General features: G+C 49.1%; 43 protein-coding genes, 1 tRNA gene, 3 pseudogenes and 1 other annotated feature. Of the genes and pseudogenes, 39 read left to right on the forward strand and 8 right to left on the reverse strand.

All coding sequences use genetic code 11. The features are described 5' to 3' along the window. Positions 1-88 precede the first annotated feature (88 nt). Genes rhaM through rhaD form a run of 3 tightly spaced genes read left to right on the forward strand, consistent with a single transcriptional unit; the run spans position 89 to position 2530 of the window. The gene (gene rhaM / locus MCG46_RS05300; protein WP_240278313.1) at positions 89-403 is read left to right on the forward strand and encodes an L-rhamnose mutarotase; all 315 of its coding nucleotides are present in this window, start codon (positions 89-91) and stop codon (positions 401-403) included. A gap of 16 nt (positions 404-419) precedes the next feature. Then, the gene (locus tag MCG46_RS05305; RefSeq protein ID WP_240278315.1) at positions 420-1688 is read left to right on the forward strand and encodes an L-rhamnose isomerase; all 1269 of its coding nucleotides are present in this window, start codon (positions 420-422) and stop codon (positions 1686-1688) included. Then, positions 1685-2530, forward strand: a complete 846-nt coding sequence (gene rhaD / locus MCG46_RS05310; protein ID WP_240278317.1) for a rhamnulose-1-phosphate aldolase — start codon at positions 1685-1687, stop codon at positions 2528-2530. The genes MCG46_RS05305 and rhaD overlap by 4 nt, the downstream gene beginning before the upstream one ends. Positions 2531-2708: 178 nt before the next feature. On the opposite strand, the gene MCG46_RS05315 is transcribed toward rhaD, so the two are convergent. The 3 genes and pseudogenes from MCG46_RS05315 to MCG46_RS05320 all read right to left on the reverse strand — a co-directional run. Further along, the gene (locus MCG46_RS05315; protein WP_240278319.1) at positions 2709-3479 is read right to left on the reverse strand and encodes a response regulator transcription factor; all 771 of its coding nucleotides are present in this window, start codon (positions 3477-3479) and stop codon (positions 2709-2711) included. Then, positions 3457-3753, reverse strand: a pseudogene (locus MCG46_RS19615) (sensor histidine kinase); the annotation flags it as partial. The gene MCG46_RS05315 and the pseudogene MCG46_RS19615, both read right to left, overlap by 23 nt. A 117-nt stretch (positions 3754-3870) precedes the next feature. Further along, positions 3871-5166: pseudogene (locus tag MCG46_RS05320) on the reverse strand (cache domain-containing sensor histidine kinase); the annotation flags it as partial. A 282-nt stretch (positions 5167-5448) separates the two neighbouring features. Between MCG46_RS05320 and MCG46_RS05325 the strand changes: the two are divergent. Next, positions 5449-6773 (forward strand): annotated as a pseudogene (locus MCG46_RS05325) (FAD-dependent oxidoreductase). 140 nt (positions 6774-6913) lie between these two features. On the opposite strand, the gene MCG46_RS05330 reads toward MCG46_RS05325, so the two are convergent. Next, a complete protein-coding gene (locus MCG46_RS05330) occupies positions 6914-7798 on the reverse strand; it encodes a LysR family transcriptional regulator (protein WP_240278323.1) in 885 nt (294 codons plus the stop codon). 266 nt (positions 7799-8064) lie between these two features. On the opposite strand from MCG46_RS05330, the gene MCG46_RS05335 reads away from it, so the two are divergent. Continuing rightward, positions 8065-9516: a sulfatase-like hydrolase/transferase gene (locus tag MCG46_RS05335; RefSeq protein ID WP_240278324.1), complete on the forward strand. Its 1452-nt coding sequence runs from the start codon at positions 8065-8067 to the stop codon at positions 9514-9516. A gap of 110 nt (positions 9517-9626) precedes the next feature. Here MCG46_RS05335 and MCG46_RS05340 read toward each other — a convergent pair whose 3' ends face one another. Together MCG46_RS05340 and MCG46_RS05345 are read right to left on the reverse strand one after the other, a co-directional pair. Further along, the gene (locus MCG46_RS05340; RefSeq protein ID WP_240278326.1) at positions 9627-11006 is read right to left on the reverse strand and encodes a GNAT family N-acetyltransferase; all 1380 of its coding nucleotides are present in this window, start codon (positions 11004-11006) and stop codon (positions 9627-9629) included. Positions 11007-11107: 101 nt separating this feature from the next. Next, the gene (locus MCG46_RS05345; protein ID WP_240278328.1) at positions 11108-12229 is read right to left on the reverse strand and encodes a glycerate kinase; all 1122 of its coding nucleotides are present in this window, start codon (positions 12227-12229) and stop codon (positions 11108-11110) included. A gap of 222 nt (positions 12230-12451) precedes the next feature. On the opposite strand from MCG46_RS05345, the gene bcp reads away from it, so the two are divergent. From bcp to MCG46_RS05395, 10 genes are all read left to right on the forward strand, one after another. Continuing rightward, a complete protein-coding gene (gene bcp / locus MCG46_RS05350) occupies positions 12452-12910 on the forward strand; it encodes a thioredoxin-dependent thiol peroxidase (RefSeq protein WP_240278329.1) in 459 nt (152 codons plus the stop codon). Between the two features lie 368 nt (positions 12911-13278). After that, the gene (locus MCG46_RS05355; protein ID WP_240278330.1) at positions 13279-13965 is read left to right on the forward strand and encodes a response regulator transcription factor; all 687 of its coding nucleotides are present in this window, start codon (positions 13279-13281) and stop codon (positions 13963-13965) included. 47 nt (positions 13966-14012) lie between these two features. Next, positions 14013-15011 carry a sensor histidine kinase gene (locus tag MCG46_RS05360; RefSeq protein WP_240278331.1) on the forward strand — a complete coding sequence of 333 codons (999 nt, stop codon included), beginning with the start codon at positions 14013-14015 and terminating at the stop codon, positions 15009-15011. A gap of 102 nt (positions 15012-15113) precedes the next feature. Then, positions 15114-15797, forward strand: a complete 684-nt coding sequence (locus MCG46_RS05365) for an ABC transporter ATP-binding protein (RefSeq protein WP_020224670.1) — start codon at positions 15114-15116, stop codon at positions 15795-15797. Further along, complete coding sequence (locus MCG46_RS05370) at positions 15794-17605, forward strand: ABC transporter permease (protein WP_240278332.1); 1812 nt, start codon at positions 15794-15796, stop codon at positions 17603-17605. The genes MCG46_RS05365 and MCG46_RS05370 overlap by 4 nt, the downstream gene beginning before the upstream one ends. 471 nt (positions 17606-18076) lie before the next feature. Then, complete coding sequence (locus tag MCG46_RS05375) at positions 18077-18478, forward strand: hypothetical protein (RefSeq protein ID WP_240278336.1); 402 nt, start codon at positions 18077-18079, stop codon at positions 18476-18478. 91 nt (positions 18479-18569) lie between these two features. Further along, positions 18570-19562 (forward strand): nucleoid-associated protein, encoded by a 993-nt coding sequence (locus MCG46_RS05380; protein ID WP_240278337.1) that lies wholly within the window; start codon positions 18570-18572, stop codon positions 19560-19562. Between the two features lie 175 nt (positions 19563-19737). After that, positions 19738-19950: a binding site (T-box leader), on the forward strand. Between the two features lie 39 nt (positions 19951-19989). After that, positions 19990-21555 carry an ABC transporter substrate-binding protein/permease gene (locus tag MCG46_RS05385; RefSeq protein WP_240278338.1) on the forward strand — a complete coding sequence of 522 codons (1566 nt, stop codon included), beginning with the start codon at positions 19990-19992 and terminating at the stop codon, positions 21553-21555. Next, positions 21548-22291 carry an amino acid ABC transporter ATP-binding protein gene (locus MCG46_RS05390; protein ID WP_020224665.1) on the forward strand — a complete coding sequence of 248 codons (744 nt, stop codon included), beginning with the start codon at positions 21548-21550 and terminating at the stop codon, positions 22289-22291. Before MCG46_RS05385 ends, MCG46_RS05390 begins: the two co-directional genes overlap by 8 nt. A 104-nt stretch (positions 22292-22395) precedes the next feature. Continuing rightward, positions 22396-24084 carry a M14 family metallopeptidase gene (locus MCG46_RS05395; protein ID WP_240278339.1) on the forward strand — a complete coding sequence of 563 codons (1689 nt, stop codon included), beginning with the start codon at positions 22396-22398 and terminating at the stop codon, positions 24082-24084. 99 nt (positions 24085-24183) lie between these two features. On the opposite strand, the gene MCG46_RS05400 is transcribed toward MCG46_RS05395, so the two are convergent. After that, a complete protein-coding gene (locus MCG46_RS05400; protein WP_240278340.1) occupies positions 24184-25920 on the reverse strand; it encodes a M56 family metallopeptidase in 1737 nt (578 codons plus the stop codon). After that, positions 25904-26287 (reverse strand): BlaI/MecI/CopY family transcriptional regulator, encoded by a 384-nt coding sequence (locus tag MCG46_RS05405; protein WP_240278341.1) that lies wholly within the window; start codon positions 26285-26287, stop codon positions 25904-25906. Before MCG46_RS05405 ends, MCG46_RS05400 begins: the two co-directional genes overlap by 17 nt. A gap of 136 nt (positions 26288-26423) precedes the next feature. Here MCG46_RS05405 and MCG46_RS05410 point away from each other — a divergent pair, with 136 nt between their 5' ends. The 24 genes from MCG46_RS05410 (at position 26424) to MCG46_RS05525 (ending at position 57605) form a co-directional block, all read left to right on the forward strand. After that, positions 26424-27071, forward strand: a complete 648-nt coding sequence (locus MCG46_RS05410) for a pentapeptide repeat-containing protein (RefSeq protein WP_240278342.1) — start codon at positions 26424-26426, stop codon at positions 27069-27071. Positions 27072-27470: 399 nt separating this feature from the next. Then, positions 27471-27611, forward strand: a complete 141-nt coding sequence (locus tag MCG46_RS05415) for a hypothetical protein (protein ID WP_154237598.1) — start codon at positions 27471-27473, stop codon at positions 27609-27611. 449 nt (positions 27612-28060) lie between these two features. Further along, positions 28061-30688 carry an EAL domain-containing protein gene (locus MCG46_RS05420; RefSeq protein WP_240278344.1) on the forward strand — a complete coding sequence of 876 codons (2628 nt, stop codon included), beginning with the start codon at positions 28061-28063 and terminating at the stop codon, positions 30686-30688. Next, positions 30655-33855, forward strand: a complete 3201-nt coding sequence (locus MCG46_RS05425) for a PAS domain-containing protein (protein WP_240278346.1) — start codon at positions 30655-30657, stop codon at positions 33853-33855. The genes MCG46_RS05420 and MCG46_RS05425 overlap by 34 nt, the downstream gene beginning before the upstream one ends. A gap of 188 nt (positions 33856-34043) precedes the next feature. Continuing rightward, positions 34044-34127, forward strand: a tRNA-Leu gene (locus tag MCG46_RS05430). 220 nt (positions 34128-34347) lie between these two features. After that, entirely contained in the window at positions 34348-35016 is a 669-nt protein-coding gene (locus MCG46_RS05435) for a response regulator transcription factor (protein WP_020224656.1), read from the forward strand. Continuing rightward, positions 35013-36026 carry a sensor histidine kinase gene (locus MCG46_RS05440; protein WP_154237600.1) on the forward strand — a complete coding sequence of 338 codons (1014 nt, stop codon included), beginning with the start codon at positions 35013-35015 and terminating at the stop codon, positions 36024-36026. The genes MCG46_RS05435 and MCG46_RS05440 overlap by 4 nt, the downstream gene beginning before the upstream one ends. A 103-nt stretch (positions 36027-36129) precedes the next feature. After that, on the forward strand, positions 36130-36660 hold the full coding sequence (locus MCG46_RS05445; protein ID WP_240278348.1) for an HD domain-containing protein: 531 nt from the start codon (positions 36130-36132) through the stop codon (positions 36658-36660). 175 nt (positions 36661-36835) lie between these two features. Further along, positions 36836-38365 (forward strand): DNA methylase, encoded by a 1530-nt coding sequence (locus MCG46_RS05450; RefSeq protein ID WP_240278350.1) that lies wholly within the window; start codon positions 36836-36838, stop codon positions 38363-38365. Positions 38366-38377: 12 nt separating this feature from the next. Continuing rightward, entirely contained in the window at positions 38378-38836 is a 459-nt protein-coding gene (locus tag MCG46_RS05455) for a hypothetical protein (RefSeq protein ID WP_240278352.1), read from the forward strand. A gap of 138 nt (positions 38837-38974) precedes the next feature. Beyond that, the gene (locus MCG46_RS05460) at positions 38975-40117 is read left to right on the forward strand and encodes an amidohydrolase family protein (protein ID WP_240278354.1); all 1143 of its coding nucleotides are present in this window, start codon (positions 38975-38977) and stop codon (positions 40115-40117) included. Then, positions 40114-41268, forward strand: coding sequence for an amidohydrolase family protein (locus tag MCG46_RS05465; RefSeq protein ID WP_240278355.1), 1155 nt, complete (start codon positions 40114-40116; stop codon positions 41266-41268). Before MCG46_RS05460 ends, MCG46_RS05465 begins: the two co-directional genes overlap by 4 nt. Before the next feature lie 338 nt (positions 41269-41606). Continuing rightward, entirely contained in the window at positions 41607-42350 is a 744-nt protein-coding gene (locus MCG46_RS05470; RefSeq protein WP_240278356.1) for a LytR/AlgR family response regulator transcription factor, read from the forward strand. Then, entirely contained in the window at positions 42347-43663 is a 1317-nt protein-coding gene (locus tag MCG46_RS05475) for a GHKL domain-containing protein (RefSeq protein ID WP_240278357.1), read from the forward strand. Before MCG46_RS05470 ends, MCG46_RS05475 begins: the two co-directional genes overlap by 4 nt. Then, complete coding sequence (locus MCG46_RS05480) at positions 43647-44939, forward strand: sensor histidine kinase (RefSeq protein WP_240278358.1); 1293 nt, start codon at positions 43647-43649, stop codon at positions 44937-44939. The genes MCG46_RS05475 and MCG46_RS05480 overlap by 17 nt, the downstream gene beginning before the upstream one ends. Positions 44940-45276: 337 nt before the next feature. After that, positions 45277-46044: an ABC transporter ATP-binding protein gene (locus MCG46_RS05485; RefSeq protein WP_240278359.1), complete on the forward strand. Its 768-nt coding sequence runs from the start codon at positions 45277-45279 to the stop codon at positions 46042-46044. Next, the gene (locus MCG46_RS05490; protein WP_240278360.1) at positions 46034-48052 is read left to right on the forward strand and encodes an ABC transporter permease; all 2019 of its coding nucleotides are present in this window, start codon (positions 46034-46036) and stop codon (positions 48050-48052) included. Before MCG46_RS05485 ends, MCG46_RS05490 begins: the two co-directional genes overlap by 11 nt. Positions 48053-48250: 198 nt before the next feature. Then, positions 48251-49630 carry a D-alanyl-D-alanine carboxypeptidase family protein gene (locus MCG46_RS05495; protein WP_240278362.1) on the forward strand — a complete coding sequence of 460 codons (1380 nt, stop codon included), beginning with the start codon at positions 48251-48253 and terminating at the stop codon, positions 49628-49630. A gap of 236 nt (positions 49631-49866) precedes the next feature. After that, complete coding sequence (locus MCG46_RS05500) at positions 49867-51420, forward strand: flotillin family protein (RefSeq protein ID WP_430622658.1); 1554 nt, start codon at positions 49867-49869, stop codon at positions 51418-51420. 225 nt (positions 51421-51645) lie between these two features. Then, positions 51646-53487, forward strand: a complete 1842-nt coding sequence (gene typA / locus MCG46_RS05505) for a translational GTPase TypA (RefSeq protein WP_154237609.1) — start codon at positions 51646-51648, stop codon at positions 53485-53487. Positions 53488-53659: 172 nt separating this feature from the next. Next, positions 53660-54241, forward strand: a complete 582-nt coding sequence (locus MCG46_RS05510; protein WP_240278364.1) for a hypothetical protein — start codon at positions 53660-53662, stop codon at positions 54239-54241. A gap of 157 nt (positions 54242-54398) precedes the next feature. Further along, the gene (locus MCG46_RS05515; RefSeq protein ID WP_240278366.1) at positions 54399-56336 is read left to right on the forward strand and encodes a putative bifunctional diguanylate cyclase/phosphodiesterase; all 1938 of its coding nucleotides are present in this window, start codon (positions 54399-54401) and stop codon (positions 56334-56336) included. 39 nt (positions 56337-56375) lie between these two features. Continuing rightward, a complete protein-coding gene (locus MCG46_RS05520; RefSeq protein ID WP_240278367.1) occupies positions 56376-56897 on the forward strand; it encodes a nitroreductase family protein in 522 nt (173 codons plus the stop codon). Positions 56898-57044: 147 nt separating this feature from the next. Further along, positions 57045-57605: a TetR/AcrR family transcriptional regulator gene (locus MCG46_RS05525; protein WP_240278368.1), complete on the forward strand. Its 561-nt coding sequence runs from the start codon at positions 57045-57047 to the stop codon at positions 57603-57605. Positions 57606-57671 lie beyond the last annotated feature (66 nt).

The raw sequence follows: 57671 nt of genomic DNA on the forward strand, positions 1-57671 counted from the left end.
GCTTTTCTCTTTTCCGCGGGATTTCTGATATACTGAAATCAATCAGATACAGCGCTGAGAAATACGCAGAAAAGGGAGGCTTGAAAGGATGATTCGCAAAGCGTTTAAAATGAAGCTGTACCCGGGCAAGGAAGCCGAATACAAGCGGCGGCATGATCAGCTGTGGCCTGAAATGAAACAGATGATCCATGACTATGGTGGACATGAATATTCGATCTTTTTAGATCCGGAAACATTGACTTTGTTTGCCGTCTTGGAGATTGAGGACGAAGCCCGCTGGGCCGCATCCGCTGAAACGGAAATTTGTCAGAAGTGGTGGGCCTCGATGGTTGAGCTGATGGAAACGCATCCCGACAACAGTCCGGTCAGCGTTGATTTAGTCCCGGTATTCTATTTGAAATAGGAGGAGGATCAAAATTATGACAACTGAAAAACTTCGCGGGGCTGCCAAACAATACGCCCAATGGGGCGTGGATGTCGAAGCGGCTCTGACAGCGCTGGCACAGATTCCCATTTCCATTCATTGTTGGCAAGGCGATGATGTGATCGGCTTCGACGGCGCCGGGGATCTCTCCGGCGGGATCCAGGCGACCGGCAATTATCCCGGACGGGCGCGCAATTTTACTGAGTTAAAGCAGGATATCGAAACAATGCTGAGTTTGATTCCCGGTCATCACCGCCTGAATCTGCACGCCAGCTATGCCGTCTTTGAACCCGGGCAGAAAGCTGAGCGCGATCAGTTGGAAATTCAGCATTTCCAACCGTGGATTGATTTTGCGAAGGCCCGCGGTTTAGGTCTGGATTTCAATCCGACGCTGTTTGGGCATCCACTGGCTCAGACGGCAACCCTTTCTAATGCCGATGAAACAATCCGTCAGTTCTGGATTCGCCATTGCCAAGCCTGCATTCGAATCGCTGAGAGCTTCGCAGATCAGCTGGGCACGAGCAGTTTAGTCAATATTTGGATTCCCGACGGACTGAAGGACATCCCGGCCGACCGGACTTCACCCCGTCAGCGGCTGAAAGCGTCGCTGGATCAAATTCTGGCGATGGATTATGACCGTTCCAAGGTCAAAGTTGCGGTGGAATCCAAGGTTTTCGGCATCGGAATTGAAAGCTATACCGTCGGTTCGCATGAGTTTTACATGAATTATGCCGCTCAAAATGGGCTGCTTTGTCTGCTCGACTCCGGTCATTATCATCCGACAGAAACAATCAGCGATAAGATCTCAGCGATGTTGATGTTCACGGATGAGCTGGCGCTGCACATCAGCCGGCCGGTGCGCTGGGATAGTGATCACGTTGTTTTGTATGATGATGAAACACGCCAAATTGCTCAGGAAATTATCCGCAGCGGGGCTGAACGAATTCGAATTGCCACAGATTATTTTGATGCCAGCATCAACCGGATCGCCGCCTGGGTGATCGGCGTGCGCAGTGTTCAGAAAGCCTTGCTGAACGCCCTTTTAACGCCGCAGGAAAAAATGGCCAAGCTGCAGAAGCAACAACGCTTTACCGAACTGATGGCGCTGCAGGAACAATTAAAAATGGCGCCGATCGGTGAGGTTTGGGAAGCCTTTTGCCTTCGTCAGGGCGTCCCGGGGGAAAACGCCTGGCTGAAGGTTGTGCAGGATTATGAGAAAGAAGTTCTGTTAAAACGAAACGAAGAGAAAGAGGAAATCGCATGAAATGCTTGGAAACTCCCTGGATGCAGGGCATGATCAGAATGTGCGGCGACGGCTTCCGCCAGGGCTGGCATGAGCGCAACGGCGGGAATCTGTCTTACCGCATTCCCGAAGAAGCAGTGGAAGAAATCCGTGACCAGCTGCGTTACGATCAGCCGTGGCTGCCGATTGGCGCAGAGGTAAAGGGGCTGGCTGGGGAATTCTTTGCGGTGACCGGCAGCGGCAAATATATGCGCAATGTGGAATTGAAGCCGGAAAGCCATTTGGCGATCATTGAGATCAGTCCGGATGGGCTGCAATATCGGATTGTCTGGGGACTTACCGAAGGCGGCAGACCGACCAGCGAACTGCCGACCCATTTGATGAATCATGAAGTGAAAAAACGGGTAACCCAGGGCCGGCATCGTGTGATCTATCACGCCCACCCGGCGAATCTGATTGCGCTGACGTTTTTGCTTCCGCTGGACAGCGCGGTTTTTACGCGGGAATTGTGGGAAATGGCAACCGAATGTCCAGTCGTCTTCCCTGAAGGTCTTGGCGTTGTGAAATGGATGGTACCCGGCGGCAAGCCAATCGCAGAGGAAACCAGCGTATTCATGGAACAGGTCAACGCGGTTGTTTGGGCGCATCATGGATTATTCTGTTCCGGTACCGACTTTGATGAAACCTTCGGTTTGATGCACACGATCGAAAAATCCGCAGAGATTCTGATCAAGGTGCTATCCGTCAGTCCAAACAAGCGGCAGACGATCACGACCGCGGATCTGATCGCCCTGGCCGCGGATTTCCATGTCACCTTGAATCCGGAAGCTCTGCATCTTTACGATGAGGGAGCTGAACACTAGCGGAAAAATCACAGACAGGAAGCAATAAAAACAGAGTGAATCTGAAGCCTTGACCCAGGGCTTGGAATTCACTCTTTTTTACTTTCTGATTATCAATTTTAAGTCTGCCAAAAATAGCCGCTGACTTGTCAGCGATGAGCCGGTTCAGACTTTTTTAACCCATAACCGCAATGACGATTTAAGCTGACTTCAGTTTGTTTCCGGAATTTTCTTCTTTCATCATCTGACGGTACTGCTGCGGAGTGAGACCGAAGCGGTTCTTAAAAACCCGGCAGAAGTAATGCTGCGAAGTGAAACCGCACTGCTCGGCAATTTCCCACATCAGAAGCGGCGGTTCACTTAACAACAAAGTTCGGGCCTGGGTCAGCCGTTTTTCGTTGATCAGTTCGCTGAAGGTGCAGTGGACTTCTTCTTTGATGATCCGGGAAAGATAGGAAGCAGAGACATGAAATTGATCAGACAGCTGGTTTAACGAAAAATCACTGTCCGTCACATGCTGCTCAATCTCCTGCAGCACCTGCGTGATCATGGAACGATCCTGATGCTGCGGGACGACGATCCGGGAGGTGGTGATCTGCTGCTGAAGCAGGACGGCACAGCGATCCAAAACAGCCTGCAGCTGTTCCTCACTGACCGGCTTTAACAAATAATCGACGACATGATAGCGGCAGGCTTTCTGGGCATAAGCAAAATCACTGTAGCCGGAGATAATGACAAACCGCAGCCGCGGGTCTTCATGATACCGTTCAATAATTTCCAGCCCGCTGACCAACGGCATATTGATATCCATCAGGACAATGGAAGGCCGCAGTGTTTCGATCTTCTCACAGGCTTCTTCGCCCTGGGCGGCGACAGCGACAACCTCCATGTCTGTACGGCAGCGGCTGACCATCTTGGTCAATCCCCGCCGGGTCAGGGCTTCATCATCACAAATCAATACTTTCCACATGTTTCTTCTCCTTGATTGCCGGGATTCTGAGGGTTATGGTCGTTCCCTGTCCGATGCCGCTGTCCAGGGTCAGACCGTAGTCTGCACCATAGGTTAAGCGAATCCGCTGATGAACGTTCACCAGACCGAAACCGGCCCGGCTTTGACCCTCTTCCATGGCCTGACGCAGCTCCTGTAATGTTTCTTCCTGAATACCGACTCCGTTATCCGATACCCGAATCTTAACAACATCCCCATTACGGCAGGCTTCAATCGTCAGCTGACAGCGATGCGGACAGGGCTTAATGCCATGGATTACTGCGTTTTCGGCCAATGGCTGAAGCAAGAGTTTCAGCATCAGCAGCGGTTCAGTCTGGGCATCAGCCTGGATTGTAAAATCAAACTGATCTTCAAACCGCATTTTCTGAATTTCCAGATAATAGCGCACGTGATCCAGCTCCCGCGGCAGCGGGATAAACTCATCACCGCGGCTTAATGAAATCCGATAGAAGCTGGACAGCGTGCTGATCAGCTGAAGCATGTCCTGATCCTCATGATCATAGGCCATCCAGTGCAGCATATCCAACGTATTATAAAGGAAATGCGGATTGATCTGCGCCTGCAGGATGCGCAGTTCTGCCCGGCGCTTCTGTTTTTCGTTGCGGAGCAGCTGATTCATCAGCTGCTGAAGCTGAGCTGTCAGTTTATTAAAGGAATGAGCTAACATCGCGATTTCATCGCTGCCCTGCGCTTGAGCCCGAATCGTCAGATCACCCCCGCCGGCTTTGTCCATCGTCTTGCACAGCTGGGCGAGCGGCTGACTGATCGTCCGTGAAAGCAGGATCGCGGCGAAAATCGTCAGTCCCAGCAAGAAAATCCAGACCACAGCCAGTGTGCTCAGCAGGGAATAGGTGCTTTCCATCAAAACAGCGCGCGGGACCTGTGTGCACAGAAACCAATCTTCCGTCATGGGAATCGGAGTGAAGTAGAAATAGGAACTGCCATCAGCGACATAACGGGTGGAGGCCGGCGGATCAGTTCGTAACGGTTCGCTGAACTGGATCAGTTCCTTGGTGCTTAACGTTTCCGGCAGCACTGTGTAGTTGCGTCCCTGGCTGTCCATGATCCAGGAAACACCGCCGTAAAAATCAATTCCCTGGGCCAGCTCCGTCAGCCGGTTCAAGGCGATCGCGCCGTTGATAAAGCCATAAGGAACTCCATCTTTGCGCAGCGGATAACAGATTAAAGCAATCGGGGCATTGTCAGTCTTGGAGGTAACCGGTTCGCTCAGAATAAAGGCTTCATCGCCGGTCATCGCGCGTTCAAAGTAATCACGGCCAGATACGTCGATCGTCTTATCCTGGGCAACCCAGCCGATCCCATCGGTCTTGCCGATCGCAAACGTTCCCCATTGATTGCCGAACCGCTGACCGACATCGGCATTGAGCGTATCGACAAACGGCCGGATCATATCAAAATCCATTGACTGAACAGCCGGGTTCAGCGCGATGATTTCCAGTTCGCTGACCCGCTGCGCCAGCCAGTCTCCGGCTTCCCGGGCTTTGGCGTCGAACAGCTGGATGCTTGTCGAGGAAACTAGCTGCTGATTGGCATGGGAAACCGTCAGATAGACAAGACTCATCAAGACGGCGAAGGCAATGGTGATAAGCGTGCTGAAGGTCGCGATCATGCGGGTACGGAATTTCATGGGATCACCTCAGGTTGATAAAGTGCAAATTTTAGAAAATATGTGCAAATACAAACAAATTCACATCAAGTATAATGCTAATGTAATCACAAATTAGTGATCTTGTAAAGGGAGGAAAAAGAAATGAAGAAAGTAACGCTATTGGCGTTGGCCGCCGTCATGACATTCAGTTTGGCAGCCTGCTCGCAAACCCCAGCGCAGCCGCAGACCAGCGATGAACCGCAGACGGCAGAGGTGAATACGGAAGCCGACGTCATCGTCTTAGGGGCCGGCGGAGCCGGGATGGCCGCCGCGATTACTGCCAAGGAAAACGGCGCCAGCGTCATCGTGCTGGAAAAGATGCCGATGGTCGGCGGCAACACGCTGATTTCCGGTGCAGAAATGGCCGCGCCGGGTAACTGGCTGCAGGAAAAGGAAGGCATTACCGATTCGGTTGAACAGTTCTATGAAGATATCATGAAAGGCGGCGACAATATCGCGGATCCAGACGTAGTGCATGTCCTGGCGGAAAATGCCCTGAGCGCTGCCGAATGGCTGCGGGATGACGTCCATGTCCAGTTTGAGGATTATATGTTATTCTTCGGCGGACATTCTGTCAAGCGCAGTCTGGTACCGCTGAATGCCAGCGGCGTGGAGCCGATTCAGAAATTAAAAGCAAAGTGCGAAGAGCTGGGTGTTGAAATTCAAACCGATACTCCGGCAACGAAGCTGATCACCGATGAAGCCGGCAAAGTCATCGGTGTGTCGAAGCAGAACAGGCAGGACAGACTGTGACCTATACCGCTCATAACGGCGTCATTATTGCGACCGGCGGCTTTGGTTCCAATCTGGAAATGCGGAAAAAGTATAACCCGATGATGGATGAAAAAATTCTGTCTACCAACAGTGTCGGCTCTACCGGCGACGGCATCACGATGGCCGAAGCGATCGGCGCCCAGCTGGTGGGGATGGAATGGATTCAGACCTATCCGACCTGTGATGCGGAAACCGGACGGTTATTGTATGTCGGCGATGTTCGTTTAGACGGCCGGGCGATCCTGGTGAATCTGGAAGGCAAGCGGTTTGTTGAAGAACTGGAACGCCGCGACGTCATCTCCAAAGCCGTGACGGAAACAACGGATGGTTTCTCCTATCTGTTCTGGGATGAAGCTTCGATGGTAGCTTCCGGTGTGGGTGAACAGCACAAAAGCGAATATGATGATCTGATTGAACGCGGCATGTTAGTCAAAGCCGATACGATTGAGGAAGCCGCGGCGCATTTCGGCATTGATGCTGAAAACCTGAAAGCTACGGTTGCCAAATACAACGAATATTGCGAAAAGGGCAAAGATGAAGAATTCAACAAGCGCGGCGATCTGATTGCCTTCGGTGAAGGGCCGTACTACATTATGAAATCGATTCCGGCGATTCATCATACGATGGGCGGAATTAAGATCAACCCTGAAGCCCAGGTTGTCAATATGGATGGCCAAGTCATTGAAAATCTGTATGCAGCGGGTGAAGTCACCGGCGGCATCCACGGCACTAACCGTTTAGGCTCGGATGCGATTGCGGATATCATGGTCTTTGGTCGGATTGCAGGTGCTAACGCCGCAGCCAATCAATAAACAAAAATTCATTTTACCAACCGAAAAGCTCTGTCCTTTCTCCACGAAAGCGGCAGCGCTTTTTTCATTTCTATAGAGGAGAAAATCAATCTCGTTGATGTAATCAGAAAGTCGAACAAGCGGATAACTGATGGGAAAGATTATGCCTCACCTTTCGATGATTTTTCAATAAGTCTGATGAACTCCAACATCGCCGGACTTTTGTATTTCTGTTTGTGCCAAACCAGAGAAATCAGATTTTCAAATCGGAAATCAGTGACAGTGACTTCGGCCAGCCGCTGATTTTCAATTTCTCGGACGGCCAGGGCATAAGGCAGAATGGTAACGCCTAAATTCTGCCGCGCCGCTTCCAATAAGGCTTCTAAAGAAGCACTTTCCCATTGCGGATGAACCGTAAGTCCGGCTTCTGTCAAGGCGGCTTCCAGAACTTCAAAGGCCCCGCTGCGGCGCTGGCGGAAAAGCAAAGGATAGCTGGCCAATTCCTGCAGCGTGACAGCTTGATTAGCCAGCGGAAATGTTTTACCGCATACAACGGTTTGTTTTTCTTTTAAAACCGGCTGGTGAATCAAAAAGGGAGAATGCAGCGGTCCCCCAACCAGGGCTAAATCCAGTTCGTTTTCCAGCAGCTGCTTTTCAATGAAATCCGTTGTGTTAATCTGAACTTGAACTTCAATTTCCGGATGCTGGCTCTGATACTGCCGGATCCAGCGCGGAAGCAGGGAAACTCCGACGTTGATGCTGCCGCCGATCCGCAGGCTTTTTCTTCTGTCAGGATCTTGGAAGCTTTGTTCAATTTCGTCAGTCAGCTGAATTAAATGTTTGGCGTAGCTTAACAATGCCAGACCGTCTGAAGTAATCTTAAGCCGCTGATTCATGCGCTCAAAGAAAGGTCGACCGTAATGTTCTTCCAGTTCACGAATTGCCACGCTGACCGTTGGCTGTGAGACCGAAAGCAGCTGAGCCGCCTGGGTAATGCTTTCTTTTTCGGCAACAGTGATAAAAATTCGAAAATGCCGCAGGGTCATGAAAGTTCCTCCTCCCTGATTCTGTCAGGATTTCTGTTTCTGCTTGTTCTGTCGAATTTGATCGGCATGCGATGGCAGTCATCGGCCAGCTCATGGGAAGGATCAAGCTTTAACCTTCGAGATGACAGATGAGGCCTGCATCCCAGAATAAACCGGGATTTTGATTCATTTGGTTATAGTGAAACAGCTATGAACTTATTTAGATTATAGTATTATTCAATCATTCCCTCAAGCGCTATAATGAATTTAATGAGGAGGTCTTAGGAATGAAACCGATGAATACGTTAATTTTGTGCTGTGATCAGCATAATCCGAAAATGACCGGATGCTACGGCAATCCGCGGGTCATTACCCCGAACCTGGATGCCCTGGCTGCAAGGGGCACAGTGTTTGAAAATGCTTATACAGCGACGCCGATCTGCGTTCCCGCCCGGGCTGCGCTGGCAACGGGAAATTATCCGTTCTGCCATGGTTATTGGGATAATGCCCATCCCTATTCCGGTCAGCAGCCATCCTGGGGACATCGCCTGAAAGCCGCAGGGATTGACGTTACGGCCATCGGCAAGCTGCATTTTGCGGACGACACGGAGGCCGTTTTTCCAGGCCAGCGAATTCCCATGAACGTTAAAGGCGGACTGGGAGATTTGATGACGGCCTGCCGCCGGACAAAGGGAACGACGTCAAAGCTGCGCGAGCAGATTCAGGCTGCCGGGGTTGGGGATTGCGACTATCTGCATTATGATCAGGCCATCGCAAACGCGGCGGCGGATTATCTGAAAACCGAAGCACCTTCGGATCATCCCTGGTGCCTGTATGTCGGCTTTACAACGCCCCATTATCCCCTGAAAGTCCCTGCCGAACTACTCAAGCTTTACGAACCTTTTGATCAGTTTCCAATCGATCCCTTCTGGCATCATCCAGAGCATCTTCATCCTGCTTTGCAAAAATACAAGGAAACAACCGAAATCAATGATTCGCATATTTCTGAGCAAGAGCTGCAGAGAGCTGTCGCTGCGTACTATGCCTTGGTGACCTTCATGGACAGTCAGGTTGGCGTTGTCCTGGAAGCCTTGCGTCAGGCAGGATTGGAAGCGACGACGCGGATTCTGTATTTGGATGATCATGGTGATTCCGCCGGCGAACAGGGGTTATTTTTCAAGTCGACAATGAATGAAGGCTCGGTCCGGATTCCGCTGATTCTGTCCGGCCCGGATCTTCCCAAAGGATATCGGGTGCGGGAAAATGTTTCGATTGTCGACCTTTATCCAACCGTGATGGAATTATCCGGATTGCCGTTAAATGCCGAAGAACAAAGTTTACCGGGAGTGTCTCTGATCAAGACGCTGCAGGGAAACGGGGATCCTCATCGCTGCATTTACAGCGAATATCATGCGGCGGGTTTTGACAACAGTGTCTTTATGCTGAAGAAAGATCAGATGAAATTAATTCATTATGTCGGCTATGACCGTCCGCAGCTCTTTGATCTGGCGGCTGATCCGGAAGAACAGCGGGATTTGGCGCTGGATCCGCAATATCAGCCTTTGATTGAGGAACTGGAACAAGAGCTGCATAATATTTGTGATCCGGAAGCCTTAAACGTCCAATCGATGCAGGATCAGCAGAATTTAATTGCGTCGAAAGGGGGACTGGAAGCTATTTTAAAACAAGGCTTAACCCCGTTTACGGCTGTTCCCCAAGCCTATGAAATGAAGTCTTAACAAAGGCAGTACACTTATTTTTGTTCTGTCAATGAACTGTAAAAACAGCGAAAGAAAAGCGGAATCCTTGGATCAAGCCTGAAGGGCGATCCTGTTCCGCTTTCTTTGATTTATAAGATAAAAGAATAAGCTTGTTTTAGAGCTTCAAGGACATCATGATCGTCCAGCGGACCCTCAGGCAGTCGTATGACGATATCAAATCCGAGAATTTCAGCCTGAACTGATGAAATCTCAGCCGGCGTGATCAACATTGTCAGCATGTCTTCATGATGGGCCATCGCCGCGGCGTGGGGCAAGGCGCTGGGTGAAGTTGGCGTCAGCGGAGTTTGCCGGAAGCAAAGCAGCGCATCCGCATGCTTTAACCGTTCGCCAAAACCAATCGTAGACATCAACGCCGCAATGCCATCCTGGCATTTCCCTTTGAGGATGGCCTGAACGGTATAGCCCAAGCCATGACCAGCACAGGCACCCGGTTCCGGCGCCGCGATTTGTCCAAGCCAGTGAAGCAGCGGTGAGCGGGGAAGTGTATTTCGATAAAGATCCAGAGGATCGCAAAGGGCAATAAAGGTTAAGCCGCGCAGCGTTTTTCTCATCTCGCCATCCTCAGCCTGAATGATTTCACCTTGTGGATTACAGATCAATTTCATGCCTAAAGCCTCAAGCATTCCCCTGCCGCCGTCTTGGGGGCCTTCATCACTTAAAACAAGATAAAAACGCCGGCAGCCCTGCGTCATAGCATGCAGAATCATTATGCCGTATAATGTTGAATCTGATTCATCAGCCATGGCAGAAAGCTCAAGAATGGCATTGTTGCCGCGGACTGCATAACTGATCCGACGGGAAGAGGGGGAGGGAAAGAAAACGCGCTGACAGACGGACTGACCGATTAAGGCGTCAACATAGCCATGCCGATGATCGCTTAAATTGCAGGAAAGCGACTGACATTGAGAAACCGGAATAGCCGCCTGCAGGATTTCCGTGAAAGCCCGTGCATCCCAGCCATTGTCAAACGGCTCGGCCGTCAGAACCAGCCGCGGGCGCAGTGTCTGCCGCATGAAAAACCGTCCCTGCAGCTGAACCGGGTGATGATCATTGGCCATCAAGGTAAAGCCTTCTTTCAGAAAGAACGGCAAGGAAGCCAATAAAACGATGACCTGCAGCTCAAAGTGATGATGTTTTTTAGCATAACGGCGTGCTTGATGCAGCAGTTCGCTGGATAAACCCTCGCCTTGATGCTCCTGCGAAACCGCCAGCAGATCAATCTGCCACCGCTGCGGATCCAAGGCTAAAAGTCCGACCAGCTGACCTTCACTTTCTTCCGCTGCAAAAATTTCCCATTGCGGCAGAGGTTTGTTGGGAACGACTTCGGAAACATCCCAGCTGCAGGCTTTGACACAGGTTTGCCGCTCAGCGTTAAGCATACGGCGGCTGAAATCCAAAAAGGACTGGATGTTGGGGGACTGACTCGCAGGTAAATGACGGATTTTCATGGTTAACCTCTCCTGGCTGTTTCTTTCATTTTATCATAATCCGGACGGGCAGAAAACGTTCTTTGACAGCGCTTACACAAAAGCTGGATTGTGCATCCAGCTTACAGGGATTGATAATGTTGATTCAGCCAGGATTTCCATTCACTCTGAAGCCGGTCAGAAGCCTGATCGATGCTTTCCTGCAGACTCATCTGCGGCTGCTGCAAGATTAGCACATCGCAGAATCCAGCCTTGAACAAGTCGGCTTTGGATAGTGCCAGCTGTCCGCAAACAGCCAATACCGGAACGTGAGCTTGCTGGCCGTGTCGCAGGATGCCTAACGGGACTTTCCCCTGCAGACTTTGCGAATCCAGACGGCCTTCACCGGTGACGATCAGGTCAGCCTGCTTTAACTGTTCATCCAGCTGCATCCATTGCAAGCACTGCTCCAGTCCGCTGCGGATCTCACAATGAAACAATCCGCTCAGCATCAGGCCGCAGGCTCCGGCTGCCCCCAAGCCTGGCTGATCGGCCAGGGAACAGGATTTCCATTTTTCCACCTTGCGTGTCAGTGTTTCTGTCGCCTGATCCAGCTGTTCGATCAGGCGGTGATCAGCCCCTTTCTGCCGTGCAAAGACCCGTGCTGCTCCAAGGGATCCAAAAAGCGGATTCGTGACATCGCACAGGCAAACTAACTGTGCCGGGTATTGATTGAACAAACTTCCAGAATCATCGATCGCATCAATCTGATTGAGCGTGGCGCCGGTGGGCAGAAAGGCTTTTCCCTGATGGAAAAAACGAATGCCCAAGGCAGCCGCAATGCCGCAGCCGGCATCATGCGTACCGCTGCCGCCCAAACCCAGATATAGAGTTTTGCATCCAGCCTTCAGTGCCGCTTTCAGCTGCAGTCCGGTGCCATAGGTTGACATTAAAGAAGGATCATGCGGATCACATAAGCCTAATCCGCTGCATTGTGCCAATTCGATAACCGCTTCATCCTCCCGTCGTGCCCAAGCGGCCGTCAGCGATCTGTTCATCGGGTCGCAGAATTGACCTTCCTGCCGTGCAAAGCCGCCGCTTTTGACAACCGCTTCCACTAACCCTTCGCCGCCGTCACTGATCGGCAACACCGTGACTTGGACAGAAGGGAGTATTTCCTGAGTAACCGTTTGAATCAGTTCCCCGATCTGACTGCTGGATAAACAGCCTTTAAATGAATCTGCAGCAACTATGATTTTTTTCATTCCTCGATCTCCACTTCCATTCCCGTTTTCTTTTTACTTCTTTTTGATTATATCATCCTTTTCGTGTTTTTCTCTCTGCAATCCTGTGGTATAGGACGAAAGGATCACTTCGAAATTTATTTTTTATTTATTTCAAGATAACCGAAAGAAAGCGTTGGAGTAGGCAGAAATCAAAAAAACGGGTATGATAAATTTAAACAAGAAAAGAAGGGATGGTTTAAGATGGAAAAAGCTTACGATTTTACATTGAATGACAGCGAGGGCAATGCCGTATCGCTGCATGATTTTTTAGGACAAAAAGTTGTCGTCTATTTTTATCCGAAAGACAGTACTCCAGGCTGTACGAAGCAAGCCTGCAGCTATCGTGATCATTTTGCGGAATTGACCGCACGCAATCTTAAGGTTATCGGGATTTCCAAAGATTCTGTGACTTCGCATCAGAAATTCATTGCCAAGCAGAACTTGAATTTTACGCTGCTTTCGGATCCGGATCGAATTGCGATTGAAGCTTATGGTGTCTGGCAGGAGAAAATGATGTATGGCAAAAAGGTAATGGGCGTAGCCCGGACGACCTTTGTGATCGACGAGCAGGGAATGATTCTGAAGCGCTTTGACAAGGTGAAGCCAGATCAGGATGTCGCTCAGGTTTTGGCGCTGATTGACAGTCTAAAGGCTGAGTAAAAATTCATTTGACGGTACAGTCTGGGATTAAAGGCTGTGCCGTTTTTTCATTAAAGAGGATGAAGTTGAACTGCCTTGATATCTGAAAATCAGTCCCAAACCATGTGAACATTGGATCGGGAAGCGGAGAGAAAAAGTTGAAAGACTGCGACTGGTTTGTATTCTTTGCGAAGCAGAATTATAATGTGTTTATCTAACCGAAGAAAATATACGTATGTAGTTTAAAGAAGCTGCGGTAAAAATTCAGAAATTTTCATGAATCTATGTTTATCCTGTCTAGCAAAGCAGTTACAGCTGCGAAAAAGGCTGCGGGATAGTAAGGCATCGGCAGGCTGATGTGTGAACAAGATAAGGAAAGGAGCAGAGGGATGAGCAAGATACTACTTCTTGAAGATGATTTAAGCCTTATCAACGGACTCTCTTTCGCATTTAAAAAGCAGGGCTTTGAATTGGAAATCGCAAGAACACTGCAGGAAGCTAACGAATTATGGGCAAAGGACTGCTATGATTTGCTAGTTTTAGACGTGGCTCTGCCGGATGGATCCGGATTTGATTTCTGTCAGAAGGTACGGCAGACTTCCAAGGTTCCGATTATCTTTTTAACCGCTTCTGACGAGGAAATAAGCATTATTATGGGATTGGATATCGGCGGCGATGATTATATCACAAAACCGTTCAAGCTGGGCGTATTGATGTCCCGAATTAACGCCTTGCTCAGACGGACAAAAGATTTCTCGTCAACGGCCACCGAGCTGCAGTCCAATGGAATTCAGGTATTCCTTTTGCAGGGACAAGCGTTCAAGAAAGGACAGCTTCTGGATTTGACCGCTGCCGAGTATAAGCTGCTTTGTCTGTTGATGAAGAATCCCAATGTGATACTCAGCAAGGAACAGATATTGGATAAACTGTGGGATTGCGAAGGCAATTATATTGACAGCAGTACGCTGACGGTTTACATGCGCCGCTTAAGAATTAAAATTGAAGACAATCCAAGTGAGCCGCAGCGAATTCTGACGGTCCGGCGCATGGGATATAAATGGAATGTCATGGATTGAGGAAACTTATGAAACTTTTTGTTAATCAGGAGATAAAAAATTTTTTCATGATCCTGGCGCTTGTGCTGGCTGCTTTTCTGATTTTGGCCGAGTTGCTTTTGTGGCAGCTTTATCAGCAGTTTTCCTGGGAACTGTTCCTTCTTTTCGGATTGACTGCGGGTTCGGTATGGGGCATCTGCTTCTGGTATTTTCGCCGTCAGAATAAAATTATGGAAGAAGCGGTTTCCCAGATCAATGCCTATCTTGACGGAGAAGTCAGCGCCCGGATTGACTGTGATCATGAAGGCGAGTTATACCGGCTGTTTCATTCTGTCAATTCGCTGGCCGCAATCCTCAATGCCCATGCGGCTAATGAACTGCGGGAAAAAGAATTTCTGAAAAATACAATCTCAGATATTTCCCATCAGCTGAAAACACCGTTAGCCGCTCTGAATATTTACAATGGACTGCTGCAGGAAGAAGCTGATGCCTTGCCGTCCGTAAAAGAATTTGCTGTTTTGTCGGAACAGGAACTGGATCGGATTGAAGCGTTGGTACAGAATTTGCTGAAGATTACGCAACTGGATGCTGGTTCCATCATAATTGAGAAAACTGAGGAAAACATTGCCGAGTTGATGCGGGACATTGAACTGCATTTTGCATATCGTGCCAAACAGGAACAAAAGGAACTCATCCTCGCAGGGTCTGATACGCTCACGATTCTTTGTGATCGGGAATGGCTGAGCGAGGCCCTTGGCAATCTTGTAAAGAACGCTCTGGATCATACGGAAAAAGGGGATCAGGTTTATATTGAATGGAAGGCTTGCTCCACGGTTGTGCAGATTCTGATAAAAGATAATGGCTGCGGAATTCATCCGGAGGATCTGCACTATATATTCAAACGATTTTACCGCAGTCGTTTTTCCAAAGATAAGCAGGGAATCGGACTGGGCTTGTCTTTGGCAAAAGCCATCATCGAAGCGCATAACGGTACGATCACAGTTGACAGTGAATTGGGAAAGGGAACGATTTTTACTCTGGATTTTTTAATTCCTACAAAATTGTAGGCTGACCGTAGGGTGGCAGTAAGATTCATGTGCTATTCTTTCAGGCATAGGCAGGGAAGTCTGCCGAATAACCAAGTCATTGAAGAAAGAGGTGTTTGCACTATGAACTTGTTAGAGGTCCATCAATTATGTAAAACCTATGGCAGTGGGGATAACGCTGTCAAGGCATTAAAAAACGTCAGTTTTTCCGTGCCCAAAGGAGAGTATGTTGCGATTGTAGGCGAATCCGGTTCCGGCAAAAGTACGCTCTTAAATATGATCGGCGCTCTGGATACCCCAACGTCCGGCAAGGTGATGATCGACGGAAAAAATATTTTTTCCATGAATGATCGGAAACTAACTCTGTTTCGCCGCCGGAATATCGGTTTTATCTTTCAGGCGTTCAATCTTGTGCCGGAGCTTACCGTAGAGCAGAATATCATTTTTCCGCTTCTGCTTGATTATCAGAAGCCCAACCGAAAATATTTGGAGGAACTGCTTGCGGTCCTGAATCTGAAGGAACGCAGGAATCATCTGCCCAGTCAGCTTTCCGGCGGTCAGCAGCAGCGCGTGGCAATCGGCCGGGCGCTTATTACACGGCCTTCGCTGATCCTTGCGGATGAACCCACTGGCAATCTGGATAGTCAGAACAGCCGAGAGGTCATTGCTTTGCTGAAAGAATCATCAAAAAAATATGAACAGACGATCATTATGATTACGCATAACCGCAGCATTGCTCAGGCGGCGGATCGGGTACTGCAGGTTTCAGACGGCGTACTGAGTGATTTTGGAAGGTGCCGCGAATGAGAAGCTATCTCAGTCTTGTGCCGATTTCCGCAAAGGTGCATCGGCGGCAGAACCGGATGACGCTGCTCTGTATTATTTTCGCGGTATTCATGGTAACCGCTGTATTCAGCATGGCTGAAATGGGCATGCGGATGGAGCAGGCCCGGCTGATGGAGAAGCATGGGAATTTGTCATTCTTAGATTTGATAGGCAGTGCGATGGGACAATCCCTGCTGGGCATCGCGGTCGTTTTGTTCCTATTGATTCTGCTTGCGGGAGTCTTAATGATCTCAAGCAGCATCAACAGCAGCGTAGCGCAAAGAACCAAGTTCTTTGGAATGATGCGATGCATTGGAATGAGCCGGCAGCAGATTATCCGTTTTGTGCGGCTGGAAGCTCTGAACTGGTGCAAAACGGCGATCCCGATAGGCCTTGCGGGCGGAGTAGTCACCACATGGGGGCTTTGCGCTGTTCTGCGCTTTCTGGTCGGAAAAGAATTTTCGACTATTCCGCTTTTTGGCGTCAGCCTTTTTGGCATAATCTGCGGTATTTTCGTAGGGATCATTACGGTATTAATCGCCGCGAGTTCCCCGGCTAAACGGGCTTCCAAAGTTTCGCCGGTTACGGCCGTTTCCGGAAACGCGGAAGACAAGAAAACAATTCACCATTCTGCCTCTGGCCGATTTGTCAGAATTGAAACCGCTCTTGGGATCCATCATGCGGTTTCCTCGAAAAAAAATCTCATCCTGATGACGGGTTCGTTTGCCCTCAGCATCATCCTGTTTCTGAGCTTTTCAGTGATGATTCGCTTTGTAAACTATCTGATGCCGCAGTCGGCTGCTGCTTCGGATCTTGATATTTCAAGCGGGGATAGTTCCAAGGCTATTTCCGCGGACCTGATTGAAAAAATCCAAGCTATGCCGGGAGTAAAAGTAGTTTATGGCCGCCGAAGTGATTTCGATGTTTCCGCAGTTTGGCAGGGAAAGACTTCCTATTCTGATTCTTTGGATCTGATTTCTTATGACGATTTTGATTTAAAGTGTCTGAAAACTGACGGGGTGCTGAAAAGCGGCAGCGACTTATCCAAGGTGTATGGAGACAGCCGTTATGTCCTAGCGACTTCGGATCAGGACAGCCCTTGGAAAATCGGTGATCATATCCAGATTGGAGAGGAATCCCTCGAAATTGCCGGCCTGTTGAAATATGATCCGTTCAGCAGCAATGGCTTGACAGAAGGGAAAATGACGCTGATCACTTCCAGTGAAACGTTTGTCCGGCTTATCGGAACGACGGATTATTCGCTGGTTATGATTCAGCTGACAAGCGATGCGACGGATGAAAATGTCCGGGCGATTCAGCTTGCCGTCGGAGATGAATATAGCTTTCACGATCAACGCGAACAGCGTACTGCCGGCACTTATGCCGCCTTCGTTTTCTGTGTTTACAGCTTTTTAGCGATCATTGCTTTAGTTACGGTGCTGAATATTATCAACAGCCTTTCAATGAGCGTGTCGGCACGAATCAAGCAATATGGAGCGATGCGGGCGGTAGGCATGGATGAACGTCAGCTCATAAAAATGATTGCGGCCGAGGCCTTTACCTATGCTTTCTGGGGGTGCGCCGCCGGCGTTATAGTGGGGCTGCCGTTAAACAAATGGCTTTACGAGATCCTGATTACCGAACATTTTCCTTATGCGCTTTGGTATTTGCCGCTCACTTCCCTGATTGTGATCCTTTTGATGGTTTTCTTTGCCGCGGCAAGTGCTGTTTACGGCCCAGCAAAACGGATTCGAAGCATGGCCGTCACGGCGGCGATCAACGAATTGTAATCCTCTGGTGAGCTAGTTTGATGAAGCGACAAGGAAAAGCAGTATTGCCCTCCCGACTGTCATTTTCCAAGGCTGGCTGTTAAGCGTCAAAGATTCATCGGCAGTGTTGTTGTAAAAAAATTTACAGTGCATGGAAACAGAGCGTGCTGCTAATTACTGGCAAAAGCTCTGTTTTTTCATGTCAAGTTGTCCTGCTTTGTTACGGTGTACCGCTAATTTTCTTAGCTGCTGTGGCCTTCTCGATTTTTAAGTTCTATCTTGGAATCGGCTCAGGACTCAGCATGAAAACTGGGGATTTTTTATTGGAATAAAAAAATTAGGAAAATAACGGAAATGTAAGCGCTATGATCGTATCTGCGGCGAAGAATGTCGAAATTAAAAAAATGAGGTCATTTATGCAATTTGACATATTCACTTTACCTAAAACATAGTATAATGAAGATAAGTAAAGGAGCAGAATGGGTGAGCAGCATGAATAAGAAACAACAAATCATTGGCAATACGCTGGTGGAAGAATATGCCGTACCGCTGAAAGCGGAGGAAAATGCGACCTTGCAGCTGCTGGAGTATGCCGACCGGATTGCGAATTTAGACGCGTTCGTCGTTGATTATATTCGCTTGGAGGAACTTCAGATGTATTCCGAGGATCGTGGCATTCCGGTTTATACCGATGTCGAAAGCCTGGCGATCGTCAAGCACGATCTGGCAAAAGATTCGATCCGGACATGTCTGGTAAAAGGTTTTTATATGAACGTGGATCTGTCGGTGATCTTCGATATGCAGTCCAAGTCAATTCGCTTTAACCGCAGCCGGTTCAGTACGCTGAACACGGAGGACATCATTGCCGCAGTGGTCGCCGCACCGCAGTCCTAAAGCATAGAAATAAAGACATTTCTGAACAGGATGTCTTTTCTTTTTGATCAAAAAAAGGTAAACTAAGCCAAGGATAAAGGAGGAATCGCCTGTGGAAACAATCGAATTAAAAACTGCGATTCTGCACAGCCTGGATATGAATCTGGGGATGCCGGTGGTATCGCAGGTTGAATTGGAACCGACAGATTTTTTAAATACCTATCTTCAAAAACGGCTGCAGCGCCTTACGGGCAGCGATAACTGCAAGACCAGCACGGCTTCGGGAATCGACGGCGTGAGTTTGGATGAAGCTTTAAAATGGTCAGAATGGCAGGCGTTTTATCAGTTCACGCTGCAGCTGCTGCAGAAAATATTTACCTATCGTCAAAGCAATGGCGGTCAAAGTGCGGATGTTCTGATGGCTTTGTTAGAAATCGACCGTCATCTGAGCTTGTATGTTGGGGTTTTGGATTACCGCAGCTCACTGATTCACCATCTCAGTCAGGATGAGCGCCAGACCCGTCTGGAACTGGTTGAATATCAGACGACGCTGCCGGGGGCTTCTGCCGGACTGAGCTTTGAGTTCTGTACGGATTTGTTTACCGGACTGACCCAGCTGATTGAAAAGAAAGAAAAAGGCTTTACACCGCTTTCTGAGCTGCTTTTGAATCAGCAATTTGAAATGACGCCGAAGGAAAAAATCAAGGCGGCGCAGAAAATTGTGCAGGAGATTCATCCCAGCGATGATCTGACAGAGATGAACCGGCGGGTTGAGTTTAAGCAGAAGGTTGCGGAATCGCTGCAGGAAAAGGAAGAAGTCAATCTGGAAGAAGTGTTTGAGGAAATCTATGTCGATGATCCATCGACGCTGTTCGAGGCCAAAGCGAAGCTGCAGGACCGGGGGCTGGATCAGCAGCGCATGGTCGTGATCAGTTCGGCTTACGACGCGAAGCTGAAAAAACAGAAGCTGGTGACGGACAGCGGTATTTCGATCGTGCTGCCGATTGATTATATGCATGATCAAAGTCATGTCGAATTCATCACCAATCCTGACGGCAGTTTGTCCATTCTGTTGAAAAACATCACGCATATCTATGATAAATAAAGTTTTTGTGCACTGTGTCTTTCGAGATAAAAGGACAGAGAGGAACTAGGGCTGAAGCAAGGCTGCGATGAATGAAAATAATTTCAGGAATAAATGTAAAAATTCTCTTTTTTCCAAAATCGCATGGATTTGCGTCTTGACAACGGTCAGTGTTTCGCTTAAACTGAAGCCATATTCAAATTCAGTGAACAGGAGAGTAGCTTGAGATAACCAAGAGCGAGCCAAAACAGAGTGGAAGTTTGGCGGCACTGTCGAAAGCGAAACGCACCTGGGAGAAGTTCAGATGAAGCCAGTAGTCTGAAACGTGAGTCTGCGTTAACGAAAGAGGGGGTCGGAGTCTTGGGATTCCGGCAACTAGGATGGTACCGCGATGTGAGTCGTTCCTGGATTAGAGGAACGGCTTTTTTGTTTGGAAAAGAGGGGTAATATGAGAAAGATGAAGAACATGCTGATCCTGGCTGTGATGATTTTCTGCCTGTGGATCACAACCGGTCTTTCGCTGAGTGCGGAAGAAAACAAACCGACTTCGGGGAATCCGGATAACCGGCTGGAGGAAATTCTGCAGCGGGGGAAACTGATCGTTGCGACGGCGCCGGATTTCGCGCCGCAGGAGTTTATTGACGACTCCAAAAAAGGCCAGGCGCAGTATGTCGGATCCGACATCATGATGGCGCAGTATATCGCCGATCAGTTAGGCGTAGAGCTGGAAATCCAGGCGATGGATTTCGCGATGGTGCTCAGTTCTGTCGATCTGGGTGAGAGCGATATGGCGATCAGCGGTTTCGGCTGGAAGGAAGACCGCGAGATCTCCTTTGAATTATCGAACGGTTTCAACAAGACCGGTGAAGCCGCCTGCCAGGGATTGTTGATCCGGCGCGCGGATGCCGAACAATTTCCGACGCTGGAGAGTTTTGACGGCAAACTGATCGCGGCCCAGGCTGGCTCGCTGCAGGAAAACTATGTGCAGACCCAGCTGCCGCAGGCAACGCTGGAAACGATCACTTCTATGGATATCGGCATTCTGAGCCTGACGACCAACAAGGTTGACGCCCTAGCTTCCGATTGTGACGTGGCGAAAGGCTACGCCTCCAAAGACGGTTCATTGATGCTGGCGGATGCCCGCTTTGATACGTCGAAGGAAGATCAGCATGACGGCAACGTGCTGGCTGTGAAAAAAGGCGAAAAGGAACTGATTGCGGCCATTAACGAAATCATTGAAAAGATCAATGAAGAAGGCCTGTATGAACAATGGAAAACCGAAGCTAAGGTGCAGGCCAAGAAACTGGGCATTGAATTCGATGGCTCCGACGATGTGATAGTAGAAACCAAAGCACCGGGCGTCATCGACGTCTTTGTGGAAAATTATGATATCTTCCTCAACGGTTTGTTGGAAACGCTGAAATTGGCGGCGATTACCGTGTTCTTCGGAACGATCTTCGGCGCATTGATCGCGATCATCAAGCTGTCGAAGAATCCGCTGCTCCGCTTTTTAACCGCGGTGTATGTCGAAGTGCTGCGCGGTACGCCGATTCTGGTTCAGCTGTATATCTTCCGCTTCTTCCTGCCGATGGCCTTCCCATGGCTGAATCTGTCCAAATATGCCTGTGTTGTTATCGCGCTGGTCTTTAACAGCTCCGCCTATGTCGCGGAAATTATCCGCTCCGGCATTCAGGCTGTGGATAAAGGGCAGAGCGAAGCCGCCAAGAGTCTGGGCATGTCCAACCGCCACATGATGATGAAAATCATTCTGCCGCAGGCGGTCAAGAATATCCTGCCGGCTCTGGGCAATGAATTTGTAACGATGATCAAGGAAACCTCGCTGGCCTCCACCTTCTATATAGGAGAACTGATGTATACGCGGACGCTGTTAATGAGCACGAAGTTCTATGCCTGGCAGCCGCTGATCATCATTGCCGCGATTTACTTTGTCGTGACCTTCGTCTTGTCAAAGGGCGTTCAGTATATGGAAAAGAGGTTGAGTGTCAGTGATTAATTCTGGAAAAAAATTAATTGAAGTCAAAGGGCTGAAAAAGAACTTCGGCGCGTTGGAAGTCTTAAAAGGAATTGATGAAACGATTCATAAGGGCGAGGTCGTGTCGATCATCGGCCCGTCCGGCAGCGGAAAATCGACGTTTCTGCGGTGTTTAAATCTTTTGGAAAAACCGAGCAGCGGCCAAGTGATATTTGAAGGCGTGGATATCGCGGACAAAAAGATCAATATCGATCATCATCGTCAGAAGATCGGCATGGTGTTCCAGCACTTCAATGTCTTCCCGCATCTGACGGTTTTGGAAAACATTACGATTACCCCGACGCTGGAAAAGAAAGTGCCGCAGAAGGAAGCTGAAGACAAGGCGATGAAGCTGCTGAAGCAGGTCGGTTTGGAAGAGAAGGCGCACGAGTATCCGCGCAAGCTTTCCGGCGGCCAGAAGCAGCGCTTAGCGATTGTCAGAGCGATGGCCATGGAGCCGGATGTCATGTTGTTTGACGAGCCGACCTCGGCGCTGGATCCGGAAATGGTCAAGGATGTTCTGGAAGTCATTCAGCAGCTGGCGGAGGGCGGCATGACGTGCGTCATCGTCACGCATGAAATGGGCTTTGCCCGCTCGGTCAGCGACCGCGTGCTGTTTATGGATGAGGGCCGGATTGCCGAACAGGGCAGTCCGCAGCAGATCTTTGATCATCCAAATCATCCGCGGACGATTGAATTCTTAAGCAAAGTGCTGTAAAAATTTATTTTTGACACAACCTAGTTGAAGGACCCGAATCGCCAAAGAAAGAGGCGGATCGGCCAAAGCTGGATAGAAAATGAAAAGGAAGTGGAGGTGCCCCAATGAAAACAACCTTTCAGTATGATCACTACTATGCTTATCAGGAATTGACCGAAGCGTTAAAAACGCTGGTCAGCCGCCATTCGGATATCTTGACGATGGAATCACTTTGCAAAAGTGAAAAGGATCGGGATGTCTGGGCGATGACGCTGACGAACCGACAGACCGGCGATCCGCTGGCTAAGCCGGCGTTCTATATCGATGCCAACACGCATGCCGGTGAGGTGACCGGCTCGATGGCAGCGCTGCACACCTTGGATGTTCTGTGTACGAATTACGGCGAGGATGAAGCGCTGACGAAGCTTGTCGATACGATGACCTTCTACGTCATTCCGCGGATCAGTGTGGACGGCAGCGAGGTGTATCTGACGACCCCTTACGATCTGCGCTCGGCAGACCGGCCGTATCTGACACCGGTTCAGCAGCCGGGCTTAGTGCCTGAGGATATGGATCAGGACGGCGTTATCCGGATGATGCGGATCAAAGACAAGCATGGCGCGTGGAAGATCTGTCAGCACAATCCGGCCCTGATGGAAAAGCGCAAGCCGGATGATCGTGAAGGCGAGTTCTACACTGTGGTCAGCGAAGGCATGGTTCAGGGAGAAGTCAAGGGGGAGATTCAGCCGGCCCCGGTCTTATGGGGACTGGACTTCAACCGCAATTATCCGTTCGGCTGGTTTCATGAATCCCGGCAGGCCGGCGCCGGAGCGTATCCGTTAAGCAATCCGGAAAACAAGGCGGTTGTGGATTTTGTCCTGGCCCATCACAACATCGGTGCAGTGGCAACGCATCATACCAGCGGCGGCGTGATCCTGTATCCGCCGGGAACCCGTCCGGAAAAGAGTGCCGATCCTGACGATATGCGCCGGCTGCGTGAGATTGCGGCCATGGCGACAGAGGAAATGGGCTATCCGGCGATCAATATTTTCGATCACTTTATGACGGATCAGGAAAATTATTCATCCGGAGCTTTTGATGACTGGTGCTTCCAGGATCAGGGAATCCCAGCTTATACGCTGGAGCTGTGGAATCTGTTGGAGCGGGCAGGCTGCAAGATCGACTGGGATCGCCGTGATGCCAAGAGTGAAGCGGAATGTCTGGATACCTTAACGAAGGTGCTCGCCTGGTGTGCGGAAAACGCTCCGGACAGCTTTGAAGCCTGGACGCCGTATCAGCATCCGCAGCTGGGGCTGGTGGAAATCGGCGGACTGAACCTAAAGTTTACAGAAGAAAATTGTCCGAATGCATTTTTGCTTCAGGAAGTTGAGAAAACAACGAAGTTCTGTCTGCGCTACGCCCGTTCGCTGCCGCAGTTAGCGATTGACAAGGCCGAGGTGAAATGGCTGGGCGAGGATTTAGCTGAAGTCACGGTAACCGTCGGCAACGAAGGGTATCTGCCGACCTATTTGAGCCAGGAAGCAAAGCTGTTGAAAACTGCGAAGCCGGTCAAGGTTTCGCTGCAGGGACAGATCCAGAGCTTCATCGCCGGTCAGGCAATCCTGGAAATCGGTGATCTGGAAGGCTATTCCGGAGCGAATGCGAATTACCGCTCGTGTGAAGTGACAACCGGCGAACATGCGCCTTTGACGCAAACGGTGCGCTGGCTGATTCAGGCACAGAAAGGGGCGGAGGTCACGATCACTGCCTTCCAGCCGAAAGCCGGCCGGGCGATGCTGAAACTTGTGCTGTAAGCTGAGAACCGGAAGCAACGCAATAAAAATAAGAAAACAGAGGAAGTCTTACGCTGCAGAGCGCGGATTTCCTCTGTTTTGTTTTTGAGTGGGGAAGAATTATGCCGTGTAGTAGTAGATGACAAATCCGGTTTTCAAGTCGATGCAGACAACGTAGTCGATTCCATCTTCCTGAGCTTTCCAACTGTCGAAATCTCCGCCGATCGTTTCCTGGATGCCGGCGTACTCCCATGCGGTTTCTTCCCGGAGCTTAATGAATTCCCCGGCAAAGGCCTCAGCCAGCTGCTTTCCCTGTTCTGATGTTAGATTGAGTGACGGCCATAGCGAAGCATCAGCACCGTAATCCCGGAAATGCAGCGAGGTCATGCGCTCAGAATCCAGGGTGATCTGCAGGTTATAACGATAGCTGTCCGCAATTCTTGTGTTGGGATCATCGTAGCTGGCCAACAGATAGAAATTTGGATTCGGAATCGTCCGGCTGTTGATTCCGTCCAAAACCGCCTGCGGAACATAGGCGGACAAACGTTTTTCAATTTCATTGAGCGACATGAAAGCATCCGCGTCGGCCTGGTCGAGATTGAAGGCGGCGCCTTCGCTGACCAGAACCCGTTCCAGATGCAGATCTTCAGACTGCCGCATCATCAGGCTCAGCGTCGCTTCCCCAGAGGCATAGACGGTGCTGTCCTGAATCTCAATTCCAGCCAGCACGCGGATCTGGTCACGGTAAACTTCCGGCGCTTCAGGGTATATCTCACACTTGGGGCTGGCAAAGCGCAGGAGTTCCTGCCGGTCAGCTTCGCTCTGATCCCCCATCAGCGTTTTCAGAGCCGCATCATCCTGATTGACCAAAGTTGTGCAGAACTGCTTAGCCAAAGCCTGAGCCTGTTCAAGCTTCGTTTTTTTGCTTTGCGGATTAAACAAAGCGAGGACCAGAACTGCCGACAGCACCAGAATCAGGCCGCCGCCTGCCCAGACCGGCAGTTTTTTATAGTTCAGGATGTTTTCGATCCGCTTCCGCAGCGAACCGCCGGTAAAATTGAGCGTATTGGGAAAGGATTGGGCACTGCTGGCCAGATGGACTAAGGCATGGGAATAAACTTGCCTGCCGGGACTGTCGTGGCTGCGGATCACCGCTTCATCGCAGGCCATTTCCATGTCCTGACTCATCAGAATAAATGCTGTCCAAACTAACGGATGAAACCAGTAAAGACAGACAAGGACATAAGCGAACAGCTTGACCCAAGGATCGCGGCGCTGCCAATGCATTTGTTCGTGAAGCACAACGCTGCGTTCTTCACTTTCACTCAAGCCTTCCGGAAGCAGGATCCGCGGATGAAGCAAACCGATCAAAACGGGTGTGCTTAGATTGGAACAGTGTTCAATTCCTGCTTGGGTTTCAGTGCCGCCAACGTAACGACGGATAAACCTGCGGTAATGAAACAGACTGAAACCAGCGAGCAGAACGGCGCCGATCAGCCAGACTGCGCCAAGCAGCAGAGTGGAATTCAGCGGAAGGCCAGGCTGGGTGTCTGCGGTTGCTTCCTGAATGCTTGGCGTCTGCGTCAGGGTAGTTTCATGGACCCCCATATCGGCAGGGGAAGGAGAAATCAGAACCTCGGCCGCCTGATCACTGAAGGTGAAGGCGCGGTAAGGGACAAGGCTGACCGGGCCCGTCAAGGATATCGGCATCAACAGTCGCAGAAACACCGCTGCCCATAAAAGATAGGAATAAATCTTGGGGGCAGACCGCAGCAGCCGGCGCAGCAGGAAGACCGCGAAGAAGACAAAGCATACCGCCACACTGTTGTGAATCAGCAGCCTAAGCAGCGTGTTCATCGTCAGACTCCTGATGCTGATCAATCAGCGCTTTTAACTGTGCAGCCTCATCTTCGCTGATTTTGCGGCCGGACATAAAGGCAGTCAAAAATACTGGCAGTGAGTTGTCAAATAAATTCTCCAGCACCTTGCGGCTTTCATACTGCTGCACCTGTTCCTTTTTAATTAACGCGGTTACCACGGCATTTTCATTTTTGAAAAAGCCTTTGATACAAAGCTTTTTTAATACTGTATACGTCGTGGTGCGCTGCCAGTTCAGCTGTTTCAGACATAGCTGAGCCAGCTCGCCTGAGGTCAGTGGTTCATTATCCCAGATAATGCAGGCAAAGCGATACTCCGCTTCGTGCAGCTTCAGTTCCTGTTCCATAAAGCACCTCCTGTCTATTTGAATAGACATCTTTCTAAGTTGAGTCTATCACGATAGACACGAAGTGTCAATCAAGGAATGCGTTGAAAGACAAGAAAACTATGATAAGATTAAAAGAATCAGGAAGGATGGAATCATGAAACAAACAAAAAAAGAACCGCAGGCTCCACGTCTGCCAGCTGAGTTGGAAAAGGTGGTGCTGAGGGCGGAACTGGTCCGACAGGACAAGCTGATCGGCTATGCGATCGTTGATGATCTGTGGCCGGAAGAAAAAGCGCAGGGGAAGGAATTCAGCGAGTGCTGTCTGACCAAAGTCACAATGGCGCCGATGAGTGAAAAGAATTACTTTGTCGATGTGATTTTTGATCACTGTGATTTATCAAACTGTCAAATGAGTGAAAGTACGCTGCGAAGGGTCGTATTCGATCATTGCCGCATGACTGGCGCGGATTTATCACGCTGTGTCATGCAGGACGTCGTTTTTCTCAACTGTGCGCTGGATTATTCCAACTTTGCCTTTTCCAGCTTTAAAAACTGCCGGCTGGCCGACTGTGTCTGTACGCAGTCCTCATTCAGTGAAGGCAAGTTCACCGCGTTTGAAATTCAGCGCTGCAAGCTGGATGAAAGCGAGTTTTTCCACAGCCATCTTCAAGGGGTGGATCTGTCTTCCTGTACGATTGAGGGCATTGCACTGTGCGGAGATGAACTGAAGGGCGTGATTGTCAATCCTTCCCAGGCTGTGGATCTGGCAAGGGTCTTGGGGATTATCATTAAGGAAGAATAAAGCCTTCAGACTTACACAAATATTTCACAATTTATCCATGTTCTTCACACATGAAGCCGATATAATATAGACAATCAAATGAGAGTTTGATTAATTTCTTTCCCCCGTTAAGCCAGACTCCCTGGCAATAGAAAAAACATTCCCTCAGGAATGGAAATAGAAAGGCGCCCGGTAAGCGAATTTCTATTTTTTTTACTTTTTTATAATAAAATCGACAGTGACGAAACTGTAAGTTGTCTGTAAGCTCAAACGATGGAGAAGCAGGACATTCCCGTTTATAATGAAGCCAGAAATCAAGGAGGAAAGACTTCATGAAAAAAAGAACCGGATGGTTGCTTCTGAGTTTAGGCGTGGCGGCAGGTTTGCTTTGGTGGTACAAAAAACAAAAGGAAGCCGAAGATGATTAAGAATCTGCGCTGGCTCCTCACGACCCTGCTTGTCTTTTGGGGCATGAGTCTTTGCCTTTTAGATCAATACAATCCAATGCTGAACCTGATTACGGATATTCTGCATCAAGGCAGCAGGCTGATGCTGCGCTAAAGCTTTGCGGACCTGACCCGCGTCTGAACAGGATGGACTGGTGAATGCCAGTCTTTTCTGTTTGATGGAAAATTTCAGGTCAAGCCAGGTCATCGCTTTCATATCGCTTTCATAAGGATAGGAAATTGACAGATTGGATTTCAAAGCAGACTGCTTTAATGAAAGGAAAAACGGTAGAAAATAAAGCTTTTGCAAGCTAAAAAAGAAAACCCTCCCGTCCTGTGTCACACTTTGGCAGAGGATAAAAGAAGGCTGAAAGCGAACAGGTTTCAATTTGGAAAGAGATTGCGGTTCCCCGCCCCCTATGCTAGAATTAAAGCAACGAAAGATCAGAGTACGCAGAAAATCTTTTAGTGATTTCAGACAACTGACTTGGAAATCTAAAAATTACAATGGATTTCGGTTTCTGGCGACAGTCCAAGATTAACGGATGAAGCGAGGTAACAATAATGGTTTCACAGAAAATAATCTTAGTTGTGGAAGATAATGAAATTAACCGAGCCATGCTTTGCGCAATTTTAGAGCCGGAGTATAAAGTGCTGGAAGCGGAAAATGGTTTGGAAGCGCTGAAAGTACTGAATGATCAGAAAGATAACATTTCATTGATTTTATTAGATATCGTGATGCCAGTGATGGATGGCTACACTTTTTTGTCGATTTTGAAAAACGATCCTTCCATCTCCTCGATTCCGGTAATTGTTGCCACTCAGAATGATAATGAAGCGGATGAAGTTGCCGCGTTGTCGCATGGGGCAACGGATTTTGTGGCCAAGCCGTATCGGCCTCAGATTATTCTGCACCGTGTTGCCAGCATCATCAGTCTGCGGGAAAACGCCGCAATGGTCAATCAGTTCCGCTATGATCGGCTGACCGGTCTTTACAGCAAGGAGTTCTTTTACCGCCGGGTGCGGGAAGAACTGCAGGCTCATCCCGAACAGGAATATGACATGCTTTGTTCCAATATTGAGAATTTTAAACTGATCAATGATATTTTAGGCGTGCCTGCCGGCGATCAGCTGCTGGTCAGTGTCGCTGAAATGATCCAGGAGAAAATCGCGGAATACGGCATCTGCGGAAGGCTGAGCGCGGATCAGTTTGCCTGTCTCATTCGCCGTCCGCCGGCGTATTCGCAGGACTATTTTATTCATGCCAATTCGGAAATCAACACGCTGGCAAACATGCAGAACGTCGTTGTGAAATGGGGCGTTTATGTAATCCGCGATAAGCAGGTCTCGGTGGAACAGATGTGCGATCGGGCCTTGCTTGCCGTGCGCCGGATCAAGGGCCAGTATAATATCTATGTTGCGGCTTATGATGATACGCTGCGCAACAAGCTGTTGCGGGAACAGACGATTACCGACAGTATGGAAGCGGCTCTGGAAGAAAAGCAGTTTGTCATTTATCTGCAGCCAAAGTTTCAGATCAAGGATGATCAGCTGGTCGGTGCGGAAGCGCTGGTTCGCTGGAACCATCCGAAATGGGGATTTCAGTCCCCGGCTGAATTCATTCCGCTGTTTGAACGAAATGGGTTTATTACGAAGCTGGATCAGTATGTCTGGGATCAGACCTGCGCGACGCTGCGGCGTTGGGATGAGGCGGGTTATCCGCAGATTTCCGTCTCTGTCAATGTGTCCCGAGCCGATATCTACAACAGCGATCTGATCGAATTTTTAACGCGGACGCTGACGAAATATGAGCTGCAGCCTTCCCGTTTGCATCTGGAAATCACAGAAAGTGCCTATACGGAAAATCCCGGACAGATCATCGCAACGGTGCAGCAGCTGAGGACGCTGGGTTTTGTGATCGAAATGGATGATTTTGGCAGCGGATATTCCTCGCTGAACATGCTGAATCAGCTGCCGCTCGATATTTTGAAGCTGGATATGAAATTTATTCAGAATGAGACGGCAAAGCCGACCAATCAGGGAATTCTGCGCTTTATCATGAGTTTGGCGCGGTGGATGAACCTGAGCGTGATCGCTGAGGGCGTGGAAACCCGGGAGCAGCTGGAACGGCTGCGGGAAACCGGCTGTGATTATGTGCAGGGTTATTATTTTGCCCGTCCCATGCCTTGCGATGAATTTGAAAAGCTGCTGCTTCAGCACCAGAAACAAACCGGAAAGACCGTTCAGGATGACTCGGCAAGGATTGCTGATCAGCAAAAACCGATGCTTTTGTTAGCGGATGGGGATGTTCGCTATTGTCAGGCGATGCGCGGCATCCTGAGCCAGCAGTATCAGGTTCAGTGTGTCAGCGACGGTCAAAGTGTTTTAACTTGTCTGGATACATATGCCAGTCAGATTCGGCTGATTATTTTAAGTCTGGATTTAAAGGAGCCTGCCGGAATTGAAGTGCTGCAAAAGCTGCAGCATCGGATTGAGGTGCGGGATGTTCCGATCATTGCAACCGGCTGTTGGGACGAGCAGCTGGAAGAAACAGCCTTGAATATCGGTGCGGATGATTTTGCAGGGAAGCCGCATACACCGATGAGCTTGTGGAAACGCGTGCAGCGGACCCAGAGTTTAAATGTTCTGCGGCGGCAGGAACAGCTGTTAAGAGAGGAAGCCAATCGGGATGATTTAACAGGTCTGTTAAACCGGCGGGGATTGTATGCAGTTTGTCAGTCGCTGCGTCAGGATGACGCACCGTTGGCCCTGTTTCTGTTTGATCTGGATAATCTGAAAAAGGTGAATAATCAGCTCGGTCGGGATCAAGGGGATCAGCGAATTTGCCAGTTCAGCCGTCTGCTGCGTTCCCATTTCCGTCAAAGCGATATTGCCGCCCGCTTGGGTCAGGATGAGTTCATCGTGATTATGAAAAAGGCGGCATACAAGGAAGCCGTTTTAAAAAAGGGACGGGATTTGAGTCAGGCCTTCACCGAAGTAAAGTGGAACCAGGATGTTCCGCTGACGGTATCCGCTGGGATTGCGATGTGGGATTTGAGCGAAACGCTGGATGAAATGCTGGTTCGGGCTGACAGCGCGCTGAAATGGGCGAAAAGCGGATGTCAGAATCGCTGTTGTTTATGGGAGGAAGCCAATCTATGGGGGATCGGGAACAAACATGTCAAAATGTAGTTGAACAGTTCTGCAAAGCCTGGTTTGAAGCGCGGAATGTGGAAAAAACACTTGAATATCTCTGCTCAGATATTCAATATATTGGAACAGCCCAACAGGAGGCGGCCTGCGGTCTGGAAGCCATGCGGGCTTATTTAACAGCGGATATTCGGGCATTAAATACATCTTTTTCTGTGACGTTTCCTTCGATAAACTGCCGTCTTCTGCAGCCGGCTTTAGGTACGGTTTTTACTGAGATCATTCTTCAAAACTCCCAATGTGCCGGGCATCTGCGGGGGTTTTTTATCTTGTGCTGCCAGGAGGAACAATGGAAGATTCAGAGCCTGCATTTTGCCGAGCCTGGCCGCAGTCAGAAAGGACAGCGGTCTTATCCTCAGTCGCTGGTGACAGAACGGCTGCATCGTCAGCGGGAAGAATTGTTGAATGAAACGCTGCCGGGCGGAATGATGGGCGGATATCTGGCAGAGGATTTCCCGTTTTATTACATCAATCGGCAGATGCTGGATTATCTGGGATATAAGGATGAAGCAGAATTTGTTGCGGATATTCAAGGAAAGATCATCAACTGCATGCATCCGGATGATCGAACGCGGGTCGATAAAGAAGTGGGCGTCCAGTTGGAAAAGGGGCATGAATACACGGTGGAATATCGGATGAAGCGTCAGGACGGTACGTACATCTGGGTCCATGATTTAGGCCGCCGGATTCTGGCTGAGAATGGCTGTCCGGCCATCTCCTCAGTGTGCTACGATATCACAGCTCAGGTTCGGGCACAGGAAGAAGTGATGCGGCTTTACAACAACATTCCCGGTGCTGTCTTCCGCTGCCGTTATGACTCTGCGCTGAGTGTTGTCAGCGCGAATGATGGTTTGTTTGATTTTATCGGGTATACCCGCACTGAGTTTGCCGCTCTGGGCAACAAGCTGGCCGCGATCATGGAACCTGAGGATCTGCCGGAGGTCACTCAGCGGCTGCATGAACAGATAAAGCCGGGGGAAGCGATTCACATTGAAAATCGGCTGCGGACGAAACACGGTAAAGTCAAATGGGTTTCCGTGAAAGCTCAGCTGTTTGTTGAGAACAATCAGCCGTATTTTGACTGCGTGTTCATCGATATTACTGAAGAGAAACAACAGCGGCGCCGGGAAAAGGAACTCTATGAAAGGGAACTTCGATATTTCGTAGAAGCCGCCAGCGGCAATCAAAGCGGCCAGGGCCGGCTGAATCTGACACAGAATGTTTTGGAAAGCTATCTGACGACAGCCAATTTCGCGGTTGCCCAGGTTGGCGACAGCTATGATCAAGTGATTGATCAGTTTGCCCGTTCAGCAATGGAGACAGAGATCGGTCAGCACATTGCCGAACAGATGCAGCGAAGTCAGGTGCTTACTGATTACACCGTCGGCAAAACAGAATATCATTTTGAATTTCTGCGCAGCACGCGCGACGGGGCGTTTTGGAGTCATACGACATTTCATTCCTGCATGAATCCGGAAACCTCGGAACTGATCGTTTTCTTTTACACTTTGGATATTACAGAGAAGAAGCTGCAGGAACAGCTGCTGGATCAGATCGTCAGTCTGAATTACGATATTATTGCGGAAATCGATGCCGCATCGCAGACATTGAAGATTCACGCATCCAATGAACCGATCATTCCGATTGGGAAGCAGCTGCCGCAGGCCATTGAACAGCTGGCACAGGATTATGTAAAACCGGAGTTTGCGGCGGAGTATCATCGTCAGCTGAACCTGGAAACAATGAAAAGCCAGCTGGCGAATCAGGAGTCGTATACCTTTTCAATTGAAATGTTGGATGATCAGGGCCAGACACGGGTCAAGCTTTACAAAGTCTTTTATCTTGATCGGCGCTTGAACCGTTTATGCGTAACACGCAGTGATGTGACCGAGGTCGTACGTCAGGAACAAATGCAGAAAGCGGAGCTGGCGGCTGCCCTCAATGCCGCTCAGCAGGCCAATGCGGCCAAAACCGATTTCCTTTCGCGGATGTCGCATGAGATCCGCACCCCGATGAATGCCATTTTGGGCATGAGTGCAGTCGCTGCTCAATCCATGCACGATCCAGCCAGAATGAAGGAAAGCATCGAAAAAATTCAGCTGTCTTCAAAATTCCTGCTGGGATTAATCAATGATATCCTGGATATGAGCCGAATTGAAAGCGGAAAGCTGCTTTTAAGCAATGGTATTCTTCAGACCCAGAAACTGATCAACAGTGTCAGTACCCTAGGCGCAGGGCAGGCCGCGGCGAAGGGGGTAACCTATCAATGTATTGTCGAACCTTCACTTCATATGGAATACATGGGAGATTCGATGAAGCTCCAGCAGGTTCTGGTGAATATTTTAAGCAACGCTGTCAAGTTTACACCGCCGGGCGGACAAGTGGTCATGACGGCCCGTCAGGTTCAGCAGAAAAAAGATAATGCCGTGGTTCAGTTTGTCATCTCGGATACTGGAGTCGGAATCAAGTCGGAGTTTTTGCCGCATTTGTTTGAGCCATTTTCCCAAGAATCTACCGGAACGACCGCAGCGTATGGCGGCAGCGGCTTAGGGCTGGCAATTTCCAAAAGTATTGTGGATCTGATGGATGGTCATATCAGCGTTCAGTCTGAGAAAGGGCAGGGAACGCAGTTTGTCGTCGAGGTCCGCTTAGGCATGACTTCGCAAACTGTCCAACAAGATTGCCAGACAGCGCTGCAGTTGGAAACAGAAGCGTCTGAGCAGGATTTAGAGCAGCTGGACTTTACCGGGCTGCGGCTGTTATTGGCCGAAGACAATCTCATCAATACCGAGGTGGCGGTCATGCTTCTGCAGGATAAAGGGTTTACCGTAGATACAGCAGAAAACGGCGAACAGGCGCTGCAGCTTTATCGTGCCTCTGCCGAAAATGATTATGCCGCAGTTTTGATGGACATCCGCATGCCGGTGATGGATGGTTTAACCGCTGCTGCGCAAATCCGTCAGTCACCGCGTTTTGATGCGGCAGAGATTCCGATCATTGCGATGACGGCCAATGCTTTTGATGATGATATTGCCAAAAGTTTGGCGGCCGGCATGAACGCGCATCTGGCCAAGCCGATTGATCCAGATCTGTTGATGAGGACCTTGGATGCCTTGATTCGGAAAAAGGCGTCTGGAAATTTGCGTTAGTTTTTTGATTACCCTAGGTGGATTGAACGATCAGGGAAGCGTTTCAGAGAATAAACATTTCATCGCGGCTGAAACCGGCCGCGTTTTTCATCTTCCCCATCGGGTTGTTTTCGCAAGCAGAAAGGGATTCAGTTGCCAATAAAAATTCTTTCTTTTTGAAAAGATCTTTGCTATAATAGTTAAGCAATGCACCGGTGGCGGAATAGGCAGACGCGCACGTTTGAGGGGCGTGTGATTTATTCGTACGGGTTCAAGTCCCGTTCGGTGCACCATTTTCAATCAGTCCACAGTTCTATGTGGTTAAATAAAGTCTTCGGCAGAGGGCTTTTTATTTTGTGTGTAAGCTGGCGGGCTGCGGATTCAGACAGGATTTCCGGATATGGAAAAATGGAATAGAATGGGATAACCTAACAGTTTTGTTAGATGGATGAAAAGCCATGGCAACAGGAATTCAGCGTGGTGTATAATAAAACTAACGGAGGAGGGTCCGGTATGTTTAAAATTCTAATTGTCGAGGATGAGGAAAAGATTCGGGTCGAGCTGCAGAACTTGTTGAATCGGTATGGCTATGAGGCTATGGTGTTGGATGATTTTCATGAAGTCGATCACCAGATTCTGCAAATCCAGCCGCATTTGGTTCTGCTGGATATCAATCTGCCGGAAATGGATGGATATATGATCTGCCGTTCCATCCGCCAGCAGTCTTCGATTCCGGTTCTGATGGTTACCAGCCGCAGCAGCGATCTCGATGAACTGATGAGCATGAGCCTGGGGGCGGATGACTTCATCACCAAACCCTATAATGTGCAGATTCTGCTGGCGCACATTCAAGCTGTCTTAAAGCGCGCTTATCCGCAGGATCAGGGCCGTCTATTGGAAGTCAACGGGGTGACGCTGGATCTCAGCAAGGGCTGTGTGATGCATGAGCATCAAAGCGTCGAGCTGACAAAAAATGAAATCCGGATTCTGTGGCTGCTGATGCGCAAACAGGGAACGATTGTCAGCCGCGACGAGATCATGACCGATCTGTGGCAGTCAGAAGAATTTGTGGATGACAACACGCTGACCGTCAATATCAACCGTCTGCGGCGCAAGCTGGAAAGCATTGGGGTCAGTCCTGACTATCTGTCAACCAAGCGCGGTTTGGGGTATCGGATATGACGCTGAAAGAATTTCTTCAAGACCGCTGGATGTTCCTGCTTTGTCAGCTGATCTTTATGCTTTTTGCGGGTGTCATGCTGCGGCTGTTAAGAGTCAGCGGCTTTGCCTTGGGATTTTTGGCTTTTCTGTATCTGACGCTGACCGGTGTGACGCTGGGGGTTGAATTTTATCGCAAGAAGATGTTTTTTGACCAGATGTTTCAGCTGTTGGATCAGCTTGAAGAAAAATACTATCTCTCTGAAATCATAGAATCACCCAACTTCGTCGAAGGTCAGAAGCTGACGCAGCTGTTTCGTTCCGTCAGCAAGTCGATGAACGACACCATCGCGGAATACCGCCGGCGCAATGAGGATTACAGCCGATATATTGAAACCTGGGTGCATGAAGTCAAAACACCGATCGCTTCCTCAAAGCTGATCATCGAAAATCATTCGGATCCGGTGACGCGCTCGCTGGAAGAGGAAATCGACCGGATTGATCAGTATGTCGAACAGGCGTTATTTTATACCCGCTCAGCCGTCGTGGAAAAGGATTATGTGATCCGGCGCTGTTCGCTCGATCAGATTGTCAATCAGACGATCAAAAATCATGCGAAGACCCTGATTTCCCGTCAGTTTTCGATTCAGCGGGAAAACCTGGAGCATATTGTCTATACCGATGTGAAGTGGATTGATTTCATCCTTGGTCAGATTGTCACCAATGCGGTTAAATATCGGAATTCTGAAAAACCAGTTCTGCGGTTTCAGGCGGAAGCCTTTGAAAATCAGGTGATCCTGACGATTGAAGACAACGGCTGCGGGATCAGCGCCCGGGATCTGCCGCGAATCTTTGATAAGGGCTTTACCGGAGATAACGGCCGGCAGGTAGCCAAGTCTACGGGGATGGGGTTATATCTGGTCAAACAGCTGTGCGATAAGATGAACATCGGCATTCAGGCTCAGTCACAGCCCGGGCAGGGCACGGCGATCACACTGAGCTTTCCGCTGTCCGGCTTTCTGCTTCCGGAATAAGCAAATCGAAGCTGTCATACACTAAATCGTCGGCCTGGAAAATTTTAAAGTGGGAGAAACGCTTGCTTTTCCGGTGTCCTTGATTATAATAAGGACGAAAAGAATGGGTGAAACAGGATTGAAAACTGAGGAAAAGCAAATTGAGCTGATAGCGCTGTTAAAAGAATATGCGCAGGCGACATTGAAGCGGGAAAAGGTTCAGTCAATGCGCGGCTATATTCAGCATGGCGATACGACGACACTGGATCACGCGATTGCCGTGGCTTATTACAGCCTGATGTTGGATCAGAAATGGAAGCTGAACTGCGATCAAAGCAGTCTGGTGCGGGGCGCCCTGCTGCACGACTATTTTCTTTATGACTGGCATCAGCCGCACAAAGAATATGGACTGCATGGCTTTACGCATCCTAGTACAGCGCTGCGCAATGCGGCACAGGATTTCGATCTGAACCTTGTGGAACGCAACATTATTGCCCGGCACATGTTTCCGCTGGTTCCGATTCCTCCGCGTTATCGGGAGAGCGTTGTTGTGTGTCTGGCGGATAAGTTTTGTTCGCTGAATGAAACGTTCAGCCGGCGCCGCTATCTGTCTTTGGTCAAGCTGCTTTCCGCTGCCCTGATATTGCATTCATAAACGTCCTTTGCGGACGTTTTTTTGTATTTCTCGGCAGAGAAAGTGAAGACTAAAAAGGAGGAACTGAATAAATTGCAGTGTAACTTGAAAATAATTCAATTCTCAAGTATAATGAACTTAAACTAAAACATCAGCAATGAAGAAAGCCAAGCAAGAAAGAAAAGGAGGCGCGAAGATGGAAATGCAGGATCGTGTGATTCTTGCGATTGATCTGAAATCGTTCTACGCGTCAGTGGAATGTGCTGATCGAGGACTGGATCCGCTGACGACGCATCTGGCTGTCGCCGATGAAAGCCGAACGGAAAAAACAATTTGCCTGGCAATCTCTCCTTCCATGAAAAAACTCGGTCTGGTTGGTCGTCCGCGCTTATTCGAGGTCAATCAGAAAGTCGCAGCGGTCAACAATCAGCGGCGTCTTCAGGCACCGAAAGGAAAGCTGGTCGATTCCTCTTGGGATGCGGAAACACTGAATCGTTCGCCTCAGCTGGCAGTTTCCTATATTGCCGCCTCACCGCGGATGGCGCGGTATATGGAAGTCAGCCGGCAGATTTATCAGCTCTATTTAAATTATGTTTCACCTCAGGATATTCATGTTTATTCCATTGACGAGGTGTTTATGGATGTCAGCGCTTATTTGAAGCCGTTAGGTCTGAGCGGCCGGGAACTGGCGAAAAAGATCGTTTTGGATGTGCTGCGGACAACGGGTATTACCGCAACGGTGGGGATCGGCACGAATCTGTATCTGGCCAAGGTGGCGATGGATATCGTTGCCAAGCATGTTGAAGCCGATCAGGACGGAACGCGCATTGCGGAGCTTGACGAGATGAGCTACCGCCGGCAATGCTGGACCCACCGTCCATTGACTGATTTCTGGCGGGTTGGGCGGGGATATGCGAAAAAACTGGAAGCCCACGGGTTGATGACAATGGGAGATATTGCTCGCTGTTCGCTAGCAGATCCCAATCAATTCCGCAGTGAAACTTTGTTGTATCAGCTGTTTGGCGTCAATGCCGAGCTGCTGATTGATCATGCTTGGGGTTGGGAGCCATGTACGATCGCCGATATCAAAGCCTATAAACCGAGTTCCCGCAGTCTGGGCAGCGGACAGGTGCTGCCTTGTCCTTATCCGGCGGAAAAAGCCCGGCTGATCGTGCGGGAGATGACGGATCTGTTGGCCTTGGATTTAGTGGATAAGGGAGTGGTCACGGATCAGGTCGGACTCTATGTGGGCTATGACGTTGTGAATTTACGTGACCCCGAGCGCCGGCAGCATTATCACGGGCCGGTCAAGAAAGATCGGATCGGTCGGGAAGTGCCCAAGTCAGCCCATGGAATGACGCATCTGTCCCGTCCCTGTGCCTCCGGCAAAATAATTGTGGATGCGATGCTTGCGCTGTTTGACCGGATTGTGGACGATTCCCTGCTGATCCGCCGGATCGGCGTCACGGCCAATCATCTGCGTCAGGAAAGTGAGCTGAACGGCGTTGAATTTGTTGAGCAGTTTGATTTGTTCAGCGATACGGAAGCGATTCTGCGCCAGCGCCGTCAGGAAAGTCAGGAGCTGGAAAAAGAAAAGCAGGTGCAGCAGGCAATTTTAGAGATCAAACGGAAATATGGCAAGAATGCTGTGCTGAAAGGAACTAATCTTGTCGAAGGTGCGACGACGATCAAGCGCAACCAGCAGATCGGCGGGCATAAAGCATAAGGAGGAAACTTCATGAAAGCGCAGGATCCCGTTTATTTTCCCTATGAAGACCTGATTGAGCTTCCCCATCCGGTTTCCAAAATCCATCCTCCCATGGCGCGGATGGATCGGGCAGCACAGTTTAATCCGTTTGCGGCCTTGACTGGATACGAAGAGGAAATTGAAGAAGCCGCGCGGTTAACGGAGGAAAAGATTGTGCTGGGGGAAGATGAGAAACGTTTTCTGGACAAACAGCTGCAATACCTCCTCACGCAAATTCAGCGGCAGCCTCTGATTGAAGTTCTTTATTTTGTGAAGGATGAAAAAAAGGCCGGCGGCGTATATATGACGAAAAAGGGGCGGCTGAAAAAGCTTGATTCGTACCAAAAACATATCATTTTTACAGATGGCACCCGCATCGCGTTTGCGGATCTGCGGCAGCTTGACAGTGATCTGCTTCCCATTTCAGTAGACCTTGATTTTCTGGAGTAAGCCTTTTTCTTCCGGCAGATCAGCATAGGATGAAAGCTGACAGCCGCTTTGAAAATAAACTTTCTCAAAAAATCTGCGGCTTGCCTTTCCCACATGCTCTGGCGTACAATAAAGACATGATTCTTGAGGAGGGATTGGATGATTTGTATTACAGGCGGCACGATTCATACCGGTACCGGTGAAGTGCTGAAGCAGGGCGACATCCTGATTGACGAGGGAAAGATCGTCGCGGTCGGAACGGGTTTAAAGGAAAAAGCGGAAGGCTTTATCGACGCTTCCGGGAAAGTCATTCTGCCGGGCTTTATCGATGCGATGAGTGAGCTGGGGATGGCGATCCGGCGCGGGGAAGTTCGCGATAACGACGAAAAGAGCGATCCGCTTACACCACATTTAAAGGCTTTGTATGCTTATGATGGGGACTGTGTCAGCGAACAGGCACCGTATACCTACGGGATTACAGCTTTAGCCGCGGCGCCGAGTAATTCCAATATTCTGGGCGGTCAGATGGCAGTCTTCAGAACCGCCGGCATCAATCCGTTTAAGATGCTGGTGAAGGATGAAGTGGGGATGAAGGGCTCGGTCACCGATCAGGTTAAGGAGGCTTATGGTTCACGGCAGGTTCAGCCGATGACAAAGATGGGCATCTTCAGCCTGTTGAAAGAGGCGCTGCGTCAGGCTCAGGCCTATGATGAAAGTCAGCCGGAAACCAAGCGGGATGAAAAAGCCAAGGCGTTAAAAAAAGTGCTGGCGAAAGCAATGCCGCTTGTGATCGCTGCCAACAATGCCGCTGAACTGCGCGGAGTTCTGCGGGTATGTGAAGACTATGACTTAAAGCCGATTCTGGCTCTGGGATATGATATTCATGCGGAGGATGTGGATCTGCTGGACAAGACGCAGGGCGTGATTCTGGGCAATCTTTCCTATGGCTTTAACGCTTATTCGCAAAAAGCGGATCTGGAAGGGTTGTATGCCTTATATAAACAAGGTTTGCCGGTCGCGATGGCGACCATCGGCAACAATCCTAACGGCAAGGAAGGACTGATCTGGACGGCGGCGCGGATGATGCGGGCCTGCGGAAATAGTGAAGATGTACTGAACATGCTGACGCTTCAGGCCGCGAAGATGCTGGGCTGTGCTGATCGCATCGGCTCGATTGAAGCTGGAAAAGACGCTGATTTTGTCATCTGGAGCGATAATCCGATTGAAACCTATGCGGGACGTGTGGAAAAGGTCTTCATGCAGGGCAAGGTGGTCTATGTTCAGGGAGGTTATCAACAATGAAACTGATTAAAAACGGAACGGTTATGACAATGGGACCGCAGGGAACACTGCGGGCTGATGTTCTGATTGAGGATGGAAAAATCGTGCGAATTGCCGAAAATATAACAGCGGAACAGGCTGAAGTCATCGACGCTTCCGGCTTGCTGGTTTTGCCGGGGCTGGTGGATGCGCATAGTCATATCGGTGGCTTTGATACTAAAACCGGGGCCCAGGATTTGAATGAAAGCGTCAATCCAGTCACTGCCCAATTGAATGCTTACGACGGCGTGGATCCGCTGTCGCCGCAGTTTGCGGCGGCGTTGGAAACGGGAATTACGGCCAGCGGAATTGTTCCGGGCAGTGCCAATGTGATCTGCGGCCTGGGCTGTGTGATCAAATCCGCCGGTTCCAGTCTGGCGCAGCGCTGTGTCAGACAGCCGTTTGCTTTGAAAGCGGCGGTCGGCGGCAATCCGAAAGGCGTTTACGGCAAGCGCAACCAAAGTCCGATGACGCGGATGGCGATCGCGGAAACGATTCGTGAATACTTCCATCAGGTTCAGGATTACCGTAAGAAAAAAGCGGAAGCTCAGGGCGATCCGGCAAAAATGCCGAAGTTGGATCAAGGCTTGGAAAATGGCGAGCTGGTTTTAGATAAGCAGATTCCGTTAAAAATTCATGTTTATCAGCATGACATTCTGACCTGCATTGAGCTGGCAAAAGAGTTTGATATCCGTATTACCATTGATCATGCCTTGGGTTCCAGTGATTTTCTGGACGAGATTGAAGCGGAAAAAGACCGGTTGGCGATTATTTACGGCCCGATCGGAGCTCAGAAGGGTCCTAATGAACTGCACCTGGTCGATACCGGCTGTCTGAAAGATTTGGATGAACGAGGTGTTTTGTGCGCGATCATGACCGATGGGCCGGCCCGCAATCCATGGATGATTTTAGCTCAGGCTGGAGAAGCGGTACGGTTTGGCTGTCCGCCGGAGCGGGTGCTGCGGATGATTACGATCAACGCGGCGAAAATTTTAGGCTGCGAGGATCGAATTGGATCGTTGGAACCAGGAAAAGACGCCGATATTGTCCTCTTTGACCAGAATCCGGTGGTCTCGACTTCAGCGCATGTCATGATGACCCTAGTGGGTGGGGAAGTCGTTTATCGAAGATAAATCTGTGTTGATTCGCTCTGTGGTTTAAGTATGCAGCATCAGTAAGCGCAGAAACAGCGGCGCATTCAGTAAACAATAGATTCAAAGCGAGTCCGTGATCAGCTGCAGCTGAAAGCGGACTCTTTCTTGTTCAGTCACAGAATCGGCATCGTCAGGCTGGATCGGCAGCGAATTGATCCGAAGTTCAGATCGATTCTGTTCCGGAATTTGACTTTGCTGAATTTGTTCGTTAGAATAAACATGACCATTGTAGGATTAAAGAAAAATTTAAGTTTGCTTATTTTATGTTCGTATAATGCCAAAATTGGGGATTTGTAAGATGAAAAAAGGGTGTTTTTATGATTCAGATGGCAATTTGTGACGATGAGGCCAAGGAACGGGAAAAGCTCTCTTCTATGGTACTGGCTTATGGCAACCGCCATCCAGAGTGGGATTCTGTCGTTTATCTGTTTGCCTCAGGAAAAGAACTGGTTGACAGCTTAGAAGCAGGCAATCGGTATGATATCTATTTATTGGACATTTTAATGCCGGATAAAAATGGGATTGAACTTGCTTCTGAAATTCGTAAGCGAGACGCGGAAGCGGTTTTGATCTTTCTGTCCTCATCAGAGGAATTTGGGGTTAAAGCTTATCGGGTAAGAGCTTATGATTATTTAGTTAAGCCTGTCGATTCGCGGAGTCTGTTTCATACCTTAGATGAGCTTCGTCAGCAGATTCTGGAAAACAAAACCGATTTATTTCCGATCAAAACGAAAACCGGGATTCAGCCCGTTCATCCGGTTCAGCTGATGTATGTAGAATATCAAAATCATAAGTGCTATTACCATCTTGCCGAGGGTGAAATTATCGAGAGTGCAACGATGCGTCAGCCCTTTGACGAAATTATTCAGCCTTTGCTGGCAGATCGAAGGTTTGTGAAATCGACGGTGGCTTATTTAGTGAATATGGCTTATATTCAATCGATAGAAGGACGCAGCTTGCTGCTGCCGAAAGGAATTTGTCTTCCGGTTTCTCGTAGTGAGATCACAGAAGTGCGCAAGCGTTTCATGAGCTACTTATTAGAAAGGGGGCGGGGAAGATGAATCAGAGTGTATTAATGGGATTGCGGATGACGCTGACAATGGGAACATTGGTCGTATTCACCTTGCTTTTGCTGCAGTATCGCTACAGCCGGAAAGTCACGGCGCGGGCAGTTTCCTTATTTACCATCGTGGTTGCCTTGATCAACTTGATCATTATGAAAAAGATGGGCTATGTTCCCTATTCCAAAGTGATGCCGCTGACAGCTACGGCGCCGTATTTGATTCTGTATTTGTTTCTTTCCGCTTATCGGGATCTGCGGCTAGTCTTTGCGGTGGTAACGGTTTATTCCTTTGGCCTGGCCGATATGGGGATCGGCGGGAGTATTTCCGCAGTCTTTTTTGGCAGTGATGTAGCAATTGATTTATTTTTCAGAATGCTGGCGTTTATTCCGATCGGGTTATTTATTCTCTTTTACTTCCGCAAGCCGTATATGCGGATGCTGCACCAGATGAAATCGGGATGGCTGATCTTCTGCGCTTTTCCGCTTCTGTTTTACGCGGCCTTTTATTTCACCTCGATTTATCCGGTAATTCTGCACGAACGTCCGGAAAATGCGGCAATTCTGCTTTGTCTGATCGGATTGTTGTTTATCGTTTATGCGATGCTGGTCCAGTTCTTTCAGTTTTATCTGGATCATGTTGAGGAAATGCAGAACATGGAATTGCTCAGCAGCAAGGTTTCGGCTTTGCGTGATCAGCTGGAAGCTATCAATAACGGACAGGAGTATCGAGAACGCAGTGCGGACTGCTCCTTAGCCGCGGTCAAAACGATGATCGAGAGCGGGGATACTGAAGCGGCGCTTCGCTTTCTGCAGCAGCGCCAAGCCCAATCTGATGTACCGTTAGCTCAGTATTGCCAGAATTCAATATTGAACGTTATCCTTTCCTTTTATTTGGAACGAGCCAAAGCGGAAGGGATTACGGTTAAGGCGGACCTCAGGATTCCGGAAGACCTGCCGATTGACGCCCTGGAACTGTCCGCGGTGCTGACCAGTGCGATTGAAAATGCGATTCATGCCTGCCTTAAGATTCCAGACAGGGCAGAGCGCCGGTTAGAAATTTCATGTTACACCAGTCCGCGGTTTGTTTTTGAAGTGGCCAATACCTATGCCGGAGAAATTGTAATGGATGAAAACAGCGTGCCGGTGCCGCCGGAAACCGGACCGGATATTGCTACGCGAAGCATTAATGCTTTTGTGCAGAAATATCGGGCCTTGGCAGACTATGACCTCAGCGATGGGATGTTCCGGGTGCGTGTGGCCTTGCTGGATTTAGAAGGGGTAGGGGAAGCTGACAATGAACGAGTTGATTAATGTGCTGCGGATTTCTGTCAATCCGATTTGCGTAGTTGCCCTGATCTTTATTATGTCGAACTTTAAATGCAGCATTAAAACAGCTTGGCGGGCCTATTTTTTAATCACTGTGCTGGCCTTTGCCGCGAATACGTTGATTTACTGGCTGTGGGGCAGACCGGCGATGATGCGTTGGTTTGCGGTCATCACAGCTGTTCCCTGCCTGATTGCCCTGCTGATATTGACGAAAGATCATTTCCCACAGCTGTTCTTTAACTTTTTTACAGCGGTGAACGCATTATACTTGGTTTCAATTGCAGGGTTATCCGCGGCTTCCGGGCCGGAAGGCCATGTGATTGTCGATATTCTGGTGAGGCTAGTTTTGTATGGAATCATTCTCTATTTATTCCAGCGGTATTTTTCTTCACCTTATCACTTTCTGGCGGAACACATGAAACGGGGCTGGTGGTCGATCAGCCTGATTCCCTTTCTGTTCTTCTGCATGGTTATGTTTTTGGGCCTTTATCCAACGGTTCGCCATGATAATTATCCTGTCGTTATTTTACTGTATGGAGTACTGTGTCTGGTGTATATTGTCATCTATCAGGTTTTCCAAAATACGTATGCCCGCATTACGCAGGAAAATAACGGGAAGATGTTAATGGTTCAGCTGGAGATGCAGAAGCAGAGCATTGAACAGATGCGGATGCTGCGGCATGACTATCGGCATTATATTGGACAGATCGATGCCTTGCTGCAGGCTGGAAAATTAGATCAGGCCCGACAGTATACCCGTCGGTTTGAAGAAGAAATTCAGCGGACTCAAATTCCGGATTATTGTGAGAATACGATGCTGAATGCCGTCTTTGCTTTCTATTTGGAGCCGGCTAAGCGCAGCCACATCCAAGTCGAAACCCATCTGAATCTTCCTGAAATGCTGACGGTGGATGAGATTGAGCTTTCGATTGTCATCGCCAATGCTCTGGAGAATGCCGTTCAGGCCTGTGAAAAAATGCCTGCGGATGTACCGCGAAAGATTCAGATTCAGGGTGAAACGGAAGCTTCGTTGGTTGTGGAAATCATCAATACTTATACTGGAACGATTGTTTGGGGAAAAAACGGCTTGCCGACGACCGCAAAGAAAGGTCACGGTATTGGAACCCAGCGTATTGCAGCTTTTCTGCGGAAATATCATGCGGTCTGCGATTGCGAAGCATCAGACGGCCTGTTTCGGCTGCGATTACTCATTCCGCCTCAGGAAAACGAGAATAAACAAAGGAAAGAATCCGGGCAGTAACGGGTTCTTTTTTCTTCTAAACACTTTCTTTTATGTGAATCACTGCCTTTATTTTAAACGAAAACAGAACCATAGGTTCAATGAATCAGATTCAGCTTGCTTTCATAAAATCAACGTTTTTGCGGCTGACGAGCGAATCTTACAATTCTGTTAGCAAGCTGTAAGACCCTTCTAAGGTACAATAGTGTAGACAAGGATATAATAAAACCGTAATTAGGAGGAATCAATGTATGAAAACATTCAATAAGATTCTGATTGTATGCCAGGTTTTATTTCAGGTAATTGTATTGGGCCAGAATGGTCTCGGCAATATTCATTAATAAGGAAGGGAAAAACAATGGAAACCATTTTACAAGTCAAACAGATCGAGAAGATTTACGGAAATAAAGGAAGTATTACCCGGGCAATCGAGGATATCAGCTTTCAGGTGGCAAAGGGCGAATTCGTCGGCATTATGGGACCTTCCGGTTCCGGTAAGACGACCCTGCTCAACTGCATCTCGACGATTGACAATGTGACCAGCGGTCACATTCTGATCGGCAAGGAAGATATCACCAAGATGAAAAGCGGCCAGCTTTCCAAGTTCCGCCGGGAACAGCTCGGTTTTATCTTTCAGGATTTCAATCTGCTGGATACGCTGACGGCCTATGAAAACATCGCGCTGCCGCTGACGATTCAGCGCGTCAGTCCGAAGAAAATCGAAAGCCGGATTAAAAAACTGACAGCTCAGCTGGGGATTGAGGATGTGCTGAAAAAATATCCGTATCAGATGTCCGGCGGGCAGCAGCAGCGGGTGGCCTGCGCTCGGGCGATGATCTGTCATCCGGCGCTGATCCTGGCGGATGAGCCGACCGGGGCCTTGGATTCCAAGGCGTCGAGAATGCTGCTGAACAGCTTCGAAGTGCTGAACAAATCGCTGGAAGCTACGATTTTGATGGTCACGCATGATGCTTTCACAGCCAGCTTTGCTCACCGCATCCTGTTTATCAAGGACGGCCGAATCTTCAATGAACTCATCCGCGGTGAGGATGACCGCAAGACCTTTTTCAATCGGATTATTGAAGTGGTCAGTCTGTTAGGAGGGGACACCAACAATGTACTTTAAAATTGCGCTGGGCAATGTCCGCCGCAGTATTCGGGATTACGGCGTTTATTTTCTGACCCTGACCTTCGGCGTCTGCCTGTTCTATGTTTTTAATTCCATTCAGGCTCAGTCTGTCATGATGGCGTTGAGCGAAACTCAGGCGAAGATGCTGGTGCTCTTGAACAACATGATGGGCATCTTCTCGGTTTTCGTCTGTGTAGTCCTGGGATTTCTTATTGTCTATGCCAACAACTTTCTGATTCGCCGGCGCAAAAAAGAACTGGGGCTGTATCTGGTTCTGGGCATGAACAAAGGTACGGTAGCCCGGATTCTGATGATCGAAACCGTGATGATCGGAAGCCTGGCGTTTGCGGCGGGCTTAGGTCTGGGTATTCTTGTATCGCAGGCATTGACGGTGGTCACCGCGAATCTGTTTATGGTGCAGCTGAAAGCCTTTGAGTTCATCATTTCCTTCAATGCAATATTGAAATCCGCGGTTTTCTTCGGCGGGATGTATCTAATCGTTTTAATCTTCAATACGTGGGTTGTTCAGCGGTACAAGCTGATTGATCTGCTGCAGGGGGATCGCCGCAATGAAGCGCTGAAGCTGCGTTCGATCGGGTTGTCCGCAGTTCTGTTCATTGCCAGTCTGATCATTCTCGGCTGTGCCTATGCTTTGATTCTGGATAACGGCTTCATGATGTTTAATGCGGAATTTGCAGCCTCGATTATTCTCGGCTCGATTGGAACATTTCTGTTTTTCTTCTCGCTGTCCGGTTTTCTGTTAAAGTTTGTGCAGAGCCGGCAGAGCTTCTATTACCGCAATTTGAATATGTTTGTCATGCGGCAGCTGAACAGCCGGATCAATTCAGCCTTTGTTTCGATGACGGTGATTTCGATCATGCTGCTGCTGACCATCGGCGCTCTGTGTACAGGGCTGTCATTCAATCAGGTTTTGGCTGGCGATGTGGAAAAAACCTCGCCGTATGATGCGACGCTGTATGTTTATGACACGCCGCAGCTGGGATTCAGCTTGAGTCAGGATATCCGTGATCAAGGCTGGAATTTAGATGAATTCGCCGCGGAAGCGGCAGATCTGGATCTGTATGATATGGCTTTAAAGGTGAAAGATTACTGCAGTGCTGAGGTCATCGCCTTGATGCAGAGCAGCACTTCCCAAAACGTCGGGGAAATGACGATTGATTTCCTGCCGCTTTCCCAACTGAACGCCGCCTTGTCCATGCAGTCAAGACCCGAGGTCACCTTAGGTGAAAATGAGTATCTGCTCACGTATTCGATGAATGCCGCAGAATCGGATATTCTCAAGGCCGTCAAGGAACACCGGGAGTTGACCGTGGATGGTAAACAGCTGATTGTCAGTCAGCCGGCCTTGTTTTTACAGCTTCAGAATTTCAGCGCTTTCGGCAATTTTATGACAATTGTTCTGCCGGATAGCTATTTTGTCAACAAGCTGCCGGCCAGTCAGTCGCTTAACCTGAATTACAATGTGTCGGTTGAAGAAGGCGATGCGAAGATGGATGAGTTGGCCGCAGGGTATGGTCAGGCCACCGGGTTGGCGTATAATGCCATAACCCGAGCTGAAATGTTTGAAGCTTCCGGCGGCATGAAACTGATCCTGTCTTACATTGCGGTCTATCTGGGGCTGGTGTTTCTGATTGCCTCCGCGGCGATTCTGGCTTTGCAGCAGCTGTCCGAGTCTGCCGACAACGTGCAGCGCTATGCCTTACTGCGCAAAATCGGCGTGGAGGAGAAGATGATCCGCCGTTCCTTGTTTATTCAAATTGCGATTTATTTCTTATTCCCGCTGGCCTTGGCGATCGTGCATTCCGTGGTCGGCGTCAGCGCTGTGATCCAATCACTGGTGGCGCTGGTTAAAATTGATATCGGCAGCCAAGTCCTGTTTGTCGGCGGCTTTCTGGCACTGATCTACGGCGGTTATTTCCTGATCACCTATACCAGCAGCTTAAGCGTGATCCGCGACCGCGTGCAGTCCCGCCGGCTGGAATAAAGAATCCTTTCATAAAAAGCGGATATCCAATCTGTTCAATTGATTGCTTATCCAACGAAGTTTTCAAAACGAAGCTGAAAAGGCAGCCGGCCGGATCGCTTCGTTTTTCCTGTTTTTTTGTGAAAATGAAAGAAAATCTCAAGGAATAAGCCGGGACAGTTTGGTATAATAGACAATATGAGTGAGGAGTTTTGTGAAGTGAAGAACAGGATTCAAAAAATTGTACTGATGATGATTTTCCTTCTGACATTGACGCCGCTGCCGTTAAGCGCACAGGCTGCGATTTCAGATGAACCGGATTTTCCGGAGCTTAAAAGCGACTATGTTTACATGGTTGATCTGGACAACAATCAGATCATGCTGGATGAGGGCAGTGAGCAGTCCATTTATCCAGCTTCCATGACCAAGATGATGACGCTGTTGGTAGCGATTGAGAATGCGCCGGCGTTGGAGAGCACGATGGTGCTGGGCCCGGAGGTGTTTGCCGGATTGGCGGAAGCGCATGCTTCGGTTGCCGGGTTTAAGCCGGGGGAAGAAGTCAGCGTTAAAGACTTGCTTTATGGTTTGTTTCTGCCTTCCGGCGCTGACGCTGCGCAGGCTCTGGCTTTGGAAGAAGCCGGCAGTGAAGCCGCGTTTGTTGACCTGATGAATGAGAAAGCGGCAGCCTTGGGAATGGACGGAACGCATTTTGTCAATACCTCCGGTCTGCATGATCCTGATCACTACACCACGCTGCGGGATCTGGAAAAGCTGATGCGCTACGCGCTGGAAAACCCCACCTTCCGCGAGATTTTTCAAACCCGGCGCTATACTGCTAATCCCTCGCTGCATCCGGGCGGTCTGGTCTGGGAAAGCACGTTGTTTGCGAAGCTTACTACTGGACCAGAAAATGAGGCGAATGCGACGATCACGACGAATTCCTCACGGATCGTCAACGATTCTATTATCGGCGGGAAAACCGGCTATACCAATCCGGCGGGTCTGTGTCTGGCATCAATCGCGGAGAAAAACGGCACGCGGTATCTGTTGATCACCGCGCATGCGCCAGTTTCCAATACCCCTTATCACATTCTGGATGCCGCGCATATCTATGATTATTTTTATGAGTATTATGCCAGGCAAACGGTTTTGACAGCGGATCAGATTCTGCTGGAAACCAAGGTGCCGTTTGTTTTGTTCAACAACAAGCTGTCGTTATCGGCGGGTGCTGATGTCGTGCTGAATCTGCCGAAGGCGCTGGATCTGTCCACGCTGCTGATTGAAACGGAGCTGGATCAGGATCTTCAGGCTCCAATTACAGAAGGCCAGCGTTTGGGAACGGTGAAAATCAGCCGCACGGATACCGAAACACCCACGGTGTTAACAGAACTGGAATTAGTCAGTCCGCGCAGCTATAAGCGCAGTGCCTTGCTTTATGGCTTTTATCAGTTCCAGCAATGGGTAAAGAACAATACGATTTTCTTTGCTTTGAGCGTTTTGGGACTCATTCTGTGTCTGATTTTGCTTCGTGATTACCGACGGGAGCAGCGCCGGTATAAATCAGGCCGCAAAAAACGCAGACGCCGTCCGCACCTTTGATCGAATCTTTGCAGGAACAGGAAATCAGCTTGTTCCTGTTTTTTGATGTCAAAAATAAACGCAGTTTAATTTTGCTTGTTAATATATTTACAAAGCAACTGTTTCATGCTATACTATGTTTGACAATTTGTTAAGACAAATATTCTAATACAGAATTAGTTAAGACAAATTTTGGAAAAGAGGTGAGGAATCGGCAGACAGAACAGAAGCAAGGCGCCACCACAAGTGAAGGAGGGATGTTTGTGTTGGAAGCAGTAATGGCTTATCAAAGCTTGATCATCGTGCTCGTCATTGCTGTGCTCGTCATTGTGATTTTGACGACCGGCTACATCAAAGCGCCGCCAGATACGGCGTATATCATTTCCGGCCTGCGAAAGAAAATTATCATCGGCAAGGCCAGTATTAAAATTCCTTTCTTTGAACGGATGGACCGGCTGAGTCTGAAGCTGATTCCGATTGACGTAAAAACGTCTACGGCCGTACCGACCGCCGATTATATCAACATTCAGGTTGATGCTGCGGTCAATATCAAGATCAGCAGCGACAATCAGCGGCTTTCCGTGGCCGCGGAGAATTTCCTGAATCAGGATACCGACTATATTGCCCGTGTCGCGCGGGAAGTGCTGGAAGGCAACATGCGTGAGATCGTCGGCCGGATGAAGCTGGAAGAAATGGTCAGTGATCGTCAGAAATTTGCCGAACTGGTCAAGGAAAACGCAATGCCGGACTTAGCGGCAATGGGATTGGATATCATCAGCTTTAACGTCCAGAACTTCTCGGATTCTAACGGCGTGATCGACGATTTGGGCATCGACAATATTTCTCAGATCAAGAAGAAAGCCGCGATTGCCAAAGCCGAAGCGGATAAGGAAATTGCCGTGGCCAAAGCCGAGGCGGATCGTCAGGCCAGCGACGCGCGGATCAATGCGGAACGGGAAATTGCGATCAAAAACAATGAGCTGGAAATCCAGAAGGCCGAATTAAAGAAGGACGCCGACGTTAAGCAGGCGGAAGCCGATGCGGCCTATCAGATCGAACAGGAAACGCAGCGGAAGACGATTGAAATTACTTCGGCGAACGCGAATATTGCCAAGCAGGAACGGGAAGTCCTGTTAAAAGAAAAAGAAGCCGAGGTCAAAGAAAAGGCCTTGGACGCGCAGATCCGCAAGCAGGCAGAAGCGGAAAAATATGCTCAGCAGCAGCGTTCGGATGCTCAGCTGTACGCCCGGCAGAAAGAAGCGGAAGCCCGCAAATTTGAAATTCAGCAGGAAGCTGAGGCCCAGAAAGCCAAGGCGGATGCCGAACGGTACACGAAGGAACGCGAGGCTCAGGGAATTCAGATGGTCGGTGAAGCCGAAGCGGAAGCCGCCCGGGCCAAAGGCATTGCCGAGGCTGAAGCGATGGAAAAGAAAGCGCTGGCTTATCAGAAATACAACAATGCTGCGATGGCAGAAATGCTGATCCAGATTCTGCCGGAGGTTGCCGGCAAGATCGCCGAACCGTTAAGCCAGATCGATAAGATTACGATTATTGGCGGCGAGGGCAGCGGACTTGATGGCGTATCGCAGAACGTACCGGCGGTCATGGCCAAATTATTTGAGTCCATGAAGGAAACCACCGGCATTGATCTGAAAGAGATTGTTCGTGCAGGCTCCTATGACGCCAAGGTGAACCGCAATCTGAACGTATCCGGTCTGACCCTGACGCAGCCCTCGGCAGCCGCCGAAGCCGAGCAGGAAATCACAAATGCACAAAAATCACAAGCGGAAGACGAACCGGTCGCTGACTGACCGGTTTTCCTTTGCTTAAAGAACCTGTTTTCAAAGTAAGCTTGTTTTTATGCGTCAGAATGTCGAAGATTGAAAAAATTGATATCCAGATTGCGTTCAGCTTCGTTTTTCCGGCCTTTTTCAAAATTTGCCAATCTTCAATTTATCGCTTTGTTATGCGGTTTTTGTTGTAATTTAAGGATAATGCGTCTATAATAAAGCACTGTGTAAAGGAATGGTACTTTTATGGCATATCAGAAGATTATTAACATCGCGGTCATTGCCCATGTCGATGCCGGTAAGTCGACGTTGGTGGATGCGTTTTTAAATCAGAGTCACGTTTTCCGGGATAACGAGGAAACGGTTGACTGCGTTATGGACAGCAACGATCTGGAACGGGAAAGAGGAATTACGATTTATTCCAAAAACTGTTCTGTGACGTACAAGGATTACAAGATTAATATTGTCGATACTCCGGGTCATGCGGATTTCTCTTCCGAGGTTGAGCGGATTATCAAAACGGTGGATACCGTTATTCTGTTGGTAGACTCCAGCGAAGGACCGATGCCGCAGACGCGCTTTGTGCTGCAGAAAAGTCTGGAATGCGGCCTGCGTCCGATTCTTTTGATCAACAAGATTGACAAGAAGGATGAACGTGCCGATCAGGTCATCGATGAGGTTTACGATTTATTCCTCGATTTGAATGCGACGGATGAACAGCTGGATTTCCCGATTCTTTACGGGATTGCCCGGCAGGGGATTGTCCGCTATCAGCCGGCGGATGAAAATGAAGATATTACGCCGCTGTTTGAAACTATTTTGAAGCATTGCGAAGCTTATCCGGATTTAACCGAGGAGCCGGTGCAGATGCAGGTTTCCGCGCTGGCCTATGACGACTACATCGGCCGTTTGGGCATAGGCCGGGTTTACGAAGGCACTTTAAAAGAAGGCAGCACGGTTATTCTGTGCAACGATGAAGGCCGGCAGGAACGCCGTAAAATCAATCAGGTATTCGTCTATAAGGGCCTGAGCCGGATCGCGGTCCCGGAAGCCCAGTGCGGAGAAATCGTCATGATTTCCGGTGTAGCGGATATTTCCATCGGGGATACGCTGTGTGATCCCGAAAATATTCGTCCGCTGCCGATGATCCGGATTGAAGAGCCGACATTGTCGATGAACTTCATGGTCAACACTTCACCTTTTGCAGGGCAGTCCGGCAAATATGTCACTTCCCGCAACATCCGTGAGCGGCTGGAAAAAGAACTGGAAGTCAATGTTGGGCTGAAGGTGGAAGAAACGGATACGACTGACTGCTTCAAAGTTTCCGGACGTGGTGAGCTGCATCTGTCAGTTCTGTTAGAAAATATGCGTCGGGAAGGGTATGAGGTTGCGGTCTCCAAGCCGGAAGTCATCATGCACAAAGTGGACGGTGCTCTGTATGAGCCGGTTGAAGAAGTGGTCTGCAGTGTTCCGAATGAATATTCGGGAACAGTCATTTCCAAGCTGAATCTGCGCAAAGGCATCATGGTCGATATTCAGGATGAGGGCAGCTACACCCGGATTCTGTATACTGTTCCAACGCGGGGCTTGTTAGGCTATCGTTCTGAGTTCATCAACGATACGCGCGGTGAAGGCACGATGGTTCGCCGTCTGGCTGGCTATGAAGCTTACAAAGGCGATATCCCGCAGCGGGCAAACGGCGCGCTGATCTCTACGGAAACAGGCAAGGCGATGACGTATGCCTTATGGAATATCCAGGAACGCGGCCAGCTGTTTGTTTCTCCGCAGACGGAGGTCTACGAAGGGATGATTATCGGCATGTCGGCACGGAACATGGATATGGACGTCAATCCGTTAAAAAACAAGAAGATGACGGCCGTGCGTTCCACCGGCAACGATGAAGCGATGAAGCTGGTTCCGCCGAAGATCATGTCACTGGAAGAAGCGTTGGAATTCATCAATGATGATGAACTGGTCGAATTGACGCCGACGGATATTCGAATCCGTAAAAAATATCTTACGGCATTGGAACGTCGTCAGCATATGCGTGAGCTGAACAAAGCTGCCGCTGAGCTGGAAGAAGAATAAAACCTTAAACATCCGTGAAACCGCGGATGTTTTTCTTATTTCAGACATCCAAGTTCCGTTTTAGGGCAGATTGCTTTCCAGCGTCAAGCTCGGTATAATGGAATTACTTTGATGAGGGATCGCAGGACGCGCATGAGCGGAAGGCGATCCGGATGAATGGGGGAAAATGAGAATGAGATCAACAGAAGTTCAGACACATGTCGGACCATATGCTTACACGGTCTTTTACGACTTGGGAAACGCCGAGATGCTTGCTCAAATGAAACGTAATTACATAGAGCTTTTTACAACGACGGGCATTTCTCTGATTGCTGGGGGTTGTTTATTTTTGTTTGATTGGAATGGGAATGAAAAAGTTCTTTTGAGCTGTTTATATGGGATTGTGGGTCTGTTTTATATTCTGCGGGCTTTATCCATTCCAAGAATATTTAAAAAGGGCAGAGGTCTGCAGCTGAATGCTGACATCGAAAGCAATCGGCGGTTAAAAGCCGGATATACGTTATCGTATACCTTTCATGATGAGGATTTTGAGGTTCGCTCAGAACAGGGGTGGGAAAGCATAAATTATGAGGATTGTTATGGCTATCTTGAAAATGAGGAGTATCTGTTTATCTTGCCGAATAGATATATGGGGTATGCTTTAGAAAAAAAGAACTGCGATGAGGAAACGCTGGCTTTTCTGAAAAACAAATTAAAACCTGTGCCGACAAAGAAAAAAACGAAATCAAGCTGGTTGAAGAAGCCGCAAAACTAGGACTTCATTTTAGTAAGGGTATTTTGAGCATTGAACGGTTGGAGAATTTCCCGGAAACTTTGTGATTCAGGTGTTTTCTTGAATTGTAATTGGTTTTAAAAATGGTTATAATGAAAGCGGTTTACTAACGAACAAAATCAGGGGAAAGAGGGAATGTATGGCCTGGAATATCGCTGCTGAGTGCATCTCGATTGTTTTTTTATCGATCATTCTGGTGTACTCGCATAAGGGTGCGCTGCTGCCGTCCTGGAAGAACCGGATGTTTCAGTGCTGTTTGGGGGCAACCTTTGCGGCGATGGTATCCAATGTCCTTTCAACACTGCTTTTAGCCAATCCCGATTGGGCAGGTTCTTGGCTGTGCTGGGGCGTGACGGAAATCTACTTTCTGGCGACGCCGTTAATGGGTCTGGCTTATTATTGTTATACGGCAGCGACGGTTTTTGAGGAACATGCCGGCGGCAGGCTGGCCTGCATCCTGGGCATTCTGCCGGGGATACTCTATGCCGTTTTGGTGCTGATCAATCCGCTCACCGGTGTGTTATTTTCAATTCAGGCCGGTGTGTATCTGCGCGGTCCGCTGATCATCACAACGTATCTGATTTTTTATTTTTACTGTCTGATCTCGGTGGTGCTGGTGCGGGTGTACCGCAGATGGCTGGAACCGCAGATCTATAAAATTCTGTTTGTTTTTCCTTTAATTGCAGCCAGCGTTATCGTTGTCCAGCAGCTGTTTCCTGCAGTTATTTTAAGCGGTTCCGCGGCAACGACGGCAATTTTGTTGATCTATCTGTACTTGCAGAATAAGCAGAGTTCGCTGGATCCGCTGACCGGTCTAGGCAATCGTGTTGAATTTCAGAAAATGATCAGCTTGTCGATCCAGCGCGGTCAGCCGCCGTTTTTAGTGATGGTGATCTCGCTGCGGGATTTCAAACAGATTAACGATCACTTTGGCCAACGGACCGGCGATCATTTTTTGAAGCTTATTGCTTCCACCTTAAAGACCTTGACAGCTCCTTATCCGGTATACCGTTTTTCCGGGGATGAATTTGCATTGTTAATCCGCGGCCGCAGCCCAGAGCAGATGGAAGAGCTGCAAAAAAATATCCTGAGACGGTTTAATGAGCCTTTTGAAATTGACAGCTACAGCTGCCGGCTGCATGCGGTGATTGGGATTGCGGCCTATCCTCACAGCGCGGAAAGTTTGGAAGGCTTGATCAACGGTTTGGAATATGCGGTAAATCAGGCGAAGCTGCATCATTGGAAACAATGCTATTGTGATCAGAAAATGCTGGAAGGCATGCGTCGGCGCAACGAAATTATCGAAATTCTGAAACAAAAGCTGCAGGATCAGGAATTTGTCATGGTGTATCAGCCGATCTACGAAGTGAAAACGGCAAGGATCAGTGCTGTGGAGTCCCTGATGCGGATTCCGGAAAGTCCTTTGGGTCCCCTGTCTCCGGCAGAATTTATACCGATTGCCGAGGAAACCGGCTTGATTGTGGCGATGACCTGGCAGATTCTGCGGCAGATCTGCGCTGTTTTCGTCCGCTTGCAGGAAAACGGCGTGACGCTGCCGGCGGTTCATATCAATTTTTCGGCAGTTCAGCTGGTTCAGCCCCAGCTGGCGGAAAAGGTCCTGCAAACGCTGCGGGAATGTCAGGTTGCCCCCGAACAGATCATCATTGAAATTACCGAAACAGCGCTGGCAGAAAATCCAGAGGAAACAACTCGTTTTGCCAGGACGATGATGGAACAGGGCGTACGCATCGAAATGGATGATTTCGGTACGGGTTATTCGAACATTGATTCGGTAATGTATATGCCACTCAGTACCGTTAAGCTGGACCGCAGCCTCGTTGTTTCAGCGGTGGAAAATCCACGCAGCGCAACCATGATCCGCTATTTGATCCGTGTCTTTCATGAGCTGGGCTGTGAAGTGCTGGCAGAAGGGGTGGAAACGGAAAAACAGGATCAGTTTGTCCGGGCAGAGGGCGTTGATTTGATTCAAGGTTTCTATTACTCCAGACCGCTTCCAGAACCGGAACTGATCGAATTTCTAGCAGATTTTCATGCTTGGCCTCAGGCAAAAGCTTGACGGATGCGGTATAATAATAGAAAAAGGAGGGTCATTGAAATGTCAGAATCAACGATCAAAGATCTTCAAACACGCCGGGCAATCCGCCGTTTCCAAGCCGAAGCCCCAGCCGCTGCGCTGCTGGATACCGTGCTGGAAACCGGGACTTATGCGCCAACTGGCCAAGGCAAGCAGGCGCCGGTCATCATTGCGGTGCAGGATCCGCAGCTGCGTGCTCAGCTGACGCGGATGAATGCAGAATATGCAACACCGGGTACCGATCCTTATTACGGCGCACCGGTCATTGTGCTGGTCTTAGCCGACAGTACAGTCAGTACCTGGGTGGAAGACGGCAGCTGCGTCTTATGTACGATGATGCAGGCCGCTCACGCCGTTGGCTTAGGCAGCGTCTGGATTCATCGGGAACGGCAGATGTTTGACAGCGAAGAAGGCAAGGCGTTGTTAAAGACCTGGGGCTTAAGCGAGAATCTGCGCGGCGTCGGCGCGCTGGCCTTAGGCATTCCGGAAGGCGAAGCTCCGCAGCCGAAGCCGCGCAAAGCAGATTATATCCTGAAGCTGTAATCGTAAGAAACACCGGTGAAGCAGGCTGGTGTTTTCTTTTTGGGTAAATCCGCTGATGAAATCAGGAAAGGGATTGTCAAGCCCGATATCCTTGGTTATCATAAAAAGAAAGAGGGACATAAATAAGGGATGAAGGAGAGGGTCAGGATGACGATTGCGATCAATCAAAACGAAGAGGAACTTGAGCAATGTTTGTTTGATGCTTTAATGGAGCTGATGCGGACGATGCCGCTGGATAAGCTGACGGTCAATGATATTTTAAAGCAGGCCCATGTCAGCCGTTCAAGCTTTTACCGGCGCTATCAGGACAAATATGATCTGGTCAACAAGAGTTATCAGAAGATCCTCGATAAGACGCTGTTTACTTTTTTAGACGGATGCGGCTGGTATGATTCGGTGAAGGCTTTATATCAGATTTTTGAAGAAAACTTGTTTTTCTTTCAGAACGCCCTGCGTTCCCATGATCCCAATTCCCTGCGTCATTACATCTTTGAGATCAGTCTGAATTTGTATACCGAAACGCTGAAGCGGAATGGAGAAGACGTTGCGGACTGGCATACGATGGCGATGCTGCGGGTGCATATTTACGGAAATCTGGAATTGATGTGCGAATGGGTGGAAAACGGAATGGATCGGTCGATTGACGAAATGATCCAACTGTCCTGCGACACCCTGCCGCAGCGGTTCAAGGCTTATTTCAACGACTAAACGTGAAATCACGGACAAAGAGAAACAAAATGTGCGACCTGTTTCTTGATTCCTGTCCAAGAGGAT

Origin of the sequence: Holdemania massiliensis (assembly GCF_022440805.1) — a bacterium.
GTDB classification, from domain to species: domain Bacteria; phylum Bacillota_I; class Bacilli_A; order Erysipelotrichales; family Erysipelotrichaceae; genus Holdemania; species Holdemania massiliensis_A.

Bases quoted from the DNA above. Each gene is read 5' to 3' on its own strand.
- rhaM (WP_240278313.1), top strand. From the start codon at position 89: ATGATTCGCAAAGCGTTTAAAATGAAGCTGTACCCGGGCAAGGAAGCC.
- MCG46_RS05305 (WP_240278315.1), top strand. From the start codon at position 420: ATGACAACTGAAAAACTTCGCGGGGCTGCCAAACAATACGCCCAATGG.
- rhaD (WP_240278317.1), top strand. From the start codon at position 1,685: ATGAAATGCTTGGAAACTCCCTGGATGCAGGGCATGATCAGAATGTGC.
- MCG46_RS05315 (WP_240278319.1), bottom strand. From the start codon at position 3,479: ATGTGGAAAGTATTGATTTGTGATGATGAAGCCCTGACCCGGCGGGGA.
- MCG46_RS05330 (WP_240278323.1), bottom strand. From the start codon at position 7,798: ATGACCCTGCGGCATTTTCGAATTTTTATCACTGTTGCCGAAAAAGAA.
- MCG46_RS05335 (WP_240278324.1), top strand. From the start codon at position 8,065: ATGAAACCGATGAATACGTTAATTTTGTGCTGTGATCAGCATAATCCG.
- MCG46_RS05340 (WP_240278326.1), bottom strand. From the start codon at position 11,006: ATGAAAATCCGTCATTTACCTGCGAGTCAGTCCCCCAACATCCAGTCC.
- MCG46_RS05345 (WP_240278328.1), bottom strand. From the start codon at position 12,229: ATGAAAAAAATCATAGTTGCTGCAGATTCATTTAAAGGCTGTTTATCC.
- bcp (WP_240278329.1), top strand. From the start codon at position 12,452: ATGGAAAAAGCTTACGATTTTACATTGAATGACAGCGAGGGCAATGCC.
- MCG46_RS05355 (WP_240278330.1), top strand. From the start codon at position 13,279: ATGAGCAAGATACTACTTCTTGAAGATGATTTAAGCCTTATCAACGGA.
- MCG46_RS05360 (WP_240278331.1), top strand. From the start codon at position 14,013: ATGATCCTGGCGCTTGTGCTGGCTGCTTTTCTGATTTTGGCCGAGTTG.
- MCG46_RS05365 (WP_020224670.1), top strand. From the start codon at position 15,114: ATGAACTTGTTAGAGGTCCATCAATTATGTAAAACCTATGGCAGTGGG.
- MCG46_RS05370 (WP_240278332.1), top strand. From the start codon at position 15,794: ATGAGAAGCTATCTCAGTCTTGTGCCGATTTCCGCAAAGGTGCATCGG.
- MCG46_RS05375 (WP_240278336.1), top strand. From the start codon at position 18,077: ATGAATAAGAAACAACAAATCATTGGCAATACGCTGGTGGAAGAATAT.
- MCG46_RS05385 (WP_240278338.1), top strand. From the start codon at position 19,990: ATGAGAAAGATGAAGAACATGCTGATCCTGGCTGTGATGATTTTCTGC.
- MCG46_RS05395 (WP_240278339.1), top strand. From the start codon at position 22,396: ATGAAAACAACCTTTCAGTATGATCACTACTATGCTTATCAGGAATTG.
- MCG46_RS05400 (WP_240278340.1), bottom strand. From the start codon at position 25,920: ATGAACACGCTGCTTAGGCTGCTGATTCACAACAGTGTGGCGGTATGC.
- MCG46_RS05405 (WP_240278341.1), bottom strand. From the start codon at position 26,287: ATGGAACAGGAACTGAAGCTGCACGAAGCGGAGTATCGCTTTGCCTGC.
- MCG46_RS05410 (WP_240278342.1), top strand. From the start codon at position 26,424: ATGAAACAAACAAAAAAAGAACCGCAGGCTCCACGTCTGCCAGCTGAG.
- MCG46_RS05415 (WP_154237598.1), top strand. From the start codon at position 27,471: ATGATTAAGAATCTGCGCTGGCTCCTCACGACCCTGCTTGTCTTTTGG.
- MCG46_RS05420 (WP_240278344.1), top strand. From the start codon at position 28,061: ATGGTTTCACAGAAAATAATCTTAGTTGTGGAAGATAATGAAATTAAC.
- MCG46_RS05425 (WP_240278346.1), top strand. From the start codon at position 30,655: ATGGGGGATCGGGAACAAACATGTCAAAATGTAGTTGAACAGTTCTGC.
- MCG46_RS05435 (WP_020224656.1), top strand. From the start codon at position 34,348: ATGTTTAAAATTCTAATTGTCGAGGATGAGGAAAAGATTCGGGTCGAG.
- MCG46_RS05440 (WP_154237600.1), top strand. From the start codon at position 35,013: ATGACGCTGAAAGAATTTCTTCAAGACCGCTGGATGTTCCTGCTTTGT.
- MCG46_RS05445 (WP_240278348.1), top strand. From the start codon at position 36,130: ATGGGTGAAACAGGATTGAAAACTGAGGAAAAGCAAATTGAGCTGATA.
- MCG46_RS05450 (WP_240278350.1), top strand. From the start codon at position 36,836: ATGGAAATGCAGGATCGTGTGATTCTTGCGATTGATCTGAAATCGTTC.
- MCG46_RS05455 (WP_240278352.1), top strand. From the start codon at position 38,378: ATGAAAGCGCAGGATCCCGTTTATTTTCCCTATGAAGACCTGATTGAG.
- MCG46_RS05460 (WP_240278354.1), top strand. From the start codon at position 38,975: ATGATTTGTATTACAGGCGGCACGATTCATACCGGTACCGGTGAAGTG.
- MCG46_RS05465 (WP_240278355.1), top strand. From the start codon at position 40,114: ATGAAACTGATTAAAAACGGAACGGTTATGACAATGGGACCGCAGGGA.
- MCG46_RS05470 (WP_240278356.1), top strand. From the start codon at position 41,607: ATGATTCAGATGGCAATTTGTGACGATGAGGCCAAGGAACGGGAAAAG.
- MCG46_RS05475 (WP_240278357.1), top strand. From the start codon at position 42,347: ATGAATCAGAGTGTATTAATGGGATTGCGGATGACGCTGACAATGGGA.
- MCG46_RS05480 (WP_240278358.1), top strand. From the start codon at position 43,647: ATGAACGAGTTGATTAATGTGCTGCGGATTTCTGTCAATCCGATTTGC.
- MCG46_RS05485 (WP_240278359.1), top strand. From the start codon at position 45,277: ATGGAAACCATTTTACAAGTCAAACAGATCGAGAAGATTTACGGAAAT.
- MCG46_RS05490 (WP_240278360.1), top strand. From the start codon at position 46,034: ATGTACTTTAAAATTGCGCTGGGCAATGTCCGCCGCAGTATTCGGGAT.
- MCG46_RS05500 (WP_430622658.1), top strand. From the start codon at position 49,867: ATGTTTGTGTTGGAAGCAGTAATGGCTTATCAAAGCTTGATCATCGTG.
- typA (WP_154237609.1), top strand. From the start codon at position 51,646: ATGGCATATCAGAAGATTATTAACATCGCGGTCATTGCCCATGTCGAT.
- MCG46_RS05510 (WP_240278364.1), top strand. From the start codon at position 53,660: ATGAGATCAACAGAAGTTCAGACACATGTCGGACCATATGCTTACACG.
- MCG46_RS05515 (WP_240278366.1), top strand. From the start codon at position 54,399: ATGGCCTGGAATATCGCTGCTGAGTGCATCTCGATTGTTTTTTTATCG.
- MCG46_RS05520 (WP_240278367.1), top strand. From the start codon at position 56,376: ATGTCAGAATCAACGATCAAAGATCTTCAAACACGCCGGGCAATCCGC.
- MCG46_RS05525 (WP_240278368.1), top strand. From the start codon at position 57,045: ATGACGATTGCGATCAATCAAAACGAAGAGGAACTTGAGCAATGTTTG.